Consider the following 50959-nt stretch of genomic DNA (forward strand, 5'->3'; position numbering starts at 1 on the left):
ATCGGCATGAATAAGGCTGAAAGCGCGAAGCGGATGCTCTCCGACATCACGCCCGACGTGCCGGTGACCGCGGTCGCGGAGCGCGCAGACGATGCGCTTCTGGCCCGGCTTCTCGACGAAAAAAGCATTCTTCTTGACTGCTCGGACAACTTCAAAACGCGCCACACCGCAAACCGTGCGGCGCACGCCGCACGCAGACCGCTTGTGACGGCCTGCGCCGTGCGCTTCAGCTTTCAGATCGCGGTCTTTGACTTCAGCCGGCACCCCTCGCCCTGCTACCAGTGCACGTTCCCCGAAGACGAAGAAAAGGATGTAAAGGCCGCGCAGACCGGGGTTTCCGGGCCCGTCACCGCGATTGCCGGGATGTTTGCCGCGCAGGAAGCGATCAAACTCGTTTTGGGCGTAAAAGGCCTTGACGGGAAACTGTTGATCGGCGACACGCTCACCATGAAGTTTGACGTCATGGGCCTCTCCGCAGATCCGGCCTGCTCCGTCTGCGCAAAATAATTCCGGCGGCGTCCGTAAAAAAAGCGGCACGGGTTTTTAAGCCTCTGCCGCTTTTTCCACATCAGTGCAGCCGCCCCCAGTAGAAGGTAAGCGCCGTACTGCGACCGAAGGTTTGCCCGAGCACCATGTACATGGGCCCGATCCAGGTGTCCGCTCCCAAAAACACAGACCCCGCCAGCTTCCACTCGCGGCTTTCTTTCGCGTAAAACGCCGTGTCGTTATAGGCGCGCCCCACCTCGTAACTCATGCCGGCGTAAAGCGCGATGCCCTTTTCTTTTAAGGGCGTGGCAATCGAGCGCATGAGCATCACGCGGCCCAGGGCCATATGGTCGCCGGAAAACCGTCCGTAAGGCGACCCCGAGAGGTTGAAAACGCCGCCGAGCGTAAAGATCCCGGGAAGCGTTGATACGCCGTAGCGCCCGGAAAGAATCATGCTCCAGTCGTCGTTTAACACCACGGGCAGCACACCTTCCACCGTGTAGACCGTATCGTTTGTGCTGCGGCTGACGCCGTCGTTGACGTCCGGATTAAAAAGCCGGTGCACCTGCGCGTTTAACAAAAACCCGGAGCGCGGGAAGTTGACGTTATCCAAGGTATCGAAATTCACCTCGGCCCCGGCAAAAGGGGCGTTCGCCCGGTATTTAAGCCCCGGCGCGCCGATGTCGCGGTCGGCGTAAAGCCGCATGTAGCCTGCGGAAACCGATGCAGTACCGAGCCGGCCGAATTCGTAGCCAAGAGAGACGTCTGCCGTCACCTGCGTGTTGTTGTAGCGGGCATACGGAATGTCGTCCCCGTCGTTATCAGCATAGAGATCCACCCCGGTGCGCTCGGCTTCAATGCGCGGCAGCACATACCAGGGAGAGGCTGCCCCCAGAGGCTGATACCACTCGGTTTTGGCTCGCCGCGTCTCACCGAACTGCAGTTCGGTTCTCCACTCGGCTCCCCAGTCATTTAACCACCCCCAGGTGTGCGCAAGAATCACGTTGAAGCTGTGGGTGCGGTCGGCGTCAAACTGGACGTTGCCGCCGAAGCGCAGCACGGAATAACCCCAGCTTTTTTCATCGGGCTCAAAAACGAGAACCTCCGTATTGCGCGGCCCCGGCTCAAAGCGGTAGGGAACGCTTCTGAAGTCACCGTCAGCCCAGACGCGGCGCGCAGAGCGCGCCACATCTTCGTCGGTCACGGGTTTTGAGATATCGAGGTCAGCGTCACGAAGCACCGTTTCGGGATTAACGGTCTTAAGCCCCTCTACCCGCACTTCGGCGACATGATGCACGGCGTTGTCAGTGAGCCCCGCGAGCACCCGGGAGCGCCACTTTTGGTACTGTCCGGGAGACACCCGAAAGCGCTCAAGTTCAGCTCTGTGCTTCATCACGGCCTCATAGCCCGCGCGTTCAATCGCGTCAAAGGCATTGAAGTCGCCCGCCGTAAAGTTCGATAAGTCAGGCGTAATGAGAATGTCGCGGTCGGTGAGCGACGCAATCGACGCCCGTACGTTTTGCTCGGTGAGAATATTGACCATCTGCCCCATGATCCCGAAAACACTCTCGAGCTTCTCACGCCCGAATAAAGGAGTGCCGACATTGACGGCAATCACGCGCTCAGCGCCCATGGCACGGGCTTGATCCACGGGGAGGTTATCCGTGAGTCCCCCGTCCACCAAAAGCGCCTTACCGTAGGGAACCGGCGCAAAAGCGCCCGGAATCGACATCGAGGCACGCATGGCTTTGGAAAGCGTCACGCCCTCCTGTAAAACCACTTTGGCCCCCGTGACAAGGTCCGTTGCTACGCCCGCGAAGGGAATGGAAAGATCTGAGAGGTTATTGATGCGGCTCACGGGCTGCGTCACGCGCGCAAGGAATATATCGAGTTCCTGCGTGGGCATGACTTCTGCGGGAAACGAGACGCCATTTGCCGACACCCCGACCTCACCCGCACCGATTCCCGCAAGGTCATCGGCTTTTCTGCGCCAGGTAAGGCTCGGACGGTCGGCCCGGGGAGCAAACATCTTCGCCCAGTCCACTGCCTTTGTGACGCGCGCGATTTCCTCAGGCGTATAGCCCGCGGCAAAGCCGCCTCCGACCATCGCGCCCATGCTCGTTGCCGCCACCACGTCAATCTGGATACCGAGTTCCTCAAGCGCCCTTAATACGCCGATATGCGCAAAGCCACGGGCACCGCCCCCGGAGAGCACAAGCGCCGTTTTCGGAGGCTCCTCCCCGTCCGCGGCATAAGCCGCCTGCGCGGCACCTGCCGCAGCAAGCGTTAGTAGCAAAGTAAAAAACAGTCGGCGCATAACGGCAGAACAAAAAACGGACTCCAGGAAAGCGCATGATACCTCGGCACTGCCTCTTTTCTCAGAAAATCAAGGTGTTGACACCAAAAAGCGGGGTTATCGGCAACGATTCCTGTCCGTAAGCGCCGCCGCACGCGGAATTTGTGCGGGCGTGCTCTACAATGGCACTTTGAACGAGTGCCGCAGAAGACATTTCTTTTGTCGGCCCTTTTATGATGTTTTTTCGCTTCTGACGGGAAAAGGACTCTGCGCCCATGCCGATGATTGACATTAAAAACGTGAGCAAGTGGTACGGCTCATTTCAGGTTCTCAAGAACTGCTCGACGTCCGTGGAAAAAGGCGAAGTCGTGGTGGTCTGCGGACCGTCGGGTTCGGGTAAGTCCACGCTCATTAAAACCGTCAATGCCCTGGAACCCTTCCAGCAGGGCGAGATTTTTGTGGACGGCGTCAACGTCGGTGACCCGAAGACGGATCTGCCGAAACTGCGTGCGCACGTCGGCATGGTGTTTCAGCACTTTGAGCTTTTCCCGCATCTGACGATTATCGACAATCTGACGCTTGCGCAGATCAAGGTGCTCGGCCGCGGCCGCGAAGAAGCCACAGAAAAAGGCTTAAAGCTTCTGGACCGCGTGGGACTTTTAAAGCAGGCTCCGAAATTCCCCGGTCAGCTCTCGGGCGGCCAGCAGCAGCGCGTGGCAATTGCCCGGGCCCTTGCAATGGACCCGATCTGCATGCTTTTTGACGAACCGACCTCTGCGCTTGACCCGGAAATGATTAACGAAGTTCTGGACGTCATGGTGCAGCTTGCCGGTGAAGGCATGACGATGATGGTGGTGACGCACGAAATGGGCTTTGCCCGTAAGGTCGCTGACCGCGTGGTCTTTATGGAAGCGGGCCAGATTCTTGAAGACAGCACCAAGGAGCAGTTCTTTGAGGAACCGACGAGCGAGCGCGCCAAACAGTTCCTCTCCAAGATTCTCTCGCACTGAAAGAACCGCTGTTTCCTTCGTGCAAAAGCCCGCAGCCGCGGGCTTTTTTGTTGCCCGCGCTTTCTGTTTGTCTTTCTCATCAAGGAATCTACCTTCCCGCGGAAGTGCCCGTTGACATTGTCCAAATGTCCCGGGACACCCCGCACATAGACTCCCCGGCAAGAGATCTGAAGCAATGCAGGCTTTTTAAACCCTCTGCAACGCAACTCTCTCGGAAGATTTCATTCCAAGCAACAACCGCCAAGGAGAACTTTATGCCTAACATCTCGCGCCGCAGCATACTGGGAACAGCAGCCGCACTTATGGGGACCGCAGGCCTCGGAGCCGCGCAGGCCAAACCGGTCAGCGCTCCCGCAAAATATGATGAAACCACCGACGTAATCGTGATCGGTTCCGGATTTGCAGGCTTGCCGCCGCTTACGAGGCCGCCAATGCCGGCAAAAAGGTCATCGTGCTCGAAAAGATGCCGACCTTCGGCGGAAACTCCGTCATCAACGGCGGCGAAATGACAGCTGTCGGCGCACCCCAGCAGAAAGCCGCAGGAATCAAGGACAGCCTTGATCTTTGGTTGAAAGATACCGTTACTGCCGGCCTGGGGCTCAACCACATGGACAAGGCGAAGGAGCTTGCCGACAACATGATGGTCTGCTACGAGTGGCTGAAAAACGAAATGGGCGTCAAATTTAAACCCGTGATTACCCAGGACGGCGGCCATTCCGTCCCCCGTTCAGTGGTTGCGGATAACGGCTCCGGTTCCGGCTTTATCAACCCGATGCTTCAAAAGTGTGAACAAGCGGGCGTATCCCTGCTTGCGGCAGAACTGGCCGAAGGCAGTCTCGCTCATGATTTCCCTGGCAACAACTGCGCTGTGGGCTTGAAGGTAGGTCACTCCTTTAGGGAGCTTGAGGCTGGTCATGAGCTTGGGATTTCCTTTCTTGGGCAGCATGCCGCAACCTGCTTGCTCTCTGGCAATCCTGAGCCAGTACGAGATCGTTGATTTGCCGATCGAGTACTGCTCCACGGCTTCAGAGATACTGTTTTTCCAAAGTTACGGCTTCACCGCAAAATGCACCGGCGTGTTCCCGCTCTTTCTGACCACTTCAAGCGCTTCTTCAGAGAGTTTTCCGAGCGGCACCAAATCCGGGGAGTGCCGGAAAGGCCCCGTAAACACCGCAAGGTTTCCCCACGGGATGTAGTACGTAAGATCCCCTGCCGCAGGCGTTGTTTCCCGCGGCGCGGAGCCGAGGTTAAGCGCTTTTTTGAGATACGCAATACGCTCGACGGCGCCGAAGTTTTCAAACGTGACTTCCAGCGGAAGCCTGCGCATCAGGTCCCGGGCCGCATCGTTTTCAAGAAGTTCGACGGCGTAGCTTTTTTCGCCGACCGTCATTTCAATGACGGCGGCATCGGCCGCCGCTGCACCGGCCGTCACTGCGGCAACGAGTCCCATAACCGCTTTTTTCATTTTTTCTCTCCCGAAGGGCGTCATCCGGGAGAACGTTAACGGGAAAAAGCGGCCGATGACTGACAAGGCCCGTCAAAGTATTGCCCGAAACTCTTTTCAGGCGTTTCTAACGTTTTTCCACCCACCACATGACGGTCGCAGCCGCAATGAGCATGATTAAGGGCGGCAGCACCGCCATCGCCACCGGTGACCAGGTGTTGATCACCCCGAGGAAGGAAAAGATGTTGTTAAGCGCGTAAAACGTGATACCGATCATGAGACCCGCGAAGATCTTGATCGAAATGCCGCCCGAGCGGGCATTAAGGTAGGCAAAGGGCATCGAAACCGCGAGCATCACAAAAATGGCGAGCGGATAGAAAATACGCTTCCACATCGCCGTTTCATAGCGCTCGGTGGTCTGTCCGTTTTCCCGGAGGTAACCGATGTACTGCCAGAGAGCGCCGATCCCCATACGCTCAGGACGAATCGTGAGTACCCCCAGAAGGTCTGGCCGCATCTGCGTGGCAAGCAGAAAGTCCGCATGCCGGCGGATCCCGGCCTTTTCAATCATGGGGCTCTCGTCTTTGGCAAGTTTGGGCAGCGTCTCCACCGTCGCGTTTTTCAGATGCCACCCTTCACCGGTAATGTAATTGGCGCCTTCGGCGTGAATCACGCGCGTTAACGCGTTGTCCGGCGTAAATTCAAAAATACGCCAGGCACCGGTGCGCGAGCCCTTGCCTTCGGCAAGCAGGTTTCTCACGTTCACAAAGCGGGTCAGAAGGGGAGAACCCTGCGCGTCCTTCACGACGTCACGCACCCAGATACCCGAATCGTAGTCGTGGGACGACAAGGTGCTGCCGGAAACCTCCGAGCGCATTTCGTCTCTGAGCTTATAAGTCTCAGGCGCCACGAATTCGCCGATACCGTAGGTGACGACCGAAAGAATGATGCCGGAAACGGAGAGCATTGCCGCAAGGCGCACGGGCGAAAGGCCCGACACGCGCAGAATCGTGAATTCACTCGTTGCGGCCCAGCGGCTCAACGTGTAGACCGCGCCCACAAGTGCTGCCACGGGCATCACTTCGTAGATGCGGGTCGGGAGGTTTAACGCCGTAAAAATCAGGCCGTGAATAAGGTCGTAGCGGGTGCCGATGCGGCCCAGCTGGCGCACAAACTCAAAAAAGGCAAAAAGCGCCGTGAGCGCAAAAAGCACAAAAAGCGACGCAATCAGAACTTCTTTTGTCAGATGCCGGGCGATGACGCTCACTTTTCATCCCTCCCGATCCATTTGTAAGGAAGCTCCGTGAGCTTCAGAGGCAGCCACCGCACAAGCCACACGCGCCGTACAAAGAGCAGTGCCGTGAGCAGAAAGACGCCGCCGTTTAACGCAATCAGTCCCGTCACCCAGCTGATCTTGCCGCCTCTCACCCAGGTCTCCGCAATCGAAATACCGTTTAAGTAGAGAATAAAGATCAAAACGGCAATCACCATCGAAAGGCTTCGTCCGGCTCTGGGGTTCGTGTAGGAAAGCGGAATCGCGAGAAGCACGAGGTTTAATGCCGCCAGAGGCCAGCAGAGACGCCAGAGCAGTTCAGCGTTGGCGGCATTGGTGTTGATCGCCGTGAGCATCGCCACCGGCATCATGTCCACGCTCATGCTCGTAAGCGCCGTATCAGCCTTGACGCGGATCAGCATGTCGTAGCGCGCAAAATCCAAAACCTTCCAGGAGGCCCCTTTATCCGGATCCGTTTCATAGCGGCGGCCGTCAGAAAGCGCAATGTAGCGGTCACCGGCGTCGTTGGTGCGCACCGCGCCTTCGCCTGCGTGCACAATGATTTCCGCGCCGTCCTTGCGCTCACTCATGAAGACGTTGTGAATGCGCGAGCCGTCTTCGGCCGCGTCTTCAATGAAAAAGACGCGCTGTCCGCCCGCGGTTTCAATAAAGCGCCCGGGGGCGATGCGGTTGACGTCTTCTTTCTGCTGAAAGGCTTCGGTCGTGCGTTCAATCTGGCTTTTGGCCCAGGGAGTGAGCGCAATGGAGAGAATCCCCACAACGAGAATCATTGGAAGCGCAAAGCGCAGCACCGGGCGGATCCAGGAAAGAAGGCTCAGGCCCGCGGAGCTGAACCACACCACCATTTCGCTGTCCTGCCAGCTTCGCATGAGCACCATCAGTACGGCCATAAAAAGCGACAGGGCCACCAAAGGCGGGAGATTTACCAGGCTTGAATAGGCCACCAGTTCAAAAACGGTCGCCGAATCGACGCTGCCGTCAGCGGCCTCCCCCAGAATTTGGACGAGTCCGACCGTCAGTACGATGGAAAACAACACCGTAAAGACGCCGCCCGCGCTGTTGGCGAGCTCATTAACGAGTGAACGTCGGAAAATCATGAGTGGACCCGGTCCGGGGGCAAATGAAAGTTAAGCCTGATTCGACCGATTTTAGTTTAAGAACCCGACAAACTGCAGCGGCAAAACACAGAAAAAGCGTTGCTGCTTTTGTCCGTATTCTGCCGCCCGTGTCTGTCGCGCCGATTAAGCGGGAATCTCTTCCGGATCCTTTTTCTGATACCAGAAATGAAGCACCGCGGTTGCAACCAAAAGGCACAGAAGCGCCGCGGAGAAGCTCCAGAGAAGGCTGCCCCCGGAAATGCCGGCCACAAGGTACCCTATACCGGCACACACGGCAACAAGGATTGAGTACGGCAGTTGCGTTGCCACATGCGAAATATGCGTGCAGCGGCTGCCCGCTGAGGACAGAATCGTGGTATCGGAAATGGGCGAACAGTGATCACCGAAGACCGAGCCCGCAAGCGTGGCGGAAAGCACCACCACCGTGAGGTTGGGATCAAGAGCCTGCACAATCGGCACTACGATGGGGATGAGGATACCGAAGGTACCCCAAGCCGTGCCCATTGAGAAGGAAAGAAACGCCGCAATCGCAAAGACAATCACCGGCAGGAACATCGCGCTCATGCCGGAACTTGTGACGATGGACTGCATGAACTGCGGGGTGCTCAAAAGTTCACGGCACACACCCGAAAGGGTCCAGGCAAGAATCAGGATGATGTTGGCAGGCAACATGATCTTCATGCCTTCAACGCTGCCGTTAAAGAAGTCGGCAAAGGAAAGAAGCCGGCGCGGCACGAAAAGAAGCAGTGCCACGACCATGGCGCCGAAGGAAGCCCACACAAGCGACATCGAGGCCGAGGAATTGCCGATTGCCGCCATAAAGGTGTGGTACTTCGCGTCTTCACCCCAGTAGCCGCCGGAATACATAAGCGACAGGACGGAGAAAACAATGAGGGCAACCAGCGGGATAAGCATGTCCCAGACCGTGCCGCGGGGGTTGCTTTTCACCTCACGGTCGACTTCCTGCACGCCTTCTTCGGAGAGTTCCTGATCCCTCTGAGCATTGATTTCAGCTCGGCGCATGGGCCCAAAGTCGTAACTTGTGAGGCAGATAAAGACCACGAGAATAAGGCACAGCAGCGCATAGAAGTTCCACGGAATAGTGGCGACAAACGCGCCCAGTTCGCTTTCAAACGCACCGGTGTCTTTCAAAGACGACCCCACGGCCGCCGCCCACGAGGAAATGGGCGCAATGATGCAGATGGGGGCCGCCGTACTGTCGATGATGTACGCAAGCTTTTCGCGGCTGATGCGGTAAAGGTCCGTCAAGGGCCGCATGACGGTACCGACCGTGAGGCAGTTAAAGTAGTCGTCGATAAAGATCGTAAGGCCCAGACCACCCGTTGCGAGCAACGTTGAGCGGCGGCCCTTGATGAGCTTAACCGCCGCCTTACCGTAGGCTTTGGTGCCGCCCGCCATCGTGATCACGTAAACGAGCGCCCCCAGAAGCGAACAGAAGATGATGATGTTGAAGTCGAGCTTCTGGGCCATCATCTTGAAGGCGACTTCCGTTGTCCCCATCACGATGTTGCCACCCGTACCCACCGCGTAGATGAGCGTACCGGTAAAGATACCCACAAGGAGCGAAGAAAACACTTCCTTCGTCATGAGCGCCAAGCCGATAGCGACGATCGGCGGGATGATGGAAAGCCATTCAGCGGCATAGGGTTGCATAGTGTTGTTTCCCGTGTGTTACTGTGGAGAAACGCGGCCGTGTCATGCCGCTTCTTCTTTGGTTTTATCGAATTCTTCAAAAAGCCGGCGCAGTTTAAAGGACGCGGCTTTACGCAGAAGCGCTTCACGCGTTTCCGTGCGCCGGGGGTTGGTGACGATCACCTCGGGCATCGGGCAGAGCCTTCTGCAGTGCGGCCCTTCGGAGTCCTCGGCGCATTCCGTACAGCGCCCCGCGCGGATCCAGAAGTTGCCGTCCTCTTCGCAGATTGCCTGATGCGGGCATTCGGGCAGGCATACGCCGCAGCCGATGCATTCGTCGGTGATCATCAGAGCCATCAGTGTGCACCCCGCAGATGAGCTGCCTTACGCGCGAGCGCCTCGGCAACAGCCGGTACCACGCACTCCGTGACGTCGCCCCCTAATAGCGCGATTTCACGCACGAGCGTGCCGCTCACGTACTGCAGCTCGGCGCTCGGCGTCAGAAACACCGTTTCAGCTTCAGGCACGAGGTGCCGGTTCATCATCGCCATCTGCAGCTCGTACTCAAAGTCCGTCGCCGCCCGGGAGCTTCTCACGATGACCTGCGCGCTTTTGCGCGCCACAAACCGGCAGAGCAGATCATCAAACCCTTCGACCGCCACGTTGGCGAGGTCCGCGCACTGAAGCCGCGCGAGTTCCACCCGCTCCTCAAGCGTAAAAAGCGGTTTTTTCTTGGGACTGGCGGCCACAGCCACCGTCACAAAATCAAATAGCCGTGCAGCCCGGCGCACCATATCGAGGTGCCCGAGCGTCATCGGATCAAACGTTCCCGGATAAACGGCCTGGATCATCACGGACAAAAATCAAAAGACAAGATTATGAATTTTAACGGAAATTTTGCTGTGCAAGCAAATAAAAGACAGCCCCCGCACGGCCCCGGCGCACCGAGGCAAATCCTTGATCCTGAAGCTTTTCTTCACTAATCTCCCGGTCGCTTTCCACGTAGACAACCGCCTTGTCCGTGAGTCTGGGCTTGACTGCCGAGAGCGCCTCAGCCTGCAGGCTCTCGGCAAACGGAGGATCGATAAAGACAATGTCAAAAGTCTCATTTGTACTTCCGACATAGGAAAAAACGTCCCCGCAGACGACGTTAACCGTCCCGGTTGCGCCGAGTTTTTCCACGACCGCGCGGATCTGCGCCGCGCTTTTGCGGTTTAATTCCGTGCAGACAACACGCCGTGCGCCGCGGCTTGCGGCTTCAAGACCCATGGCGCCGCTTCCCGCAAACATATCGAGCACCGTGAGGTCTTCGATCGTGCCCCCTGAAAGGTGCATGAGCCAGTCAAAGACGGTTTCTCTCACGCGGTCGGGGGTGGGCCGCAGGCCCTCGCGATCCTGCACCGCCAGGGGCGTACGCTTGAAGCGCCCTCCGATGATGCGCACGGCCCCCACACTCTTAGCCCCGGTTGCTAAACTAACCCTTTGGGCGGGCTTAACGCCCCGTCCCGACGACTGATTTTCCGAACCCGCTTTTCTCCCGTGAGAGTGAAGCGCCGGTTCTTTTTTTCCCGCACGAGCCATGGGTTTCTTTTCTCGCTTAAAACAGGGTTTGGAGCGCACGCGCATCAATCTGGCCGGTCTTTTTTCCGGCGCCGTGATTGACGAAGATTTCTTTGAAGAGCTCGAAACCTCACTGATTGCCGCCGATATCGGCGTTGAAAGCACGAATCTTATCTTAGAGCGGCTGCGCGACACGGTAAAACTCAGGGGCCTTAAAACCCCGGAAGAGGTGCGCCTTGCGCTGCGCGATGAAATTAAGCGCATCCTCCTACCCGCGCAAAAGCCGCTTGACGTAAACCGCACCAAGCCCTTCGTGATGATGATGGCGGGCGTTAACGGTGCCGGTAAAACCACCACAATCGGCAAGATTGCCAAGTGGCTTGCCGCCGACAATAAGACCGTGCTTTTGGCCGCTGCCGATACGTTTCGGGCCGCCGCGCGCGAGCAGCTTGCGGTCTGGGGCGAGCGCAACCGCATTGACGTCGTGAGCCAGACCGGGGGCGATCCCGCGGCCGTTGTCTTTGACGCCGTGAGTGCCGGCAAGGCCCGCGGGCTTGACGTGGTGATTGCGGACACCGCAGGACGCCTTCCCACGCAGACAAACCTCATGGAAGAGCTCGGGCGCATCCGCCGAGCGCAGGGTAAAGCCCTTGAAGGCGCGCCCCACGAGGTAATCCTCGTGGTGGACGGCACCAACGGACAAAATGCCCTGGCGCAGGTCAAAGCCTTTGACGCCTTTGCGCAGCTCACGGGCCTTATTGTCACCAAGCTTGACGGCACCGCCAAAGGCGGCGTTCTTGTGGCAATCACCGCAAGCCGAGGCGACAGGCCGCTTCCGATATATTTTGTCGGCGTGGGTGAAAAGATTGACGATCTGCAGCCATTTAACGCCGAGGCTTTTGCCGATGCCTTGGTGGGTATCGAGCACGAATAACCGGTAAAAAACGCTTTTTCGCAACTACTCCTTCTCGGGACGAGACACGATGACGGCAACGGAAAAACCTTTGCTTTTGGGTGCAGTGGATCTGGGCAGCAACAGCTTTCGCGTTGAAGTCGGCCGGGTTGTCGACGATCAGATTCTCACGGAAAGCTACTGGAAGGAAACCGTGCGGCTTGCCGCAGGCTTTGACGAGAAGGGGTTTCTGACGGAAGAAGCGCAAAAGCGCGCCTTGAATGCCCTCTCCCGCTTTAAGGAAAAACTCGCGGGCGTTGATCCCAAGTACATCCGTGCTGTGGGCACGCAGGCGCTGCGCGTTGCGAAAAATTCCGACGAATTTCTTCCCAAGGCCGAAGCCGCTTTAGGCCACCCCATCGAAATCATCGCGGGCCGCGAAGAGGCGCGCCTCGTGTTTTCTGGCTGCGCGCATACGCTCCCGTCTTCCCCCGAGAAGCGTCTGGTTGTCGACATCGGCGGCGCCTCCACGGAACTCATCATCGGCCGCGGGTACCTGCCCAAACAGTGCGAATCGTTTCACGTGGGCTGCGTCAACACCTCGGTTCAGTTCTTTAAAGACGGCAAAATCACGGCAAAAGAGTTTAAAGCCGCGCAACTTTCAGCTCAGGCCGAATTTGAAGAAGCGCACCAGGAGTTCAGCCACCGTCAGTGGGATGCCGCCTACGGCAGCGCAGGCACGATCGGTGCCGTCGCTGACATCGGCACGGCCTTAGGCCTTACAAACGGCGTTGTGACGCCCGCGCTTTTAAAGTACCTCAGAGACGAACTCATCAGCTCGGGCGAAATCCGCCGCATCAAGCTCGCGGGCCTCAAAGAAGACCGCCGCGAGGTGATTGCGGGCGGCATCGCTGTTTTAACCGCCGTTTTCGAAACCTTCGGCATCAAGGAGATGCGGCCGGCTTCAGGCGCCCTGCGCGTGGGGCTTCTTTACGACATTTTGGGGCGCAAGAGCCAGCACGACGTGCGTGACGCCACCGTTACGGCGATTCTTAAACGCACGAACGTCGATAAGCAGCAGGCCGCGCGCGTGGCGGCGCTTTCCGACAAGTTTTTCCAGGCTTTGTCTGACGGCAACCCTGATCCGGCGCGCAGGAAACTGCTGCAGTGGGCAGCGATGCTGCACGAAACCGGCAAGATGATCAGCCCGAGCGGCTACCACCGTCACAGCGAATACATTCTGAAAAATTCGGACCTTCCGGGCTTTTCCCGGTCGGATCAGTCCGATATGGCGGCAATTGTCCTCTCGCAGCGCGGCAACCTCAAAAAGGTGGAAAGCTGCCTTAAGGACCCGATGCTCATGCGCATGATCTGCGCGATCCGCCTTGCGGTCATCTTTGCGCATGCCCGCCGCACAGTGCGGCTTCCGGCCTGGACACTCAAAGCCGACGGGAAAACGATTGAATTTGCGCTTGACAGTGCGTGGCTTACGAAGCACCCCCTTACCGAGTATCTGCTTCATGCCGAAGAAGATGTCTGGGACAAGATGGACATTGACTTTCGTTTTGAGCGCAAAAACTTTAAAGCCGACACATCGGCCGGAGACTGACCGTGGCCGGAACACCGCTTATTGAACTCACCAACGTTGCCGTCGACTTTGACGGCAAGCGCCGCGTCTCGGGGATCACGTTTTCCGTAAACCGCGGCCAGTTCATTTACCTCACCGGTCCCACCGGAAGCGGTAAGTCGCTTGTTTTAAAACTGATTGCCGGGCTTTTAAAGCCCTCGGCCGGCGAAGTGCGCATCGGGGGCGACCTCGTCAACAACTTCACCGAAAACCAAAAGATGTGGATGCGCCGCTCGATGGGCATCATGCTTCCGGACGGCGTGCTTTTAAGAGACCGCTCGGTGATTGATAACGTCATGCTTCCGGCGCTGGCCGCGGACGAATCCTACCGCGAGGCACGCATCCGGGCCCGTCACGCGCTGCAGAAGTGCCGCATTGAGGATCTTGCGGACCTCTACCCCGCGGAACTCTCCTCGGGGCAGCGCCAGATGGCGTGCCTGGCGCGCGCTGTTGTGAACGACCCCGTGATGATTCTCGCGGATGAACCGGCGGCGCACTTAGACCTCACAAACGCCCAGGAACTCATGAACCTTCTGGGGTCCTTCTCGCTCGGAACGGTCTCGGTGATTGTCGCTTCGCACCTGCAGCTGCTCCCTGCGAACGTCTCGCACAAAACCATTTACCTCGGCGACGGTCCCGTGACCTATGAGGACGACGAAGATGAGGAGGGCGCGTCGTGCGGTTACTGACACACATCTACTGGACGATCAGCCAGACGCTGCTCGGCATCCGCGTCAACAAGGGCCCCTTCATGCTCGCCGTGACGCTTGCGGCACTGGCGCTCACCATTCCGATTTTCATCATCAGCGTCATGGTGTGCCTTAACGACACCGTAATCAACGTGCCGATGAATACGGAGATCACGGCCTTTACCGAGCGCTCTGCTGGCCCCAATACCGTCAAAGACCTCTCGCAGAAAATCAACCGGCTTCCGGGCGTCACTTCCGTGCGCATTATCCCCAAGGATGATGCGCTCAAGATGGTCAATAAAAGCCTCGGTCTGCAGTCAAAGCGCTCGGCAAACAACCCCTTGCCTGACATCATCGTTGCAACGCTCGGGAACAACGTCACCGAAAAAGACACGGAAGCGCTCGCTGCTTCCATGGAAAAACTTGAGGGCATTGAGTCGACCGCCTTTGATGACCGCTGGGCGAGTTACCTCGCGCGCCTTAAGGCCGCGCTGTACGTCACGCTCGGGATTCTTGCGTCCGTCATTCTGATTCTCGTGATTCTGGTGGTGATGTCTTCGGTGAGGATGACAACGGCCGCGCAGCGCGAAGAGCTCCTTGACCTTCACATCTTCGGCGCGAGCCGCGGGTTTGCCACGGCGCCCTACGCCTGCCGAGGGCTTTTAACGCTCGTATTTGCCGCCGCGATTTCGCTCGGGATCACCTGGATCGGCATCAGCATTCTCTCGCAGCCCGCGGCGGACTTTGCGTCGCTTTACGGCGTTAATCTGACCCTCAGACTCATCAGCACCGACTGGTGCCTCGTGTACCTCGGAGCCGCCGCCCTGGTGGGCGCCGGCATCGGCCGCTACACCGCCGGTGACGCCTTAAGAAAGCTGCAGAAGTTCGGCTTCTGACTTTACCCTGTATCAGCCTTCGCTCAGATGTTTTGCGACCGTCAAAGGCTGATACCAGCCGCCGCGGCAATAACACATAATCCGAACTTTCCGGATCGGCACGTCAAATGCCGTTCTTTTGTCCCTTTTGGAGGTGGGTCAATTTTTATGTCGTTTTGAGGGTCAATTCTTATGTCGCTTGACATGTAGTTGCTTGATTTTTTTACCCACAACTATGCACGAAGAGCCTTTTGAGTACACTTGCGGCCGGGTTGAGTTTTTGCATCCGGCTGTGTCGCCCCAAACTCCTTGGGATGTAAGGCACAGTACCCCCCAGCGCCGCTTTGTCAAGGGTGGGAGTCCATAAAAATTCAGCCGCTGTTGCATAAAAAACCACGCGTCAGACGGTTGCGTTTTCAAACCTTCGTGACGCCGGCCCAACACTGAAGCCAAGGCCGCATCAGTTGCCCGGTTCAAAGACGCGGCGCTTCACATCTTTGCCGTTTTTCTGAAACACAATCAGCAACACCACCGCGAAAATTTGCCCCGCCTTCGGTGCTAGCATCCCAACACCAAAGTAATCCCATTAAGTCGTCCCGTAAGCCGTGCCAGAAACCGTTTCCGACAAGAAAAAAGCCGCACAATCCGCGCCGAAACTGCCGGCCGTTCGGGCCTCTTCGGCTGTTGCGCTTAAAAAGCCGCAGGCGCTTGTTGCGCGCCCTGATGTGAAGGGCTCTGTCGTCCCGTACAAAAAGCCCGCGGAAAACCTGCCGGCGGTGGTGCCGACGGCCTTGGGCGACTTAGATGCCTTCATCCGTGCCGCAAACGCTGCGCCACTTTTAACCGCTGAAGAGGAAAAAAACTACGCGGTGGCGCTCAGAGACAAAGGCGACCTTCAGGCCGCGCAGGCGCTCGTTGTAAGCCACCTGCGCCTTGTGATTTCCATTGCGCGCGGGTATCTGGGCTATGGGCTGCCGCACGCCGACCTCATTCAGGAAGGCAATATCGGGCTCATGAAGGCGATCAAACACTTTGATCCCGACCGCGGTGTGCGGCTCATGACCTTTGCCGTGCACTGGATCCGCGCGGAAATCCAGGACTATGTCGTCAGAAACTGGCGTCTGGTGAAACTTGCGACCACCAAAAATCAGCGAAAGCTCTTTTTTAACCTGCGTCAGATGAAGGAAAGCGACAAGTCGCTGACACTGGATCAGGCCAAGAAAATCGCAACGGAGCTCGACGTTAAGCCCGAAGAAGTGCTTGACATGGAAGAGCGCATGACAGGGGGCGACACCTCCATTGACGGGCCCGTAAACGACGATGATGACAATCCGACGTTTTCCCCGATTGACTGGCTCTCGCGCGACGAAGACGGTCCGATGCATACGCTCGAAAACCAAAGCCGCGAGAAAATGTCACGGGAAGGGCTGCAAAAGGCTCTTAATGCGCTTGATTCCCGCTCGCGGCGCGTCATTGAAGCGCGGTGGCTCACCGGCGATGAAGAAGACGGCACTAAACCCCTGACGCTTCAGGAACTTGCCGCTGAACTCGGTGTCTCCGCCGAGCGCGTCCGGCAGATTGAAAAGAAAGCACTCGTTACAATGCGACAGGCGCTCACCGATGAGCGCGACGACATCATTGACGGCAATTAAACGCCGCAGCAGGTTCACTCTTTTTTCAATCATGTATCACGTTGTTTTAGTGCATCCGGAGATTCCGCCCAATACCGGCAACATCATCCGGCTGTGCGCCAATACCGGAAGCAAACTGCACCTTATTAAGCCCCTCGGGTTTTCCGTGGACGACAAGCACCTTGTGAGAGCGGGGCTCGACTACCACGAGATGACAACGCTTACGGTTTACGAAAACTGGGATGACTTTCTCGCACGAGAAAACCCGGACCGCACCCGCATGTTTGCGATGACAACCAAGGGCTCTTCCGTCTTTTCCACGATGCATTTTCAAAACGGCGACTGGCTTGTTTTCGGCAGTGAAGGTAAGGGGCTTCCTGACGCCGTCCGTGATTTTTTCCCGGCTTCGCAGCGTATCCGCCTTCCGATGTTTCCCGACAACCGCTCGTTAAACCTCAGTAACGCCGTGGCCGTCACCGTCTTTGAGGCCTGGCGCCAAAACGGCTACGCGGGAGGCATTTAGCAAAAACGGGAGCCCTGCTCCCGTCTTTGTCTGAAACATCCGAAGTTTTCTCAGACCGTCATCACCAGATTGTCGCGGTGGATGAATTCGGGCTGCGCGCAATAGCCCAGAACCCCTTCGATTTCTTCGGTGTGTTTGCCCTTAATCATCCGGATTTCAGACGAGGCGTAATTTGCAAGCCCCCGCGCAATTTCCACGCCCTTTTCATCCGTGCAGGCCACGACGTCACCGCGGACAAAGTCGCCCTCCACGGCCTTAACGCCCACAGGCAGCAGACTTGTTTTGCGTTTAAGCAGCGCCGCCGCGGCACCGGCGTCCAGAATCACACGGCCTTCGCACCTCAGGTGATCCGCAAGCCACTGGCTTCTTGCGTGCATCGGCGCCTGCCGGGGACTTAATTCCGTGCCGATGGCTTCACCTTGAGAGAGCCGGATCAAGACATCTTTTTCCCGCCCCGAAGCAATGATGGTCGCGGCGCCCGAGCGTGCCGCGCGCTTGGCCGCGAGAATCTTTGTGATCATGCCGCCCTTAGAGAGCGTACTTGCCGCGCCGCCCGCCATTTTTTCCAGGGCCGGGTCACCCGCCACAGCCTGCGCCACAAATTCGGCGGTCGGATCCTTGCGGGGATCGGCCGTATAAAGACCCTTTTGATCCGTGAGAATCACAAAGGCATCGGCTTCAACGAGGTTTGTGACAAGGGCGCCCAACGTGTCGTTGTCGCCCACCTTGATTTCATCGGTGACGACCGTGTCATTTTCGTTGATGATCGGCACGCACCCCAGACGCAGGATTTCAATCAGGGTATCCCGGGCATTGAGGTAGCGCTCGCGGTCCGCAAGATCAGCGTGCGTAAGCAGAATCTGCGCTGTTTTGATGCCGTGCCCGGCAAAGCGCGTCTCATAGGCCTGCACCAGCCCCATTTGGCCCACGGCCGCCGCAGCCTGCAGTTCAAAAAGGCGCTTGGGGCGGGACTTCCAGCCAAGCCTTAAGACGCCTTCGGCAATGGCGCCGGAACTCACAAGCAACACTTCTTTGCCGGCCTTTTGCAGCGCGGCAATCTGCGTGGCCCACCGGGCAATGGCTTCAAAGTCAAGACCCCGGCCGTCGTTTGTGACAAGGGCGCTTCCGACCTTCACAACCACGCGGTGCGCATTTTTAAGCACGGATTCCGTCATAGCCGGCCTCACAGAGGCTTTTCACTCATGTCGATTTCTTCGTGAGGAAGTTCTTCCTGCGCGGCCTTTTCCTCTGCGATGGCGCGCGCGGCTTCGGCTTCCTTCTGGCGGCGGTGCAGTTCTTCGGCGATGGCCTTCACGAGTTCCTGCGTACCTTCGCGCGTGGCGGCCGACATCACAAAGAAGGGCCGACCGTCATCAGCTAATGCTTTGCGGTACTTTTCAATCAAAGCGGGCCGCTCGTCTTCGGGCACCAGATCGATCTTATTGAGAACAATCCAGCGGGGTTTGGCCGCAAGCGCCTCATCGTACTTCGCAAGTTCCTGGGTGAGCGCATGCGCTTCTGCCACGGGGTCCGTGCCCTCGGTATCCATCGGCGCACAGTCGATGATGTGAAGTAAGAGGCTCGTTCTTGAGAGATGCCGTAAAAAGAGGTGTCCGAGCCCCGCGCCTTCACTTGCGCCCTCAATAAGGCCGGGCACGTCGGCAATCACAAAACTTTGTTCGCTTGCGATGCGCACGACCCCGAGATGCGGATGCAGCGTCGTAAAGGGATAGTCCGCGATTTTCGGGCGGGCGTTGGAGACCGCCGTAATAAAGGTGGACTTTCCGGCGTTGGGCATTCCAAGAAGTCCCACGTCCGCAAGAACCTTAAGTTCCAGACGCAGTTCACGGTACTCACCCGCTTCCCCGGGTGTTGCCTGCCGGGGTGCTCTGTTCGTACTCGTCTTAAAGTGAAGGTTCCCCAAGCCACCCCGGCCGCCCTTGGCAAGCAGCTTCTTTTCCCCGTGCTCGGTAAGGTCTGCAACGGTTTCACCGGTTGAGGCGTCGATAATCTGCGTGCCCACGGGCATACGCAGAACCACGTCGTCGCCGCCCGCGCCGAAGCAGTCCGCGCCGCGCCCGTTTTCGCCGTTGGGGGCAAAAAAGCGCCGCGTAAAGCGGTAGTCCACAAGCGTATTGATGTTGCGGTCTGCGACAGCATAGACACTGCCGCCGCGGCCGCCGTCACCGCCGTCGGGGCCGCCCTTGGGAATAAATTTTTCGCGGCGGAAGCTGGCTGCGCCGTTACCGCCATTGCCGCCCTGCACCTCAATGCGGGCCTCGTCGACGAATTTCACGGTGATCTGTCCTTGGAATCAGGTAAAAAAGAAGAGATATCAGGTAATTGTGCCACAGCATTAAAAAAGCTCCGCAGGGACACGCCCGACGGAGCTCTTTACTAATGCCGTAAGCGCTTTAATTAAGCAGCAGCCGGCACGACCTTCACAAACTGGTGGTTGCGCGGGCCCTTGACTTCAAACGTCACGATGCCGTCAACGAGAGCAAACAGCGTGTGGTCACGGCCCATGCCGACATTGTCACCGGCATGGAACTGCGTGCCGCGCTGACGGACGATGATGCCGCCGGCGTTGATGAGCGAGCTGCCGAAAACCTTCACACCGAGGCGCTTGGCCTGGGAATCACGACCGTTGCGGGTAGAACCGCCACCTTTCTTATGTGCCATTTTTGTATCTTCCTAAATTGCTGACGTAAACGTGAAAATCAGGCGTTGATCGCTTCGATCTTCAGTTCAGTGTAGTTCTGACGATGACCGGCGCTCTTCATGGAGTGCTTGCGGCGGCGGAACTTGAAAATACGAACCTTGTCGTGACGGCCGTGGCTCACCACAGTCGCCTTGACGCTGGCGCCTTCGAGCACGGGCTTGCCGGCCTTGATGCCTTCGTCCGTGGCAACGAGAAGAACGTCGCTGAGGGTCACTTCGGAGCCGGCTTCGGCTTCGATGGTTTCAACCTTGACGGTGTCGCCGACGGCCACGCGATACTGCTTGCCGCCGGTTCTGATAATTGCGTACATGAAAAATTAACCTCGCCCGTTTCGCTCCCGAACCGAATCGGTTGACGAAACCTTTTTATATTAAAGAAATACCGGCCGGGCTCCTCACAAAAATCAGGGATGGCGCCGCCGATACGCTTTCACTTGCGTGGAAAAAGGCCGCCATTATGCCATGGCGACCACACTCTGTCAACGGATTTTCAACGGAAAATCAGCGGCTCAACAGCGACTCAAAGCGCGGCCCGCGTTTCGGCCACCGCTTTTTCAACAACGGGCGTCAGAAGCTTTGTGACGCGGGCGTTCATCTGCCCGATTCTCAGACGCCGGTAAAGGACGTCGTTTGCGGTGCGCGCGCCGTTTGTTTTCACGCAGTAGGCCGCATAGTCCGCCGCCTCGCGCTTGAGTTCTGCCGTGAGTTTTTCCGTATCAAGCCGCGACTCAAGGCCCTTAACGTCCACCGTCATATCAACGGCGAGAGGTAACGAGCGCGTGGTGCAGCCCGATTTGGGCAAAAGCCCCATCTTCTGTGCCGCTTCAATGGCGTGCTCAGCCATCAGACGGTAACTCGTCCACTTGCCGCCGGTCACTGTAATCATGTTGCCGAATTCCGGAATCACGGCGTGCTCACGCGACAAGCGCGCGCTCGACGGCCCGCCGGAGACAACGTTACCCTTAAAAAGCGGCCGCAGGCCCGAGAAGCTCGCCTTCACGTCCTTCTTTTCGATGGGTTTGGCGAGATACCGGTTTGCGCCCGCAATCAGAAAGTCTGTTTCGTCGTCCGTAATCTGCGGATCAAAGGGCGCCTGCCCCTGCTCCAGATCCGTCGTGCCGATTTCAACGTTTCCCTTCCAGGGAATACAGAAAAGCACACGCCCGTCAGCGGTTTTCGGGATGAGCATCGCCGACTTTGCCGGCATAAATTCGCGCCCCACCACAATGTGTGAGCCGCGGGAAATTCGCACAAGGCTGTCAACCTCGGGGTCGGCAAGCCGCCGGATGTTGTCCACCCAGGGTCCCGTGCAGTTAAAAAAGACACGGCCCCTTACATGAAAGGTTTCACCCGTTTCATTGTCTTTGACCGTCACACTGTCAACACGGCCGTCCTTTAGTTCTGCTTCCGTCACTGAAGCGTAGTTAAGCACCGCGGCACCGCACCCGAGCGCCGTCTGCATCAGAGCCACGGCCGTGCGGGCATCGTCAAACTGCGCGTCAAAAAACTTCACGCCGCCCTTGAGTGCCTTTCTTTTCACCCCCGGCAGTTCACAGAGCGTATCAACGGCGCCCAGCAGCTTGACGGGCCCCAAAAGGCCGCCCCCGATCCCCAGCAGCGTGTAAAGCGTGAGCCCCAGCCCGTAAAAGGCGAGATCGGTCACGCTATAGCAGGGCAGAACAAACGCCTGGGGATGCGCAAGCGCCGGCGCATTTTTCAGAAGAATCCGCCGTTCGGCAAGGGCCTCCCGCACCAGGGACCAGTTGCGGATGTTTTTCATGTACCGCACGCCGCCGTGAATGAGCTTTGTGGAGCGCGACGACGTCCCCGCAGCAAAGTCCTGCGCGTCCACCACGAGGGTCTTCAGTCCCCGGCTTGCCGCATCAACGGCTACGCCCAGACCGGTTGCGCCCGCGCCGATCACGACAACATCAAACGGCCGGGCACTTCTGAGCATCTCAAGCATCCGGACGCGGTCAAGCGCCTTTACTGGCTGCGGCATGAAAGAAACTCCTTTTGGGGGATAACGGCGCCGGTAAGAAACAGTTTTTTCCTCACCGGCAGATGAATGGTTAAGTTTAGCCGCTCAGCGGACGAAAAAAAGCGCACCTGCCGTTAAGACCGTGCGCTTTTACGTGCTTTCCCCTGAAAAACCACTCTTTAAGCCCGTGTGGTTTTCAGGCCGCCCGACAGTCAGAGCGTTTCTTTCTTCTCTTCGGTCGTTTCGCCGGCAGCAGCCTCGGCTTCAGGCGCTGCGGCAGCCTCTTCAGCGTCAGCCGCTTCGGTTTCAAGAGCGACTTCTTCACCTTCGGCGGCTTCTTCAGCAACAGCAGCTTGCGCCTGCGCTTTTTGATCACGCACGGCTTCGGCCTTGGCGGCCTCGTCTTTTACAAGGCGGCTTATCGCAATGATCTGGCGCAGCGCGGCGTTCACGGCCTCAGCGTCCGCAAAGTACGCGGCCACATCGGCATCAAGCCGCACGGTCTGCGTCTGCACAAAGGCGGCACGGTCCGTGTAGCGGCGGGTTTCAAAGGCCTTCGCGCGCGGGCCGGAACGGTCCCCGAAGCGCGGTTCGCTGCGGTCAAAGCGGCGGAAGGGCTTACCGTCGTTAAAACGGCGGTTGCCGCCGAAGGCGCCTTCGCGGCGCTCAAAGCGATCGCCCCCGAAGCGTTCACCGCGGTCGGCAAAACGACCGCCGCGGTCCCCGCCGAAGCGATCGCCCCGGTCAAAACGGTCACCGCCGAAACGGCTGCCGCGGTCTTCGAAGCGGTCATTGGAAAAACGCGGACGGCGCTCGCCCCCGAAACGGTCGCCGCCCTCGGAGAAGCGGTCACCGCGGAAAGCGGGCTTTTCATTGAAACGGTCAAATGCGGGCTGCGGTTTGCGCTGCATGGTATGTCTTCCTATCAGTAAATTTGCGCGGCGGCACCCGAAATGCGCCGCGGCGTCAGGCCTTCTGTACCGTATAAAACACTGAGTGAGGCCTGTATTTTCACAATTTTCTCCGAAAAATCAACGGAGCTCATTTTTTTGGTTCAACACAGCAGGCAAATCCCCTGCCGTCTGAGTACACTTGAAGCATCAGGAAAGTCATTTAGTGACTTACCCAATATAAAAATTCCTACTCAACAGTAAAAAGAGAGGTTCAATATGTTGCAGGTCGTTTTTCACGGTGTAGACCGCTCTCCGGCTGCTGAAGCTGACGTCGCTGAACGTTTTGAAGCACTGAAACGCTTTGACGGCACGATCGGCGAATGCAAAGTCACGATCACCAAAGACGGTCATCAGGGCCTGGGCTCTTTTGCCGTCAAGATTGACCTCGCCATGTCCGGCCGCAGCAACGTGATTGCAACGGAAAGTGATCCCGATGCCATGGCTGCCATCAACAAGGTCTTCGATACCATCCGCCGCGTTGTCAAAGACGAAAACGACAAGCGTCACGGCCGTTAACCGTCGGTTCTGATTGTCTCCCGATTCAGCCGCCCGCTCTCATTGGAGTCCGGGCGGCTTTTCTTTTCATTCACACCCTGCGGCCTTCAGTCTGCCGCGGCCCGATAACACAAAAGCCCGCCGGAAATTCCGTACGGGCTTACTGTGGCGTCCCCAAGCGGATTCGAACCGCTGTACCAACCGTGAAAGGGTTGTGTCCTGGGCCTCTAGACGATGGGGACCCTGAATTCTTGGTGGAGGTAAGCGGGATCGAACCGCTGACCTCTTGCATGCCATGCAAGCGCTCTCCCAGCTGAGCTATACCCCCGAAGGAAGTCCGCATTATGAAGATGTTTTTCACAGAATGCAAGTCTCTTGAAGAAAAAACTTCCCTGACTTTTATTAGTTCACTGTTTTATAACGAAAAATAATTTTCCTCCGATTCCACTTTTTTGCAATGCGCCGGTTTTGTTAGGATTGCCGTAAGCCCTTTTTAGGAACAAACCCGATGTCCACCCGACTGCCCCCGCCTGCCTTTGAACAAAAGATTGTCACGTCTGAGGCGCTGGCCTCACGCGCCGCAGCGCTTCCCAAACCCGTTGTGATGACAAACGGAGTTTTTGACATCCTTCACAGAGGGCACGTCACGTATCTTGCGCAGGCCCGTGCGCTCGGCGGCAGCCTCATTGTGGCGGTCAACAGTGACGCCTCCGTCAAAATGCTCGGCAAGGGTGATGACCGGCCGATCAACACGGAGTGCGACCGCGCGGCGGTATTGGCGGCCCTCGAAAGCGTGGATCTTGTGGTGGTCTTTACCGACAAGGTCCCCCTGAAGGTCATAGAAAAAGCCCGCCCCGACATCTACGTCAAGGGCGGGGATTACCGCGTTGAAGACCTTCCGGAAGCCAAACTCGTGGCCGGCTGGGGCGCCAAAACCGTGACAGTCACGTTTGACTACCAGCGCTCCACCACGGCGCTTCTGAAAAAAGTCCGCTCTTCTTAAATCGAATAGCCCGCAAGGCGCGCGTAGTGCACGGTCGCCGACAAAAAGCCCTGCTTGCTGCCGCAGTCAAACCTCTGACCTTCAAAGCGGTGCGCGTAGGTGTTCGCATCCTTTAGGCGCGCGGCAATGGCGTCGGTCAGCTGAATTTCACCGCCCACACCGCGCGGGATGCGCCGCAGGGTTTCAAAGATTTCCGGTTCCAGAACGTAGCGCCCGATCACGGCCATATCCGACGGGGCGTCCGCGGGCTGCGGCTTTTCCACGATCGAATGCACGCGGCTGGTGGCGCAAAGCGCGTCTTCCACGCCCACAATACCGTACTTGTTGGTCTGATCATGCGGCACGTCCTGCACCGCAAGGACGCTGCCGCCGCCCATGCGTTCACGGGCGTCCGTGAGCTGCTTTAAGGCCGGGGTCTGCGCGTAAACCAGATCGTCGGCCAGAATCACGCCGAAGGGTTCATCCCCCACCACAGGCTGCGCGCAAAGCACGGCATGCCCGAGGCCTAAGGGTTCAGGCTGGCGGATATAGATGAAGTTCACACCAGCGGGCGTAATGGAATGCACCAGGTCCAGAAGCTCGGTCTTACCTTTGCGGGCGAGATCTTCTTCAAGTTCCGGGCTCTTGTCGAAATGATCTTCAATGGCTCTCTTGTAGCGCCCCGTGATGAAAATCATGTCGGTGACGCCTGCGGCCGCCGCTTCTTCCACGGCGTACTGGATGAGGGGCTTATCCACCACCGGCAGCATTTCCTTGGGCATGGCCTTTGTGGCCGGCAGAAAACGCGTGCCGAGACCGGCCACGGGAAAGACAACTTTACGGACGGGTTTCATCGGAATTTTTTCCCACAAAAAGGACTCGGCATCGGACAAGGAAGCGCCCGCTGAGTCAGGTTTTTCTTGAAGACCGCGATTTTAAACGGGTGCGTCCCTTCGCATGAACTCTTTGTGTTACAAAGTCCGCTCAGGTGCGCCCCTTTGCCGCGTCTAAAATGACAGCACTTTTTCGTTTCGGACGTACATTGGCTTATGGCCGGAGAACTTTTTGCCGTCGGCGATCTGCAGGGGTGTCTGGAAAGCCTTAAGGGCCTTCTTGAGCAGCTGCCGAAATCGGCGCACATCATTTTTGTGGGCGACATCGTTAACCGCGGCCCGCAGTCCTTAAAGACACTGCGCAAAGTAAAAAAGCTCTGCGATTCGGGCAGAGCCGAAATGGTTCTCGGCAACCACGACCTGCACCTTTTGGCGGTTGCCGCCGGTGCCGGGCGCGTGCACCGCAAGGACACGATCGGGGAGATTCTTGAAGCACGCGACTGTGATGAGCTCATCGACTGGCTCAGAAAGCAGCCCCTCATCATCAATACGCCCGACACCGTCTTTGTGCACGCCGGAATTCCCCCGGCCTGGACCTTAAAAGACGCCTTAAGTCACGCCGAAGAAGCGCACCGCGCCCTGGCGGGCGACGACTGGAAAGCCTACCTTCAGGGCATGTACGGCAACGACAACTACAGCGACAGTCTTTCGGGCCCCGCCCGGATGCGCGCGATATTAAACGGCCTTACCCGCATGCGCTTTATGGATCCCGAAGGTAACCCCGACTACAGCATCAAAGAGGGCCTGGGCGCAGCACCCGCGGGATACAAACCCTGGTTTGAGTGCCCCCGGCGCGTCACGAAAACAATCTGCTTCGGCCACTGGTCGATGCTGGGGCTCATGCTGCGACCAAAACTCATTGCCGTTGACACCGGATGCCTCTGGGGCGGAACGCTCACTGCCGTGCGGCTTTCCGACCGGCGCCTTTTTCAGGAACCCTGCCCCGAGTGGGCGGCACCTGCCTGCTGATGTTTTCAATCGGGCGGATCGACCTTAACAAGATCCGCCCTCTCTACAATCTCCGCTTATACCTGCCCGTCATTTTGTTTTTTGGCCCGAGGTCACGTCATGCCCGCAAAAACCGCTGCCGCCCCCGAATCCGCCGCCCCCGTCATCGCCATCCGGGGCGCCCGGCAGAACAACCTGAAAAACCTCGATGCGGACATCCGCACCGGAGAGCTCACCGTGATCACGGGCCCCTCGGGTTCGGGGAAAAGTTCGCTCGCCTTTGACACACTCTACGCCGAAGGCCAGAGGCTCTACGCCGAAACGTTCAGCCCTTACGCGCGGCAGTTTCTTGAGCGCTGCGACCGCCCCAAGGTGGACAAAATCGAGGGTGTGCCGCCTGCGATTGCCATTGACCAGAGCGGCACCGTGCGCACCTCACGCTCCACCGTGGGGACAATGACGGAAATCAACGACCACATCAAACTTTTGTTTGCCCAGAAGGCGCGCCTTTTCTGCCCCTTCTGCGGCCGCGAAGTCAAAGACATGTCGCCGGCCGCGATCTGGGACGACATCAAGGCCTTTACGCTGGCTGCGCCCGAAGCCCGTGTCTACATTCTCTTTACGGTGTCGGTGCCGAAGTCCTTTGAGCTTGAAAAAGCCAAAGCCGCATTAAACGCCCAGGGCTTTACGCACATTGAAGACGAAATAAAGACCAAAGACGGCACGGATCTTTCGGTGGCGGCCGACCGCTTTAAGGCGGGAAAAATCACCGATGCCCGCGGCCGTGAAGCCGTGGAAAAAGCGCTCGCGCAGGGGAAGGGCCGCAACGCCGGGCGCCTTACGGTGCGTGTTGTGACCGAAGCCGGTACCGTCGAGCGCCGCTATGCCGCGGGGCTTGTGTGCCCGGACTGCGACAAGACGTTTCACGCCCCCAACCCGTCGCTTTTCAGTTTCAACTCCCCTGTGGGCGCCTGCCCGGAATGCCGCGGTTTTGGCCGCGTGATGGGGCTTGATCTTGCGCTCGCCATTCCGGATCACTCCCGCAGTATCAACGGGGGCGCCGTCCGGCTTTTCAGCGGCACAGCGGGCGGCGAATGCTTAAAAGACCTCGCGCGCAGCGCAAAGGGGCACATCCGGCTTGACGTTCCCTACAGTGAGCTCACGCCCGCCGAAAAGAAGTGGCTTCTTTCCGGCGACCCGGCGCACACCGAAGGTGACCGCCGCTGGTACGGCCTTTACGGCTACTGGCGCTGGCTTGAATCGAAGTCCTACAAGATGCACGTGCGCGTGCTTTTATCGCGCTACCGCAGCTACACTGCCTGCCCGGTCTGCGACGGCTCACGGCTTAAACCCGAGGCGCTCTGGTGGCGTCTCGGAAGCCGCGCTGCGGCCGACGCCGTTTTAGGCAAGGGCAAGACCGGCAAAGGCCTCTACCGCCGCTTTACCGGTAACGGCCTTGCGGGTATCGCCGCGCGCATCGACAAGGACCTTCCGGGCCTTACGGTGCACGATCTGATGCTGCTGCCGGTTGCACGTCTGAAAACCTTTTTCGACACGATTGCCACCGACATCACCGATGAGGCGGGAGCGCTCATTCTCGGCGAAATCCGCCGGCGCCTCATCTACCTCATGGACGTGGGCCTCGGCTACCTCACGCTTGACCGCCAGAGCCGCACGCTCTCCGGAGGCGAAGTCCAGCGCGTAAGCCTCACCACGGCCTTGGGCACCAACCTCACCGACACGCTGTTTGTGCTCGATGAACCCTCGATCGGCCTGCATCCGCGGGACATGGACCGCATCAACGCCATTCTTGAAAACCTCAAAAAGGCGGGCAATACGCTCGTGGTGGTGGAACACGATCCCCAGGTGATGCTTGCCGCCGACCGCATCATCGATATGGGACCGGGCGCAGGAAGCGCTGGGGGCACCATCGTCTTTGACGGCACGCCGCAGTCCATCCGCGCGTCCAAAACCGAAACCGGGCTTTACCTTTCCGGCAAAAAGTCCTGCGACGGCTTCAAGCACAAAGCCTTTGACCGGAAAAAAGATCCGAAGCTCACGGTCGTTAAAGCGCACGGCCACAACCTCAAAAACATCACGGTCGAAATTCCGTTAAACCGCATCACGACGGTAACCGGCGTTTCCGGGGCCGGCAAATCCACGCTCGTGACCGACATCATCGTGAGCAGCCTGCAGCGCGCCTTCGGCACCGCCGCCACCTCTGCAGAACCCGCCGTTGAGCGAATTGACGGGATCGAAAACCTCAAGGCCGTGCACTTTGTGGATCAGTCCGAAATCGGGCGCACGACGCGCTCCACCCCGGTTCTCTACATGGGGGCCTTTGAAGAAATCCGCCGTCAGTTTGCCGCCACAAAGCTTGCCGCAGACCGCAACTACGACAGCTCCTTTTTCAGCTTCAACTACGGCATGGGGCGCTGCCCCACCTGCGAAGGTGCCGGGTTTGAGCGCGTGGAGATGCAGTTTTTAAGCGATGTGCTCATCAAGTGCCCCGACTGTAACGGCAGCCGCTACCGGGATGAAACGCTGGAAGTGACGATTGCGCCCGCGGGCAAAACCGCCAAAAACATTGCCCAGGTTCTTGACATGACGGCCGACGAAGCCATCGACTACTTCGCGGGCAGCGACAAGATCGTCAAAAAGCTCAAGCCCTTAAGTGACGTGGGGCTCGGATACTTAAAGCTCGGACAAAACGTCTCCACGCTCTCCGGAGGCGAAGCGCAGCGCCTCAAACTTGCCTCCATTCTTATTGAAACCACGGGCTTTGCCCGCAGCCGTGCGCTCTACGTCTTTGATGAGCCGACCACGGGGCTTCACTTTTCCGACATTGCCAAACTGATTCCCTGTCTGAGGCGCCTGATTGAGGCCGGGCACTCGGTTCTTATCGTGGAACACAACCTTGACGTCATTGCCGCCAGCGACTGGGTGATTGACCTCGGGCCCGACGGCGGTGACGCGGGCGGCGAAGTGGTGGTCTGCGGCACGCCCGAAGCGCTTGAGAAAAAAGGTGTCGGCTACACCGCCCGGGCTCTCGCGGCCTACCACAAGGCACTCAAAAGCCGCGCGGGCAAAATGACCGGTTGGTTTGACGACACGGCGCCCCTCATTGAAAGCCAGAAGGAAGTCAAAGGCCGGTCGCTTCAGAGCGTGTGGCGTGAAGCGCGTCAGGGCGACCTCGGATTTTTCGGCGCCCGCGAGCACAACCTCAAAAATATCGACGTTGTGTTCCCGAAGAAAAAGCTCACGGCTGTGACCGGTGTTTCCGGTTCCGGCAAGTCAACGCTGGCTTTCGGCATCGTCTTTGCCGAAGGCCAGCGGCGCTACCTTGAAAGCCTCAACGCCTACGCGCGTACCATGGTGCAGCCCGCGGCACGCGCCGAAGCCGACCGTATTGTGGGAATCTCTCCCACCGTTGCCATTGAACAGCGCACAAGCCGCGGCGGCAATAAGTCCACCGTCGCCACGATGACGGAGATTCAGCACTTTCTGCGCCTGATTTATCTGAAACTCGGCGTGCAGTACTGCCCGGACTGTCATGTTCCGGTCAAGGATCAGTCCTTTGATGCGGTGGTGGCGGCCGTCATGCGCCGCCATAAAGGCAAAACTGTTGCGGTGTGCGCCCCCGTTGTCAGTAACCGCAAGGGCATTTACACGGAGCTTGCCGCTGACGCCGCAAAAGCCGGCGTGCGGTGGCTGCTCGTGGATGACGCGTGGAAAGACACGGCGCACTTTCGGCCGCTTGCGCGCTACTACGACCACTCGATTGACTGGCCCGAAGGCGTGGTGAGAATAACACCTGAAAACGAAAAGGAACTGCGGCGGCTCATCTGCGCGGCGCTTGCCCGCGGCAAAGGCACGATCCGCCTCTTTCCCGATCCGGAAAAAACAAAGAGCTGCTCCGCTTTGGGCGTTTACTCCACGGTACGGGCCTGTCCGGAATGCGGCAGAAGTTTTCCTGACCCCGATCCCCGGCTTTTCTCCTACAACAACCGTATGGGGTGGTGTCCGACCTGTTTGGGTTCGGGCGTCGTGTCCGACAAGGGCGGGGCCGCCCCCGAAGACGCGACCTTTGCCTACGCGCATGAACACAAAGGCGACATGGCCGACTTCATGGACAGCGACGAAAACATCACGGCAGCCGAAGGCACACACGTCTGCCCGGACTGCGGCGGCGCACGCTTAAACGCCGTTGCCCGCAATGTGCTGTTTGCCGGACGCTCCATCTGCGAAACAACGGCGCTGCCGGTGGACGAATCACTGGCTGCCCTCAAAGCCGTCCGGCTTAATGGCCGGGAAAAACTGATCGGCGAAGACGCCCTCAGGGAAATCGTCTCGCGCCTTGCGTTTTTAAAGTCCGTGGGGCTCGGCTACATCGCGCTGGACCGTGCTTCGCCCACGCTTTCGGGCGGCGAAGCGCAGCGTATCCGCCTTGCCGCGCAGCTGGGCAGCAACCTGCAGGGGGTCTGCTATGTACTCGATGAACCCACAATCGGCCTTCATTCCCGCGACAACAAGCGCCTCATCGAAAGTCTTGTGGGACTCAGACAAAAAGGCAACACCGTGCTTGTTGTGGAGCACGACGAGGACACGATCCGCGCGGCCGAACATATCGTTGACATCGGCCCAGGCGCCGGAAGCCGCGGCGGCGAACTCATTTTCGAAGGAAGTTTCAAGGACCTTCTGAAAAACAAAAAGAGCGTCACCGCGCAGATGCTGAGAAACCCCTTAAAGCACACGGGTGTAGCCCAGCGCAAAACCACGAAGGAGACGCCCGCAATCACCGTACGCGGCGCGTTCCTGCATAACCTCAAGGATCTCACCGTGAGGCTGCCCCTGGGGCGCCTGATTGTGCTTTCCGGCGTTTCCGGCTCCGGAAAATCGACGCTTGCGCACGACGTGGTGGGCGCTAGCCTTGAAGCCGGGCTCACGAACCTCAAGGAAGTCAGGCGTCTGACGCGTGCCGGCAAAACGCGTTTTCCGGTCTTTACTCCTGCGGGCTGCAAAGCTGTTGACGGGATTGAACAGATCGCACGCGTGCTTGAAGTCGATCAGACCCCGATCGGCAAGACACCGCGCTCGTGCCCTGCGACCTACGTGGAATTTTTTAACCGCATCCGCGATATTTTTGCCAACACCAATGAGGCGCAGGAGAGGGGCTTTAGCGCAACACGCTTTTCCTTTAACACCGAAGAAGGGCGCTGCCCGGTCTGCGCGGGCCAGGGACAGATCCGGGAGGAAATGAACTTCCTGCCGGACGTCACGATGACGTGCGAAGCCTGCAAAGGCATGCGCTTTGACGAAGACACCCTTTCCATTAAGTGGCACGAGCGCTCGATCGGCGAAATTCTCAACATGTCGGTGGACGACGCGCTCGAATTTTTCGCCGCGCAGCCCGCGGTCTCCCATCCCCTGCAGCTCATGCAGGACGTGGGGCTCGGATACCTCAGGCTCGGTCAACCCTCCAACACGCTCTCCGGAGGCGAAGCGCAGCGTATCAAACTCGTGACGGAACTTGCGAAAGCCGGACGTCCCGGCGAGCAGATTCGGCAGAGAAAAACGCCGCACACCTTCTACATCCTGGATGAACCGACGGTGGGGCTTCATATGGCCGACGTTGCCAAACTCATCAACGTCCTGCAGCGACTGACCGCAGCCGGCAACACCGTGCTTGTGGTCGAACATAATCTCGACGTGATTGCCGAAGCCGACTGGGTGATTGATTTGGGCCCCGAGGGCGGCCCCGAAGGCGGCCGCATCGCCGCGCAGGGCGAACCTGTTGATGTAGCCAAAGCCGACACCCCGACGGGCCGGGCGCTTGCGGAATTTCTTGCGCAGCACAAGGGCTCTGAAAAGCCGGAAAACAAACCTCCGAAAAAGGCACCTGCCAAGCCGAGAGCCAAACGCAAACCCACGGAGGCATCCTGATGACAATTGAGATATTTCGTGTCGGAGGCTGCGTCAGAGACCTGCTGCTCAGAAAGGAGGGGCTTGACATTCCCGAGGGCGACCGTGACTGGGTGGTAACGGGTGCCACACCCGAAGACATGGTCTCCAAGGGCTATCTCCCGGTGGGCGCGGACTTTCCGGTCTTTCTGCACCCCGAAACGCATGAGGAATATGCGCTTGCCCGAACCGAGCGCAAAACCGCAGCGGGCTACCACGGCTTTCAGTTTTATGCGGCACCCGACGTGACGCTTACTGACGACTTAAGGCGGCGCGACCTCACCATCAACGCAATGGCCCAAAGTGCTGACGGTACGCTCATTGACCCCTACGGAGGACAGAAGGATCTCAAAGCGCGGCTTTTGCGGCACGTAAGTAGCGCGTTTGCCGAAGACCCCGTGCGCATTCTGCGGATTGCCCGCTTTGCCGCCAAGCTTCCGGGCTTTACCGTGGCACCGGAAACCATGGTGCTTCTCAGAAAAATGGTGGCCTGCGGCGAAGCCGATGCACTTGTTGCAGAGCGCGTCTGGGCGGAATTTAAAAAGGGACTGATGTCGGCGGACCCCGCTGCGATGATTGCGGTGCTGAAAGCCTGCGGCTACTGGGAAAGGGCTTTCCCCGAAGTACCTGCTTCCGGCAACGAAATCCGTGCGCTCACACGGGCAGCGAAAGCCGGTTTTCCCCTCACTGTGCGCGCCGTGCTTCTTTTTGAAACAGCCGGCGAAGACGAAAGCGCCGTGCGCAGACGCTTTAAGGCGCTCAGGGCTCCCGCTGACGTGACGGAACTCGCGCTGCTTGACAACCGGTTAAGAGACGCCGTCACGACTGCCTCAACACCCGAAGCCATGGCCGACGTCCTGGAAAAAAGCGATGTGCTGCGGCGTCCGGCCCGTTTTGAAGCGCTTTTGGAGGCGGCAGAGGCAAGACACCCGGACTTTAATCCCGAGAAACTCAGAAAAGCCGCAGCGCTTTGGTGCGCGGTTGACGCCGGTAGTGTTGCCCGCGAAGCGGTCAGCGAAGGTAAGCCCGCTGAAATTTCCGCGCGCGTTGCTGCCGCACGCCGCAAGGCGCTCATGCAGCCATAGTCTCAGAGAATGCGCGCAATAAGCCACGCTCCGATGAAAATAAGGAGCGTGCTTGCAAGCGGAATGCTGATTTTGCGGCGCCCGAGCATGAAATTGATGTCTCCGGGGAGCCTTCCGAGCCCGAACTTCGAAAGCCACGGCACGGCCGTCATCAGCACCATCAGAACAATTAAAATCGTGAAAATCCAGCGCATGAGCGCATTCTAACGAGCAGCCGCTGCAAAAAACGACTGTTGACGCAATGTCCAATATTTTCGATGAGCTGCGGCTCACCTGCCGCAGACTCACGTTAAACCGCTACCATAAAGAAGCCGCCATCGGCGCTTTAACGAAGGAACACGGCCGCACGCAACCCGTCATTCTCACGATCGACGTGTGGGTCGGAAACACCCTTAAAAACGACCGGCTCGATGCGGTCTACGACTACCGTCTTCTGCCCGCGGCCGCCGACACTGTGATTGCCGCGGGGCACATTGAACTGCAGGAAACACTCGTTGAACGCATCGCGCAGACGCTCCTCGCAGACGACCGCGTCAGAGCCGTGCGCGTTTATTCCGTTAAACCTGAAGCCTATGAAAACTGTGACGGGATCGGGGTGGAAATCTTCCGCCTTGCCCGTCCGGGAAAGACGCTATGACAGACACCGTTGAGGAAAAACCCGTTGCCTGGCCCGCCGCGCCCAAAATGACCAAAAGCGGCGAAGACAATAAAAAGTGTGTTGAAGCAGCACCCGGCCGCCACGTCAAAGCCTCCGTTTCCGTGAGAAAACTCGAAAAGCGCATCGTGCGTCTTACCGCACAGGCCATTGCCGACTACGACATGATCCGTGAAGGCGACAAAGTGATGGTCGCGATGAGCGGGGGCAAAGACAGTTACGTGCTTCTTGAAGTGCTCCGGAAACTCCAGGCCCGCGCGCCCGTACACTTTGACATCATTGCCGTGCACGTCAATCAGCACATTCCGGGCGGGCCCACGCCCATTGTGGAAAAGTTTCTGGCGGGGGCGGGCGTCCCCTATCACATCGAGGATCAGGACACCAATTCCATCATCGAGCGGCTGATTCCCTCCGGTAAAAACGTCTGTTCGCTCTGCGCCCGGCTGCGGCGCGGCATTCTTTACCGCGTTGCCAAAGAACTCAGCTGCACCAAGATTGCACTCGGGCATCAGATGGATGACGTTGTCTCGACGCTCCTTCTTAATATGTTTTACGGCGGACGCATCAAGGCAATGCCCCCGGTTTTGTTCAGTGACGATCACAACAACACCGTTATCCGGCCGCTCATTTACGTACGGGAATACGAAAACCTCAAGTGGGCCAAAATCCAGGAGTATCCGCTGGCGCCCAAGGACCTGTGCGGGGCCGGAGAAAACAAAAAGCGGCGCGAAATCAAGGAACTCATGGCTGAGTGGGACAGAAAGTACGACAGCCGCATCTACAATCTCTTCATGAGCACCACGCGCGTCTCACCCTCGCAGCTTGCGGACAAAACGCTCTGGAACTTCTTTAACCGGGAAGCGGGCGGCGTGCGCATTGCGCCCGAGGCGCCGGGCGATGATGACGATGTCTGAAATTTTGGAGCAACACCTATGCGTATCTACAGCACTGCTTTTGCCGAAGGCGGCGAAATCCCCGTGAAAAACACGCAGGAAGCCGAAGACCTCTCGCCCGAGCTCGTCTTTGAAGACATTCCGGCGGGCACCAAGAGTCTGGTTCTCATTGCCGATGATCCGGACGCTCCCGACCCCAAGGCCCCGAAGTACCTGTGGCTTCACTGGCTCGTCATTAATCTGCCGGCAGACACCAAAGGTCTGCCCGAAGGTGTTAAGCAACTTCCGGCAAAGGCCCGCGCCGGCATCAACGACTGTGATGCTGAGGGTTGGTCGGGACCCCGTCCTCCCATCGGCGTGCACCGCTACTACTTTCACCTGTTTGCGCTTGATACGGAACTGACGCTTTCCGCGGGCTTTAAACGTGCTGACGTCGAAAAAGCGATGAAGGGGCACATCCTTGCCAAGGCTCAGACCTTCGGGACGTATCTGCTGCTTGCGAATCGGTGAGAGTACCTAAGAGGCGACTGTTTTCTCAAGCTTTTTTCTGAGAGAACAGTCCCGCTTCTTGCCGCACTCCGAAATATTCTTCAGAATTACGCCCTGAAGTGCGGCGCTTTCGGCCTGTGTCGGGCCTGCGGCGCCCGTCTTTGTTCAGGAATGTGTCCTGTTCGGCACTCTTTCAATAAATCTGACGCCTATGTCCATCAAAAATCTGCTTGTGGCAGCCGCTGCCGCCGCCACGATTTTCACGGGTTCCGCCAATGCCGCTCCGGTTGAATACACGGTCGGCACGGGTGCAACCTACCGTCCTTTCGAATTCCAGGCGCCCACGAAGGAAATCGTCGGCTTTGACATCGATCTGATGAAGGAGATCGCCAAGGCTCAGGGCTTTGAGGTGAAGTTTGTGAACACCCTCTGGGGCGTGATTTTTGAATCGGTAAAAAACGGCGACCGTGACATCATCATGAGCGGCATCACGATTACGCCGCAGCGCAAGGAGTCCGTTGACTTCTCCTATCCGTACTTTGCCGCGCACCAGCTCATCCTCACGCAGAAAAACCTGAAGGTGAACTCCCTTGCGGAACTCAAGGGCAAAAACATTGCCGTGTGCGCCAATTCCGCCGGTGACATTATTTCCAGCAAGGCTTTCGGCAAGGCTTCCCCCAACATCAAGCGCTTTGACAACACGCCCCTCGCCCTTGAAGAACTCAACGCGGGCGGCGTTGACGCTGCCGTGGGCGACGTCGGTGTCTTTGCCTACTATGCGCAGCAGAACCCCGACAAAGACTTCAACATGACGCGCGACACAAGCTTTGAAGATCAGTATTTCGGTATTGCCGTGCGTAAGGGCAACACCGAACTGCTCAACAAGATCAACGAAGGCCTCAAGAAGGTGATCGCTTCCGGCGCCTACGAGAAGGTCTACCGCAAGTGGTTCGGCGCCAAGGCTCCGATTCCCACACTGCCGATCCCGTAAAATAACGGTCTGACCGGATAAAAAACGCGCCCCGAAGCAGTCACAGCACTGCACTTTCGGGGCTCTTTCGTATATAAAAACCCGTCATCCGGCACCGTTTGTCCGTGCCGGCGGCAGTCACAGAAAGAGCTGCAGCCGGCGCTTTCCGTCGTTTCGTCAACCAGAGGGGAACCTATCCATGAGCGGTTTTCGCTTAGACGTTCTTGCCGAATACTGGCCGCTTTTTGTCGAAGGCGCCACCATGACGATCAAGCTCACCGTAGCCTGCGTCGTCTGCGGCGTGATGCTCGGCATGCTTCTCGGCATGGCCCGCATGGCTTCCGCGCGCCACGATCCCTGGAAATCGATTCTTTACTACGGCGTGCGCTGGCCCGTGACGATCTGGGTGAGCTTTTTCCGCGGCACGCCGCTTTTTGTGCAGATCTTTCTGATGTACTTTGCGGTGCTACCGATCTTCATTCATCCGGTCGACGGCCTCATCATCAGCGGTTCGCTCGCCCGGGAACTGCGCGGCAGCTACGGCGCTCTGATTGCCGGTTTTCTGGCGATTTCGTTAAACGCCGGCGCCTACATGAGTGAAGTCTTCCGCGCCGGCATCCAGTCCCTGGACAAAGGCCAGAGCGAAGCGGCCAGAAGCGTCGGCATGAGCTACTGGCAGTGCATGCGCCACATCATCCTGCCGCAGGCCTTCCGCCGGATGCTTCCTGCCCTGGGCAACAACGCCATCGCTATTTTGAAGGACTCGTCTCTGGTGTCGGCAATCGGCCTGACGGAACTCGCGTACGCCGCGCGTACCGTTGCCGGCGCTTCGGCACGCTACTGGGAGCCCTACCTCACCATTTCCATCATGTACTGGGTGATGACGCTCGGCCTTGCCTGGCTCATCCGCCTTCTGGAGCAGCGCCTCGGTAAGGGAGACGACAAATGAGTGACGCACCCGTGATGATTTCCATCCGCAATCTCAAAAAGAGTTTCGGCGACCTGCACGTGTTAAAGGGCATTGACCTTGACGTGCGCCGCGGTGAAAAAGTGGTGGTTCTCGGCCCCTCAGGCTCAGGCAAGTCCACGATGCTTCGCTGCATCAATGCACTAGAAGACGCCGACAGCGGCACGATCACGGTGGACGGCGTGGAAGTCACCAGCCGCCGCACCAACATCAACCGCCTGCGCGAGCACTTGGGTATGGTGTTTCAGCGCTTTAACCTGTGGCCGCACAAGACCGTGCTTGAAAACGTCATGCTCGGCCAGATGGTGGTCTCGGGCCGTTCAAAGGCAGAGGCCCGCGAGCGGGCTCTGAAAATGCTCGAGCGCGTGGGGCTTGCCGCCAAGGCCGACGAATATCCCGTGCGGCTTTCGGGCGGCCAGCAGCAGCGCGTCGGTATTGCCCGTGCGCTTGCCATGGACCCCAAGGCGATTCTTTTTGACGAACCCACATCAGCCCTTGACCCGGAACTTGTGGGCGAAGTGCTTGCCGTCATGAAAAGCCTCGCCGACGAAGGCATGACGATGATCGTGGTCACGCACGAAATCACCTTTGCCCGTGAGGTTGCCGACCGCGTGATCTTCATGGATGGCGGCGTGATTGTCGAGCAGGGCAATCCCGAAGACGTTCTCGTGCACCCCAAGGAAGAGCGCACCCGCGCCTTCTTAAAGCGCGTGCTCTAAGAGCATCCGGGGCTGTCCGCAAAGCCGGTACCCGTTTGGGGAACCGGCTTTTTCTTTACGACAAAAAAAGGGGCGGAAGTCCGGAGAATTCCGCCCGAAAAACGAAAGCAAGGAGAAGGAGAAATCTGGCTTTCGGTGTATTACGGCACTTTGAAATCAAACTGGTGGCACTGATTGCAGAAGTTTTCCGAGGGCTGGTGCCCGAGGTGGCAGTTCGTGCAGTCAAGCGAATCCTGATAGTGCGGGGACACATGGGGATTGACGGGCTTGACGTTCTTGGTTTTGGCTACAAGAGCCTTCACGTTATGGCAGGCCGTGCAGGTCGCGGTCGTCGGTTCCTGAGGATTGGCCTTATCGGGCCCGTGGCAGACCGTGCACTGCACGCCCTTGGCAACATGGCGGTCGGCAAGCATCGGAGCGGCCGTGACGGTAGAGACGGCTGCGGCTAAAAGGGCCGCGGTAAACACGGCGGTCATTGTCTTTTTCATGGCGGGATCTCTGTTATTGTCAGCCTTCATGTGCTGGCGGCTCTTTTTGAGTGCCGCAGCACTGACTGCGTGAGACGCATCCTAAAGAGAGGTGCAAAGCCGCACTACATCCCGAAGCATGGGATACCTATCCCGCGGGGTGTAGTCACTTTGCCGCTTTGATTTCAGAATGCTCCCCGTCACACAACAAAGGACGCCGGCCGCGCCTTTCAATGCACACGGCGCCCGAACTCAACGAAAGAAGAGGAAACACCATGGATATGATTGATTCAAGCCGCCGCGGTTTTCTGAAGTCCGCTGTTGCCGCCGGTGCCGCCGTGATGGCTTCGGCTGCCGCCAATGCCGGCATTCCGGCCTCGAACGTCAAAAAGTACGACGAAACCTTTGACGTCGTCATCATCGGTTCCGGCTTTGCCGGCATGGCCTGCGCCTATAAGGCTGCTCAGGCGGGACTGAAGATCCTGATGCTCGAAAAGATGAGCGTCGTGGGCGGCAACTCCGCCATCTGCGGCGGCAACGTCGCCTGCCCGAACAACCCCGTGCAGAAAGCCCAGGGCATCAAGGACAGCAAGGAACTCTTCATCGCCGACTGCATGAAGGACGGCCTCGGCATCAACTATCCGGACCTCTTGGGCACGATCGCCGACCGCTGCAACGACACCATCAAGATGGTGGTCGATCTCGGCTGCGAATTCGTTCCCAACCACATGCTCTTTGAAGGCGGCCACTCCGTTCCGCGTTCTTATGAAATCAAGGCCGGCACCGGTTCCGGTTACATCCGCCCGATGCACGCCGCGTTGCAGAAGCTTCCCAACGTCGTGATCCGCACCCGCGCCAAGTTCGATGACTTCATCATCGGCGCCGACGGTGCCGTCGAAGGCGTCACCTACCGCTCCGGCTACCGCTTCAACAGCAAACTGGAAAGCGACGATCTGGAAAATAAGACCGGCCGCACCAAGACCGTTCGTGCCCTCAAGGGCGTGATGCTTGCCGCGGGCGGCTTCTCCCGCGACATCTGGTTCCGCCAGACGCAGGATCCGCGCGTTGTGCCCACGACGGACTCCACCAACCAGCCCGGCGCCACCGCAGGCGTTCTCACCAAGGCGCTCGGGATCGGTGCTGCCCCGGTGCAGCTTTGCTGGCTGCAGTTCCTGCCCTACTGCAATCCCCGTGAAAAGGGATTCGGCGTTTCCGTGAACTTCACCAATCACGCCTGCATGGACCTCGGCATGGTTGTCGACCGTAAGACCGGCAAGCGCTTCATGGACGAACACGCCGGCCGCAAGATCAAGTCCGACGCCCTCTTTAAGGTGATCGGCACGGATGAAAACTACCCGATCGCCGTCTGCGATGATGCGATTGTGAAGGCAATCAACCCGTCCTTTGTGAAGCTGCCGCTGGAAATGGGGACGGTGAAGAAGTTCAACACCCTCGAAGAACTCGCCGATTACTTCAAGATCAACAAGGCCGCGTTCCTTGAAGAAGTCAAGCGCTTCAACGGCTTTGTGAAGACGGGCGAAGACAAGGACTTCCACCGTATTCTGAAGTTCAACAAGGGGCTCGATGTCTCCAAGCCCCCGTTCTACGGCATCGAATGCTGCCCGAAGATTCACCACACCATGGGCGGCGTGAAGATCAACCCGAAGGCTCAGGTGATTTCCGACGTGACGCACAAGCCCATCAAGGGGCTCTACGCCGGCGGCGAAATCGTGGGCGGTGTGCACGGCGCCTCGCGCCTCGGCACGGTCGCCGTGATCGATGCCCTTACCTTCGGCATGATCGCCGGTGAACAGTTCGCTGCGATGGCGAAGTAATTAAAAGAAAACGGCTCCTCCGAAAGAACGGAGGGCACCACGGCTTGTCCCGGTGCCCTCCGTCTTTTTTGCCTCAGAGTTTTTGTAAAGCCCGTTGTGCCGCTTCGCGCCCTGCGGTGCGCCCCATCACAAAGCACGCTGTCATCTGCATGCCGCCCAAGCGGTCACGGCCGAAAATGCCGCCCGCGGTTTCACCGGCCGCGTAAAGCCCCTCAATCACGCCGCCTCCGACTTTGCGCACGCGGCAGGCCGTGTCAGTGCTGATGCCTCCGAGCGTGTTGTGCACGCTTAAAACTTCTTTTCCCCAGTAAAAAGGGGGCTTTTCAATCGTCTGCAGGAAAACGGTTTTGCCGAAATCGGCATCTTTTTTCTCTGCGACGGCCTTGTTGTAGCGCGCAAGCGTGCGTCTTAACACAAAGGGCTCAATGTCCATGCCGCGCGCCATCGCCTCAAGCGTTTCGGACTTATGCACGTAGCCGTTGGTCAGCTTAATGCCGAGCGAGGTCCCCTTAAAGGAGCGTGCGTCCGTGATCACCCACATCGCTTTTTCCGGGAGGTCAAAAATCGCGTCGGAAATTTCGCCGGTGGAAGCCCCTTCATTGACAAAGCGCTTACCCTGCATGGTGAGATAGATTTCTGCGCCTGCGTATTCAAGCAGCCTGCCCCCGGAATAGGCAAGCAGCAGAATATTTTCCATGCCGGCAAGCTGCGCGCCGAGCTTGTCGGCAAGCGCTATGCCGTCGCCTGTTGCCCCGTCAAAATAAAGCCCCTGAGGATTGGCCGTCGTGGGCATTGCCATATCGATTCTCGGATCCCAGCGCATGCGCATCGCGGTGTTGGCGGTAAAGCCGCCACAGGCGAGAATCACCGTGCGTGCCAGGCCCGTGTGCCGGCTGCCGTCGCGGGTATTGAGGACGGTAAAGCGCCAAAGCCCGTTTTCACGCGTGAGGTTTTCGAGCTTATGCATGAGCCTCAGCTCACAGCCTAGCTCCCGCACCCTGCGGTTTAAGACCGTGATGTAGTGCCGGCCGCCCGCGCTGCCCGCGGGACTGATGCAGCGCGGCCTTAAGCCCCCGAGCGCCTGAAAGACGACGGAAGAAAATTCCACGCCCTGCGCCTCAAGCCAGTCGGCTGCTTCTTCGGAGTGTTCGGCCAGAAACCGCACCATCGGCACGTCAATGCTGCCGCCGATACGACGGGCCTCTTCGGTGAGAATGCCGGCGGAGTCTTCAATCCCCTGTGGCTTTTGCCGCCGGGGGCTAACGACTGCCAGTGACCCGCTGCTGTAAACGCTGTGCCCGCCCACCAGGGGCCCTTTTTCAAGTATCAGCACGCGCGAAGCTCCCGCTTCCCGGGCGGTGGCGGCGGCCGTGAGGCCCGCTGCGCCGCTGCCGGCCACAAGAACGTCCCAGGGCGCTTCCTCTTCTGAGGCAAAAGCCTTCTGTCCGAGAAGAGCCGCGGCCAAAGCCGCCTTTGCCACTGTCCGGCGGGCAATCATCGCAAGCCTCCCGGTAAATCGTCCTTCTCACGGATAATGCCGAGCGCCGTAAGCAGCCGGTAGGCTTCCAGGGGACTTTTCACACCCAGTTTGGCAAAGGCGTTGGCGCGGTGCATTTTGACCGTGGGCTCACTGATCCCCAAGGCCTGCGCAATAGCCTTATTGGCCGTATCAAAGGCCGCAAGTTCAATCACCTCGCGCTCTCTGGGGGTGAGCTCATCGTAAACCGCCCGGCGTTTGTTGAGTTCGTCGCGGGCGCGCTGTGCCTCGCAGGACGCTGCAACGGCTTTTTTGACGGCCGCGATAAGGACCTCGGGCTTAACGGGCTTTTCCAGAAAGTCGCTTGCTCCGTTACGCATTGTGTGCACGGCCATACTGACGTCGCCGTGCCCGGTGAGAAAAATCATCGGCAGCGAAAAACGCCGCGTCTGCAGCACTTTCTGCAGATCAAGCCCCGTGAGTCCGGGCATGCGCACGTCGGCAATGAGGCACCCCGGGCGCGTCATCAGGTCGTGTTCCAGAAACGCTTCGGCGCTTGCGTAAGACACCGTCTCAAAGCCGCAGGTCTGCAGCAGCAGTTTCTGCGACATCAGAAAGATTTCATCGTCGTCCACGAGCCGCACCAGGGGCGTTAAATCCGTCATTTGTCTTCTCCGTTTTTCATTTCCTGATGTTTCTCCGGCGCCGCGTCCGTCACAAACCGTACCGTGAGCCCCCCGGAAGGCCGCCGCTCAAAGGTGAGCGTCGCCCCGTGACTGTCGGCAATGCCCCGGACAATTGAGAGACCGAGCCCCAGGCCTTCGGGCTTCACGCTTTGCATGAGCGACTGCAGCCGGCTGAATTTTTCGTCCGTCAGATACGGGCCGTTATCCGTCACTTCAAGCCGCCAGTTGCCTTCATCATCGGCGGCAAGCGTCACGGCAACGGCAGGCCGTACGGTTCCCTCAAGCGCCTCGGCGGCATTTTTAAGGAGATTAAAAACGAGGAGCTCAAGTTCCAGGGCATCCCCGATCACGGGCGCATGCTCCGGCACCGATACCGTCACGGGAACAGGGCTTCTGAGCGAACTCTTCATGCTGCGTACGGCGCGCCTCACCGATTCAGCAAGGTCGCACTCCGTATGCGCGCGTTTCTGGGACTTGGCGTAGCTGCGGACGCGGTTAACGATGCCGGCGATCCGTTCGGCCTCGGTTTGAATCCCCTCCAGGGCCGTATGCACGGTTTTTTCCTCTTTGACGTCTGCGGGCAGCACAAAGCCCAGAATTGCCCTGAAGTTACAGATTGCCCCCACCGGAGTCTTCACCTCGTGGGCAATCATCGCCGACATCTGGCTCACGATATTGAGCCGCTCGAGGCTCCCCAGCCGTTCGCGGTCAAGCCTTGCCTCCTCTTCCACAATATCGCGGCGCTTTAAGGCTTCCGACAACTGCGCCGTTCTGCGGCGCACCAGTACCTGAAGCCGTATTTCATAAGCAATGAGGATCACGAGCACAAGAAGCGCCGCGTGCACGATGCCGCTGTAGCGGTTGTAAAGGCCTTTTAAGGAGTAGTCGCGCAGATAACTGTAGGGGCCGATTTTAAGGGCCTGGTAAAGTGCGTCGACTGAACCGTGCGGCACAAAACTCAGCCACTCAAAGGTCTGCGCAGCAGGCGCCGTAAGAAGCGCCACGGCAACGCCTCTTACTGACTTCTCACTTGTCCACTCAAAGCCCCAGAGGCTTACGTCCGGAAAAAGGGCCGTTGATCGCCGGCACGCAAGCGCCCCGTCGGTTTTTTCGCCGACGACTTTGAGCGCATCGGTAAGAACAGCGCCGCTTTGGTGCAGTCTCTCAAGCGCACAGGCCGGAAAGACGGCCGCGTCGACCGCACCGTTAAGAAGCGCCGACACCACGTTGGGGTAAACGGCATTTAAAAAGAGCGTTTTGGCAAAAAATGTCGCGGGGTCAAATCCTGCGCGCCGCACTTCATCTTCAGCCGCAAGCCACCCCGGCAGCGACGTCGGCAGCGTTGCCGCAACAGTTTTTCCCTTTAAGTCCGCCAGCGTTTTAATGTCGTCCCGGTCGGCCCGGACAACAAAAAGAGCACCCGCCGAGCGCGCGGCGTCAGCTGCAAGCGTTGTCTTTCGCGTTGCCACACGAAAAGGCGCGGTTTTATTCTGTTCCCGGAAGCGCTGATCGAGGTCAGCCGCGGCAAGCACAAAGTCAGGCCTCAGTTTTTCAATGCCGGTGACGATGTCGGCGCCCTGAATCGGCACGACGTTCACCAACCAGTCCTGCGGCAGCTGCCGGGCTAAAAGCGCCTTCATGCCTTCATGAGCTTCGGCGTCAAGCAGGGTGTCCGACACCGCCACCGTCACAACTTCCGAAGCGGATGCTTCTGCCGCCTGCAGCCCCGGCAACAAACTGCAAAACAGGGCTGCTGCAGCCAAAAATCCTGAAATGAGCTTTCGCCCCGGCATAACGCTTACCTTCAAACTCCACGACTCCGAGTCTACCTGCAAAAATGCGCCTTCTTGTTGCCCTCTGCCACAATTTCACGCCTTCGGACAACAATCCCTCTCTTTATAATCGTCCCCTCAATTGTCTTTTCATCCTGAGTGTGCAAGCCGGTCAACCGGAGTGGTGCCGCTTCGCCGGGGAATCTGTCGCGTGAAATCCTCCAAATCCAAATTCGGCCTTTCTTTTTGGGGTAAAGCCGCTGCCTGGGCCGCGGGCCTTGCCGTCTGCGGCGCCGTCTGTGCGGTCGCAGGCTTTCTGATCATCTTTTCGATCGTTTATTCACAGCTGCCCCCGATTGATTCGCTCACGGATTACCGTCCGAAGGTGCCGCTGCGCGTTTACAGCGCCGAAGGCACGTTAATCGGCGAATTCGGCGAAGAACGCCGCGACTTCGTGCACTTAAAGGATATTCCGCTCTTTGTGCGGCATGCGGTACTCGCCGCTGAAGACAACGGCTTTTACGAGCATTCCGGCATTGAATTTTCAGGTATCGCCCGCGCAGCCATCTCCAACGTCATCTCCGGCCGCAAGGGTCAGGGCGGCTCCACCATCACCATGCAGGTGGCCCGCAACTTCTTTCTGTCTTCGGAAAGAACGTACACCCGTAAGCTCTACGAAGTGGCAATGGCCTATAAGATCGAGAAAAACCTGACGAAGGATCAGATTTTTGAGGTCTATCTCAATCAGATCTATCTCGGACAGCGCGCCTACGGTTTTTCCGCTGCCGCCCAGATTTATTTCGGCAAGAAGCTCTCGGAACTCACGATCGGTGAAGCTGCTGCGATCGCAGGGCTTCCCGTGGCACCTTCGGCCTATAACCCGATTGTCAATCCCAAACGCGCGGTGATGCGTAAAAACTACGTGCTCACCCGCATGTACGACCTGGGCTACATCAGTGAAGACGAGTACAACGCGCAGAAAGCCGCACCGCTTGTCACCTACAACAAAAAAGCCGATGAAGACAAGGCTGCCATCGACTCCATTCACGCCGATTACGCAGCCGAACTCGCGCGCATGCTGGTCTACGACACCTTTAAGGAAGACACCTACACGCTCGGGCTCAATGTCTACACAACCATCCGTGATGCCGACCAGACTGCAGCCTGGAAAACCGTTACGGACCACCTGATTGCCTACGACCGCAAGTACGGCTACAGGGGCCCGGTGGGACACATCGATATTTCCGATCCGGCCACGCGGGAAAAGAACATTGAAAGGGCGCTTTCGCGGCTGGCCTCCGTACCGGAGCTGCCGCCCGCGGTTATCACCGATATCCGTGCGCTCATCGTGAAAAACACCGCCAAACCCGGGAGAGGCCAAAAAGCTGCTCCCACGACCACGGCGCACGTGATGACCGCCGTCCTTGAAAACGGGACAACGGTAGAGCTCGAGCCCGATGAGAGATTCGCAGCCAAGTACTTTACGGCGGCAGCAAAAGATAAAGAGCTCAAACCGGGCAGCGTCATCCGCATCATGAAAACGGACAAGGGCCGCTGGACTCTGGCGCAGGTACCTGAAGTGCAGGCAGGCTTTATCAGCTCGGAATTTAATACCGGTGCCGTGCGTGCTTTGGTAGGCGGCTTTGACTTTAACCTCAATAAGTTCAACCACGTCACGCAGGCGCTGCGTCAGCCGGGCTCATCCTTTAAGCCCTTCATTTACTCGGCTGCGCTCGATAAAGGCTTTAACCCGGCAACCGTCATCAACGACGCCCCGATCTTTATTGATCCGCGCTTAACGGGCGGAGAGCTGTGGGAACCCCGCAACTACGACAACCGCTTTGACGGTCCGATGACGCTTGCCACAGGGCTTAAAAAATCCAAGAACCTTGTCTCAATCCGCGTGATGCAGGCCATCGGCGCGCGCTATGCGCAGCAGTATGTGGGTAAGTTCGGCTTTCCGCCGGAGCGCACCCCCGCGCAGCTCACCACGGCTCTGGGCGCCGGTTCCACCACGCCCTGGGAAATGGCAGGCGCCTATTCGGTCTTTGCCAACGGCGGCTACCGCGTCAAGCCTTACCTCATTGACCGCGTCACCGACAACGAGGGCAAGGTTCTCATGAAAGTGCACAACCCGCAGGCAGGCGACGAAACGATCCGCGCCATTGATGAGCGCAACGCCTTCATCATGCACACCCTTTTAAACGGCGTGATCCGCGGCGGCACCGGTGCGCGCGCCTATCGTGAGTTAAAACGCGTGGATATGGGCGGCAAGACCGGTACGACGAACAATTCTTATGACGCCTGGTTTGCCGGATACGCCGGCCCCCTGGTGGCCGTGGGCTGGATGGGGTACGACCAGATGCGTCCGCTCGGAAACCGCGAAACAGGGGGCGGCCTGATGCTGCCGATTTGGGTTGACTACATGAGAACGGCACTTAAAAACGAACCGCTTTACCGGCGTCAGCAGCCTTCCAGCGTCGTTCTCATCAACGGCAACTACTACTATGCCGACAGTGTGGACGCCTCGGTGCGGGATGTGCCGCTTTCCGGCAAGATTGAAGAGCGCAACAGAGCCCGCGATATTCTCAGGGATCAGATTTTCTGATCAGAGTCCGGCCGGAGCCTTCGCCGCCACGGATTCACCGGTGATGAAGCTGACTGCTTCTGAGAGCGCATCCCAAAAATCCCGGCCGTCACGGGTGGAAATCCAGCGGCCGTTATCATAGGAAAAGTGCAGGCCTCCCTTGCGGCTGGCAAGCCACACCTGCTGAGTCGGCGTATGAAGGTTCACAACGGCCTCTTCGCCGCTGTCGGCTTCAATCGTGAGGACGTTACCCGAGCGGTCGGTCTCCACATCGGCTCCGGCCGCATCAAGCGCTGTTTCAATACCGGCAAAAAGCGCTTCGGCACGTTCCACAAATTCTGTTTCGGTCATAATATTGTTCTTTCTTGAAAAAATAACGGAGCACATTCATGCTGCGGACAATCGTCGCCATTGTATGCCTTGCGACTTTGACGGCCTGCGGCCTTAAAGGCCCGCTTTATCTTCCTGACAGTCAGGCCGGCACTCAGGCCCAGACACAGACTGCACCTGACGCCCGATAACCACACTTTTTGCCTGAGCGACACTCACCATGACCGACGTTGCACACCTGCCCGGTTTCTCGCGCCGCAACGGCACGCTTTACTGCGAAGCGCTTGCCGTCAGAAGTCTTGCCGAACATTTCGGCACACCCCTGTACCTCTATTCCCGCCAGGGCTTAGAAACCGCCGCCGCTGACTGGCTTAACGGCATCAAAGGGACGCACCACCGCGTCTTTTTTGCCGTCAAGTCCTGCTCCACGCTCGCCGTTCTTCGTCTTTTTGACCGCCTGGGTCTCGGCTTTGACATTGTGAGCGGCGGAGAACTCGCCCGGTGTCTCGCTGCAGGCGTTGCTGCCGAAAAAATCGTTTATTCCGGTGTCGGCAAAACGCGGCAGGAAATCCGTGCGGCTCTGACCGCCGGCATCGGGTGCTTTAATCTCGAAAACCCGCAGGAACTCGACCGCGTGCAGCAGGAGGCCGAAGCGCTCGGGGTCACCGCCAATATCTCCTTCCGTGTCAATCCTGATGTGGACGCCAAAACCCACCCCTATATCTCGACCGGATTAAAGGACAACAAGTTCGGCGTGTCCTACAAGGAAGCGCTTGCTCTCTACCGCCGCGCCCAGAGCCTGCCCAATATCCGCATTTCCGGCATTGACTGCCATGTGGGCAGTCAGATCACGCAGATTGAGCCCTTTATTGAAGCCTGCCACTGCATGCTCGACATTGTCGCAGCGCTTAAAAGTAACGGCATTACGCTGGACCATATTGATTTCGGCGGGGGCCTTGGTGTTCAGTACAACCAGGAGACGCCGCCCACAGCGTGCGGGGTGATCAGCCGCATGGCAGAGATCTGCCGGGAAAAGGGTTTCGGAGATCTGAGCCTTTGGTTTGAGCCCGGCCGCTCGCTTTCGGCACGCGCCGGGATGCTCGCCATGACCGTGGAGTACCTCAAACCCACCGAAGAAAAAAACTTCTGCATTGTCGACGCCGGCATGAACGACATGCTGCGGCCCGCGCTCTACCAGGCCGATATGGCCGTGATTGCCGCAGAAGACCGAAGTGACACGAAAGCGGAGACCTACGATGTCGTGGGCCCCATCTGCGAATCCAGTGACTGGCTGAGCAAAAACAGACGTCTAGCCGTGAAAGAAGGCGACACGCTGGTCATGACCTGTGCCGGCGCCTATGGCATGACAATGGGCAGTAACTACAACACCCGCCCGAGAGCCGCCGAGGTGCTCGTTGACGGCGGCAAAGTCTCCCTTATCCGAGAACGGGAAACCGTCGGAGAGCTTTTTAAAGCCGAAACGATTCCTGCTTTCTGACGGGCACTCTGCTAAACTCAATCAACGCCGGAATGACGCTTTTTGCGCTTCCCGGCGTTTTTTGTGCGCACCTGCTGCGCGTGATACACCGGAGTCTGCCATGCATATCGACAATGAACTCAAACTCGACTTCAAGGATGTCCTGATCCGCCCGAAGCGCTCAACACTCACGAGCCGCAGCCAGGTCGACATCACGCGTGAAATCAAATTTCATCATACGAGGGAAGTTTTTCATGCCGTCCCGGTGATTGCCGCCAACATGGATACGACGGGCACCTTTGAAATGGCCCGGGTGCTTGGCTCACACGGCATGATGACGGCGCTGCACAAGCACTATGCGCCCGAAGAGTACATTGAATTTTTCCGCAGCCTCAAAAACAAATCCGATGCTTTTTATTCGATGGGCATCGGAGACGCGGATTACCGGAAGTTTGAAACGGTCATGAAAGCTGTTCCCGGCGAAATCCGCTACGTCTGCATTGATGTTGCCAACGGCTACACCGAAGCGTTCGTGTCCTTCGTTAAAAAGGTCCGCGACACATATCCCGACCTTGTCATCATGGCCGGTAACGTCGTCACCGGGGACATGACTGAAGAGCTGGTTCTCGCCGGTGCCGATATCGTCAAGGTCGGGATCGGCCCCGGGTCCGTGTGCACCACCCGAAAAATGACGGGGGTCGGTTACCCGCAGCTTTCCGCCGTGATTGAATGCGCCGACGCAGCGCACGGCCTCGGCGGCCGCATCTGCTCCGACGGCGGCTGCACGCAACCCGGTGACGTCGCCAAAGCCTTCGGCGGCGGCGCTGACTTTGTGATGCTCGGCGGCATGTTTGCCGGTCACAATGAATCGGGCGGTGAGGTCCGTGAAATCAACGGCAAGCGCATGCGCGGCTTTTACGGCATGAGCTCCAAAACCGCCATGGACAAATATTCGGGCGGCGTAGCGAAGTACCGGGCGGCCGAAGGTAAGCTCGTCTGGATTGAAGACCGGGGCCCGGTGGAACAGACCTGCCAGGACATTCTCGGGGGAGTACGTTCAGCCTGCACCTACGTAGGGGCAAAGCGCCTGAAGGAACTCACGATGCGCACGACCTTTGTGCGTGTTTCCCAGCAGTTAAACGAGATCTTCGGCAAGTCCTGAGCCTCAGAGTGCGGTGAGTGACAGAAGCGCCTCTGCAAAGCTCCAGCCCTCCGTGGGGCGCTTCGTAAAGCCTGACTGCGAAAAACGCAGCCAGCGGCCCGTCACAAAACTCACGTACACCTCTGCACAGCGTGCGACATTGGTATCAGCTGCGATTTCCCGGTTGACCACCGCAAGCTTGAGCGTTTGACGGACCGACGTCTCCGCCTTGCTGATGACGTGTGTCATGTACTGCTGTACCCGGTCCTCCTCAAAGACCAAGNGGCTTTTACGGCATGAGCTCCAAAACCGCCATGGACAAATATTCGGGCGGCGTAGCGAAGTACCGGGCGGCCGAAGGTAAGCTCGTCTGGATTGAAGACCGGGGCCCGGTGGAACAGACCTGCCAGGACATTCTCGGGGGAGTACGTTCAGCCTGCACCTACGTAGGGGCAAAGCGCCTGAAGGAACTCACGATGCGCACGACCTTTGTGCGTGTTTCCCAGCAGTTAAACGAGATCTTCGGCAAGTCCTGAGCCTCAGAGTGCGGTGAGTGACAGAAGCGCCTCTGCAAAGCTCCAGCCCTCCGTGGGGCGCTTCGTAAAGCCTGACTGCGAAAAACGCAGCCAGCGGCCCGTCACAAAACTCACGTACACCTCTGCACAGCGTGCGACATTGGTATCAGCTGCGATTTCCCGGTTGACCACCGCAAGCTTGAGCGTTTGACGGACCGACGTCTCCGCCTTGCTGATGACGTGTGTCATGTACTGCTGTACCCGGTCCTCCTCAAAGACCAAGGCCTCCCCAGTCATCAGGCGCGTGAGCCCCGGATTTTTCTCTGCAAACTCAAGCAGCGCCCTCACCTTGGCGGTTGCTCTTTGCGTATAGGTCAGCCCCTCAACGGCATCGAGTTCTGAAAACATCGTCATCACGGATGTTTCGCAAAACCCGATCAGACTCATCAGAACCTCCGCCTTGCTGCTGAAGTGCCGGTACAGGCACGCTTCCGATACCCCGCACAGAGCCGCTATTTCCTTCGTGGTGAAGCGTTCGGGCTTCGGATTACTCAGAAGCATCACCACCGCCGTCAGAATGTCCTGACGGCGTTCTTTGCCGCGTTTGTACTGACGCTTGGCAACCGGTGTGATTTCTTCTTTGTCTTCAGTCATCAACGATTTTTTGCGGGTAAAGAAAAACCCCCGAGACCGTTTTAATCCCGAGGGTTTTAAATGGTAAAGCCCGGCAGTGTCCTACTTTCACTGGAAATACAACCAACTATCATCGGCCCAGAAGCGTTTCACTGTCCTGTTCGGAATGGGAAGGAGTGGTACCGCCACGGTATGGCCGCCGGGCAAAGCCTGTTGTCTCAGAAGTTCA

General features: G+C 58.3%; 49 protein-coding genes, 2 tRNA genes and 1 rRNA gene (1 of these 52 only partly in view). 26 read left to right on the top strand and 26 right to left on the bottom strand.

The features are described from left to right. Positions 1-507 carry the 3' portion of a HesA/MoeB/ThiF family protein gene (locus BQ7486_RS02695; protein ID WP_074008870.1) on the top strand. Its footprint begins 234 nt before the window's first position, so the window shows 507 of its 741 coding nt (coding positions 235-741); its start codon lies off the left edge, out of view; the stop codon is at positions 505-507. A gap of 61 nt (positions 508-568) precedes the next feature. On the opposite strand, the gene BQ7486_RS02700 is transcribed toward BQ7486_RS02695, so the two are convergent. Beyond that, the gene (locus tag BQ7486_RS02700; protein WP_074008871.1) at positions 569-2803 is read right to left on the bottom strand and encodes a patatin-like phospholipase family protein; all 2235 of its coding nucleotides are present in this window, start codon (positions 2801-2803) and stop codon (positions 569-571) included. A 260-nt stretch (positions 2804-3063) separates the two neighbouring features. Here BQ7486_RS02700 and BQ7486_RS02710 point away from each other — a divergent pair, with 260 nt between their 5' ends. Next, positions 3064-3792 (top strand): amino acid ABC transporter ATP-binding protein, encoded by a 729-nt coding sequence (locus tag BQ7486_RS02710; protein ID WP_074008908.1) that lies wholly within the window; start codon positions 3064-3066, stop codon positions 3790-3792. A 397-nt stretch (positions 3793-4189) separates the two neighbouring features. Further along, entirely contained in the window at positions 4190-4789 is a 600-nt protein-coding gene (locus BQ7486_RS02715; RefSeq protein WP_420865527.1) for an FAD-binding protein, read from the top strand. A 51-nt stretch (positions 4790-4840) separates the two neighbouring features. Here BQ7486_RS02715 and BQ7486_RS02720 read toward each other — a convergent pair whose 3' ends face one another. The 7 genes from BQ7486_RS02720 to rsmD form a co-directional block, all read right to left on the bottom strand. Then, positions 4841-5257, bottom strand: a complete 417-nt coding sequence (locus BQ7486_RS02720; RefSeq protein WP_074008909.1) for a cyclophilin-like fold protein — start codon at positions 5255-5257, stop codon at positions 4841-4843. Positions 5258-5363: 106 nt separating this feature from the next. Beyond that, a complete protein-coding gene (lptG, locus tag BQ7486_RS02725; RefSeq protein ID WP_074008874.1) occupies positions 5364-6503 on the bottom strand; it encodes an LPS export ABC transporter permease LptG in 1140 nt (379 codons plus the stop codon). Beyond that, on the bottom strand, positions 6500-7627 hold the full coding sequence (gene lptF, locus BQ7486_RS02730) for an LPS export ABC transporter permease LptF (RefSeq protein WP_074008875.1): 1128 nt from the start codon (positions 7625-7627) through the stop codon (positions 6500-6502). Before lptF ends, lptG begins: the two co-directional genes overlap by 4 nt. A 144-nt stretch (positions 7628-7771) precedes the next feature. Continuing rightward, the gene (locus tag BQ7486_RS02735) at positions 7772-9322 is read right to left on the bottom strand and encodes a Na+/H+ antiporter NhaC family protein (protein WP_022373048.1); all 1551 of its coding nucleotides are present in this window, start codon (positions 9320-9322) and stop codon (positions 7772-7774) included. Between the two features lie 42 nt (positions 9323-9364). Further along, positions 9365-9658 (bottom strand): YfhL family 4Fe-4S dicluster ferredoxin, encoded by a 294-nt coding sequence (locus tag BQ7486_RS02740; protein WP_074008876.1) that lies wholly within the window; start codon positions 9656-9658, stop codon positions 9365-9367. Beyond that, positions 9658-10152, bottom strand: coding sequence for a pantetheine-phosphate adenylyltransferase (coaD, locus tag BQ7486_RS02745; protein ID WP_022373050.1), 495 nt, complete (start codon positions 10150-10152; stop codon positions 9658-9660). Before coaD ends, BQ7486_RS02740 begins: the two co-directional genes overlap by 1 nt. A gap of 34 nt (positions 10153-10186) precedes the next feature. Continuing rightward, positions 10187-10882, bottom strand: a complete 696-nt coding sequence (rsmD, locus tag BQ7486_RS02750; protein WP_074008877.1) for a 16S rRNA (guanine(966)-N(2))-methyltransferase RsmD — start codon at positions 10880-10882, stop codon at positions 10187-10189. Here rsmD and ftsY point away from each other — a divergent pair. From ftsY to trmL, 6 genes are all read left to right on the top strand, one after another. After that, entirely contained in the window at positions 10881-11795 is a 915-nt protein-coding gene (gene ftsY / locus BQ7486_RS02755) for a signal recognition particle-docking protein FtsY (RefSeq protein ID WP_074008878.1), read from the top strand. The genes rsmD and ftsY overlap by 2 nt on opposite strands. Before the next feature lie 49 nt (positions 11796-11844). Then, positions 11845-13362, top strand: coding sequence for a Ppx/GppA phosphatase family protein (locus tag BQ7486_RS02760; RefSeq protein ID WP_022373053.1), 1518 nt, complete (start codon positions 11845-11847; stop codon positions 13360-13362). Between the two features lie 2 nt (positions 13363-13364). Next, positions 13365-14069 carry a cell division ATP-binding protein FtsE gene (locus BQ7486_RS02765; RefSeq protein WP_022373054.1) on the top strand — a complete coding sequence of 235 codons (705 nt, stop codon included), beginning with the start codon at positions 13365-13367 and terminating at the stop codon, positions 14067-14069. Then, entirely contained in the window at positions 14057-14965 is a 909-nt protein-coding gene (locus tag BQ7486_RS02770) for a cell division protein FtsX (RefSeq protein WP_074008879.1), read from the top strand. The genes BQ7486_RS02765 and BQ7486_RS02770 overlap by 13 nt, the downstream gene beginning before the upstream one ends. Positions 14966-15549: 584 nt before the next feature. After that, complete coding sequence (gene rpoH / locus BQ7486_RS02775; RefSeq protein ID WP_022372760.1) at positions 15550-16596, top strand: RNA polymerase sigma factor RpoH; 1047 nt, start codon at positions 15550-15552, stop codon at positions 16594-16596. A 31-nt stretch (positions 16597-16627) separates the two neighbouring features. Beyond that, on the top strand, positions 16628-17098 hold the full coding sequence (trmL, locus tag BQ7486_RS02780; RefSeq protein WP_074008880.1) for a tRNA (uridine(34)/cytosine(34)/5-carboxymethylaminomethyluridine(34)-2'-O)-methyltransferase TrmL: 471 nt from the start codon (positions 16628-16630) through the stop codon (positions 17096-17098). 50 nt (positions 17099-17148) lie between these two features. On the opposite strand, the gene proB is transcribed toward trmL, so the two are convergent. The 6 genes from proB to BQ7486_RS02810 form a co-directional block, all read right to left on the bottom strand. Next, positions 17149-18273, bottom strand: coding sequence for a glutamate 5-kinase (proB, locus tag BQ7486_RS02785; protein WP_074008881.1), 1125 nt, complete (start codon positions 18271-18273; stop codon positions 17149-17151). Positions 18274-18281: 8 nt separating this feature from the next. Continuing rightward, the gene (gene cgtA, locus BQ7486_RS02790) at positions 18282-19394 is read right to left on the bottom strand and encodes an Obg family GTPase CgtA (protein ID WP_022372764.1); all 1113 of its coding nucleotides are present in this window, start codon (positions 19392-19394) and stop codon (positions 18282-18284) included. A 122-nt stretch (positions 19395-19516) separates the two neighbouring features. Then, positions 19517-19780 (bottom strand): 50S ribosomal protein L27, encoded by a 264-nt coding sequence (gene rpmA / locus BQ7486_RS02795; RefSeq protein WP_022372765.1) that lies wholly within the window; start codon positions 19778-19780, stop codon positions 19517-19519. Between the two features lie 38 nt (positions 19781-19818). After that, positions 19819-20130: a 50S ribosomal protein L21 gene (rplU, locus tag BQ7486_RS02800; protein ID WP_022372766.1), complete on the bottom strand. Its 312-nt coding sequence runs from the start codon at positions 20128-20130 to the stop codon at positions 19819-19821. A 209-nt stretch (positions 20131-20339) separates the two neighbouring features. After that, complete coding sequence (locus BQ7486_RS02805) at positions 20340-21821, bottom strand: glycerol-3-phosphate dehydrogenase/oxidase (RefSeq protein ID WP_074008882.1); 1482 nt, start codon at positions 21819-21821, stop codon at positions 20340-20342. Positions 21822-22012: 191 nt separating this feature from the next. Then, a complete protein-coding gene (locus tag BQ7486_RS02810; protein ID WP_074008883.1) occupies positions 22013-22711 on the bottom strand; it encodes a hypothetical protein in 699 nt (232 codons plus the stop codon). A gap of 258 nt (positions 22712-22969) precedes the next feature. Here BQ7486_RS02810 and BQ7486_RS02815 point away from each other — a divergent pair, with 258 nt between their 5' ends. Beyond that, positions 22970-23269: an HPF/RaiA family ribosome-associated protein gene (locus tag BQ7486_RS02815; RefSeq protein WP_022372515.1), complete on the top strand. Its 300-nt coding sequence runs from the start codon at positions 22970-22972 to the stop codon at positions 23267-23269. Between the two features lie 145 nt (positions 23270-23414). Here the strand turns inward: BQ7486_RS02815 and BQ7486_RS02820 are convergent. After that, positions 23415-23490, bottom strand: a tRNA-Glu gene (locus BQ7486_RS02820). Between the two features lie 10 nt (positions 23491-23500). After that, positions 23501-23576: transfer RNA gene (locus BQ7486_RS02825), tRNA-Ala, on the bottom strand. A gap of 180 nt (positions 23577-23756) precedes the next feature. On the opposite strand from BQ7486_RS02825, the gene rfaE2 reads away from it, so the two are divergent. Then, the gene (rfaE2, locus tag BQ7486_RS02830) at positions 23757-24251 is read left to right on the top strand and encodes a D-glycero-beta-D-manno-heptose 1-phosphate adenylyltransferase (protein WP_074008884.1); all 495 of its coding nucleotides are present in this window, start codon (positions 23757-23759) and stop codon (positions 24249-24251) included. Here the strand turns inward: rfaE2 and galU are convergent. Further along, the gene (gene galU, locus BQ7486_RS02835) at positions 24248-25084 is read right to left on the bottom strand and encodes a UTP--glucose-1-phosphate uridylyltransferase GalU (protein WP_022372517.1); all 837 of its coding nucleotides are present in this window, start codon (positions 25082-25084) and stop codon (positions 24248-24250) included. The two genes, rfaE2 and galU, sit on opposite strands and share 4 nt — an antisense overlap. 195 nt (positions 25085-25279) lie before the next feature. On the opposite strand from galU, the gene BQ7486_RS02840 reads away from it, so the two are divergent. The 3 genes from BQ7486_RS02840 to BQ7486_RS12350 all read left to right on the top strand — a co-directional run bounded on the left by BQ7486_RS02840 (position 25280) and on the right by BQ7486_RS12350 (position 33117). Next, positions 25280-26092: a symmetrical bis(5'-nucleosyl)-tetraphosphatase gene (locus tag BQ7486_RS02840; protein WP_022372518.1), complete on the top strand. Its 813-nt coding sequence runs from the start codon at positions 25280-25282 to the stop codon at positions 26090-26092. Positions 26093-26191: 99 nt separating this feature from the next. Then, the gene (gene uvrA / locus BQ7486_RS02845; RefSeq protein WP_074008885.1) at positions 26192-32014 is read left to right on the top strand and encodes an excinuclease ABC subunit UvrA; all 5823 of its coding nucleotides are present in this window, start codon (positions 26192-26194) and stop codon (positions 32012-32014) included. Continuing rightward, on the top strand, positions 32014-33117 hold the full coding sequence (locus BQ7486_RS12350; protein ID WP_268874069.1) for a tRNA nucleotidyltransferase/poly(A) polymerase-related protein: 1104 nt from the start codon (positions 32014-32016) through the stop codon (positions 33115-33117). The genes uvrA and BQ7486_RS12350 overlap by 1 nt, the downstream gene beginning before the upstream one ends. 2 nt (positions 33118-33119) lie before the next feature. On the opposite strand, the gene BQ7486_RS02855 is transcribed toward BQ7486_RS12350, so the two are convergent. Beyond that, positions 33120-33311, bottom strand: coding sequence for a DUF2905 domain-containing protein (locus tag BQ7486_RS02855; protein ID WP_022372521.1), 192 nt, complete (start codon positions 33309-33311; stop codon positions 33120-33122). A gap of 47 nt (positions 33312-33358) precedes the next feature. Here BQ7486_RS02855 and BQ7486_RS02860 point away from each other — a divergent pair, with 47 nt between their 5' ends. The 6 genes from BQ7486_RS02860 (at position 33359) to BQ7486_RS02885 (ending at position 37810) form a co-directional block, all read left to right on the top strand. Next, the gene (locus BQ7486_RS02860) at positions 33359-33754 is read left to right on the top strand and encodes a dihydroneopterin aldolase (RefSeq protein WP_022372522.1); all 396 of its coding nucleotides are present in this window, start codon (positions 33359-33361) and stop codon (positions 33752-33754) included. Continuing rightward, the gene (ttcA, locus tag BQ7486_RS02865; protein WP_084765599.1) at positions 33751-34686 is read left to right on the top strand and encodes a tRNA 2-thiocytidine(32) synthetase TtcA; all 936 of its coding nucleotides are present in this window, start codon (positions 33751-33753) and stop codon (positions 34684-34686) included. Before BQ7486_RS02860 ends, ttcA begins: the two co-directional genes overlap by 4 nt. Positions 34687-34704: 18 nt before the next feature. Continuing rightward, entirely contained in the window at positions 34705-35175 is a 471-nt protein-coding gene (locus tag BQ7486_RS02870; protein ID WP_074008886.1) for a YbhB/YbcL family Raf kinase inhibitor-like protein, read from the top strand. Between the two features lie 190 nt (positions 35176-35365). Then, entirely contained in the window at positions 35366-36145 is a 780-nt protein-coding gene (locus BQ7486_RS02875; protein WP_074008887.1) for a basic amino acid ABC transporter substrate-binding protein, read from the top strand. 178 nt (positions 36146-36323) lie between these two features. After that, complete coding sequence (locus BQ7486_RS02880) at positions 36324-37073, top strand: amino acid ABC transporter permease (RefSeq protein WP_074008888.1); 750 nt, start codon at positions 36324-36326, stop codon at positions 37071-37073. Positions 37074-37087: 14 nt separating this feature from the next. Continuing rightward, entirely contained in the window at positions 37088-37810 is a 723-nt protein-coding gene (locus BQ7486_RS02885; protein WP_074008913.1) for an amino acid ABC transporter ATP-binding protein, read from the top strand. A 140-nt stretch (positions 37811-37950) separates the two neighbouring features. On the opposite strand, the gene BQ7486_RS02890 is transcribed toward BQ7486_RS02885, so the two are convergent. Further along, positions 37951-38298: a cytochrome c3 family protein gene (locus BQ7486_RS02890; protein WP_074008914.1), complete on the bottom strand. Its 348-nt coding sequence runs from the start codon at positions 38296-38298 to the stop codon at positions 37951-37953. Positions 38299-38552: 254 nt separating this feature from the next. Between BQ7486_RS02890 and BQ7486_RS02895 the strand changes: the two genes are divergently transcribed. Next, positions 38553-40112, top strand: coding sequence for an FAD-dependent oxidoreductase (locus tag BQ7486_RS02895; RefSeq protein WP_074008915.1), 1560 nt, complete (start codon positions 38553-38555; stop codon positions 40110-40112). A 73-nt stretch (positions 40113-40185) separates the two neighbouring features. Here BQ7486_RS02895 and BQ7486_RS02900 read toward each other — a convergent pair whose 3' ends face one another. From BQ7486_RS02900 to BQ7486_RS02910, 3 genes are read right to left on the bottom strand one after another with little or no spacing between them, the layout of a single operon-like run. Continuing rightward, positions 40186-41610 (bottom strand): FAD-dependent oxidoreductase, encoded by a 1425-nt coding sequence (locus BQ7486_RS02900; protein WP_074008889.1) that lies wholly within the window; start codon positions 41608-41610, stop codon positions 40186-40188. Further along, complete coding sequence (locus tag BQ7486_RS12355; RefSeq protein ID WP_022372292.1) at positions 41607-42254, bottom strand: response regulator transcription factor; 648 nt, start codon at positions 42252-42254, stop codon at positions 41607-41609. The genes BQ7486_RS02900 and BQ7486_RS12355 overlap by 4 nt, the downstream gene beginning before the upstream one ends. Further along, on the bottom strand, positions 42251-44068 hold the full coding sequence (locus tag BQ7486_RS02910; protein ID WP_143183011.1) for a PhnD/SsuA/transferrin family substrate-binding protein: 1818 nt from the start codon (positions 44066-44068) through the stop codon (positions 42251-42253). Before BQ7486_RS02910 ends, BQ7486_RS12355 begins: the two co-directional genes overlap by 4 nt. A 190-nt stretch (positions 44069-44258) precedes the next feature. Between BQ7486_RS02910 and BQ7486_RS02915 the strand changes: the two genes are divergently transcribed. Next, positions 44259-46655, top strand: coding sequence for a penicillin-binding protein 1A (locus BQ7486_RS02915; protein ID WP_235836716.1), 2397 nt, complete (start codon positions 44259-44261; stop codon positions 46653-46655). Here BQ7486_RS02915 and cyaY read toward each other — a convergent pair whose 3' ends face one another. Further along, the gene (cyaY, locus tag BQ7486_RS02920) at positions 46656-46985 is read right to left on the bottom strand and encodes an iron donor protein CyaY (RefSeq protein WP_204206980.1); all 330 of its coding nucleotides are present in this window, start codon (positions 46983-46985) and stop codon (positions 46656-46658) included. Between the two features lie 38 nt (positions 46986-47023). Between cyaY and lptM the strand changes: the two genes are divergently transcribed. The 3 genes from lptM (at position 47024) to BQ7486_RS02935 (ending at position 49603) form a co-directional block, all read left to right on the top strand. Next, positions 47024-47155 carry an LPS translocon maturation chaperone LptM gene (gene lptM, locus BQ7486_RS12460; protein WP_084765603.1) on the top strand — a complete coding sequence of 44 codons (132 nt, stop codon included), beginning with the start codon at positions 47024-47026 and terminating at the stop codon, positions 47153-47155. Between the two features lie 29 nt (positions 47156-47184). Then, positions 47185-48462 carry a diaminopimelate decarboxylase gene (gene lysA / locus BQ7486_RS02930; RefSeq protein ID WP_074008891.1) on the top strand — a complete coding sequence of 426 codons (1278 nt, stop codon included), beginning with the start codon at positions 47185-47187 and terminating at the stop codon, positions 48460-48462. A gap of 100 nt (positions 48463-48562) precedes the next feature. Beyond that, on the top strand, positions 48563-49603 hold the full coding sequence (locus tag BQ7486_RS02935; protein WP_074008892.1) for a GMP reductase: 1041 nt from the start codon (positions 48563-48565) through the stop codon (positions 49601-49603). Between the two features lie 3 nt (positions 49604-49606). Here BQ7486_RS02935 and BQ7486_RS02940 read toward each other — a convergent pair whose 3' ends face one another. Then, entirely contained in the window at positions 49607-49831 is a 225-nt protein-coding gene (locus BQ7486_RS02940) for a hypothetical protein (protein WP_143183012.1), read from the bottom strand. 47 nt (positions 49832-49878) lie between these two features. Here BQ7486_RS02940 and BQ7486_RS02945 point away from each other — a divergent pair, with 47 nt between their 5' ends. Continuing rightward, positions 49879-50118 (top strand): IMP dehydrogenase, encoded by a 240-nt coding sequence (locus BQ7486_RS02945; protein ID WP_074008894.1) that lies wholly within the window; start codon positions 49879-49881, stop codon positions 50116-50118. Between the two features lie 3 nt (positions 50119-50121). Here BQ7486_RS02945 and slmA read toward each other — a convergent pair whose 3' ends face one another. Together slmA and rrf are read right to left on the bottom strand one after the other, a co-directional pair. Beyond that, on the bottom strand, positions 50122-50751 hold the full coding sequence (slmA, locus tag BQ7486_RS02950) for a nucleoid occlusion factor SlmA (protein WP_074008895.1): 630 nt from the start codon (positions 50749-50751) through the stop codon (positions 50122-50124). Positions 50752-50819: 68 nt separating this feature from the next. After that, positions 50820-50934 (bottom strand): 5S ribosomal RNA (rrf, locus tag BQ7486_RS02955). Positions 50935-50959 lie beyond the last annotated feature (25 nt).

Source organism: Duodenibacillus massiliensis, assembly GCF_900128485.1.
GTDB lineage: Bacteria > Pseudomonadota > Gammaproteobacteria > Burkholderiales > Burkholderiaceae_F > Duodenibacillus > Duodenibacillus massiliensis.

Bases quoted from the DNA above. Each gene is read 5' to 3' on its own strand.
- BQ7486_RS02700 (WP_074008871.1), bottom strand. From the start codon at position 2,803: ATGCGCCGACTGTTTTTTACTTTGCTACTAACGCTTGCTGCGGCAGGT.
- BQ7486_RS02710 (WP_074008908.1), top strand. From the start codon at position 3,064: ATGATTGACATTAAAAACGTGAGCAAGTGGTACGGCTCATTTCAGGTT.
- BQ7486_RS02720 (WP_074008909.1), bottom strand. From the start codon at position 5,257: ATGAAAAAAGCGGTTATGGGACTCGTTGCCGCAGTGACGGCCGGTGCA.
- lptF (WP_074008875.1), bottom strand. From the start codon at position 7,627: ATGATTTTCCGACGTTCACTCGTTAATGAGCTCGCCAACAGCGCGGGC.
- BQ7486_RS02735 (WP_022373048.1), bottom strand. From the start codon at position 9,322: ATGCAACCCTATGCCGCTGAATGGCTTTCCATCATCCCGCCGATCGTC.
- BQ7486_RS02740 (WP_074008876.1), bottom strand. From the start codon at position 9,658: ATGGCTCTGATGATCACCGACGAATGCATCGGCTGCGGCGTATGCCTG.
- coaD (WP_022373050.1), bottom strand. From the start codon at position 10,152: ATGATCCAGGCCGTTTATCCGGGAACGTTTGATCCGATGACGCTCGGG.
- ftsY (WP_074008878.1), top strand. From the start codon at position 10,881: ATGGGTTTCTTTTCTCGCTTAAAACAGGGTTTGGAGCGCACGCGCATC.
- rsmD (WP_074008877.1), bottom strand. From the start codon at position 10,882: ATGGCTCGTGCGGGAAAAAAAGAACCGGCGCTTCACTCTCACGGGAGA.
- BQ7486_RS02760 (WP_022373053.1), top strand. From the start codon at position 11,845: ATGACGGCAACGGAAAAACCTTTGCTTTTGGGTGCAGTGGATCTGGGC.
- trmL (WP_074008880.1), top strand. From the start codon at position 16,628: ATGTATCACGTTGTTTTAGTGCATCCGGAGATTCCGCCCAATACCGGC.
- proB (WP_074008881.1), bottom strand. From the start codon at position 18,273: ATGACGGAATCCGTGCTTAAAAATGCGCACCGCGTGGTTGTGAAGGTC.
- rpmA (WP_022372765.1), bottom strand. From the start codon at position 19,780: ATGGCACATAAGAAAGGTGGCGGTTCTACCCGCAACGGTCGTGATTCC.
- rplU (WP_022372766.1), bottom strand. From the start codon at position 20,130: ATGTACGCAATTATCAGAACCGGCGGCAAGCAGTATCGCGTGGCCGTC.
- BQ7486_RS02805 (WP_074008882.1), bottom strand. From the start codon at position 21,821: ATGCCGCAGCCAGTAAAGGCGCTTGACCGCGTCCGGATGCTTGAGATG.
- BQ7486_RS02810 (WP_074008883.1), bottom strand. From the start codon at position 22,711: ATGCAGCGCAAACCGCAGCCCGCATTTGACCGTTTCAATGAAAAGCCC.
- BQ7486_RS02815 (WP_022372515.1), top strand. From the start codon at position 22,970: ATGTTGCAGGTCGTTTTTCACGGTGTAGACCGCTCTCCGGCTGCTGAA.
- rfaE2 (WP_074008884.1), top strand. From the start codon at position 23,757: ATGTCCACCCGACTGCCCCCGCCTGCCTTTGAACAAAAGATTGTCACG.
- galU (WP_022372517.1), bottom strand. From the start codon at position 25,084: ATGAAACCCGTCCGTAAAGTTGTCTTTCCCGTGGCCGGTCTCGGCACG.
- BQ7486_RS02840 (WP_022372518.1), top strand. From the start codon at position 25,280: ATGGCCGGAGAACTTTTTGCCGTCGGCGATCTGCAGGGGTGTCTGGAA.
- uvrA (WP_074008885.1), top strand. From the start codon at position 26,192: ATGCCCGCAAAAACCGCTGCCGCCCCCGAATCCGCCGCCCCCGTCATC.
- BQ7486_RS12350 (WP_268874069.1), top strand. From the start codon at position 32,014: ATGACAATTGAGATATTTCGTGTCGGAGGCTGCGTCAGAGACCTGCTG.
- BQ7486_RS02855 (WP_022372521.1), bottom strand. From the start codon at position 33,311: ATGCGCTGGATTTTCACGATTTTAATTGTTCTGATGGTGCTGATGACG.
- BQ7486_RS02860 (WP_022372522.1), top strand. From the start codon at position 33,359: ATGTCCAATATTTTCGATGAGCTGCGGCTCACCTGCCGCAGACTCACG.
- ttcA (WP_084765599.1), top strand. From the start codon at position 33,751: ATGACAGACACCGTTGAGGAAAAACCCGTTGCCTGGCCCGCCGCGCCC.
- BQ7486_RS02870 (WP_074008886.1), top strand. From the start codon at position 34,705: ATGCGTATCTACAGCACTGCTTTTGCCGAAGGCGGCGAAATCCCCGTG.
- BQ7486_RS02875 (WP_074008887.1), top strand. From the start codon at position 35,366: ATGTCCATCAAAAATCTGCTTGTGGCAGCCGCTGCCGCCGCCACGATT.
- BQ7486_RS02880 (WP_074008888.1), top strand. From the start codon at position 36,324: ATGAGCGGTTTTCGCTTAGACGTTCTTGCCGAATACTGGCCGCTTTTT.
- BQ7486_RS02885 (WP_074008913.1), top strand. From the start codon at position 37,088: ATGATTTCCATCCGCAATCTCAAAAAGAGTTTCGGCGACCTGCACGTG.
- BQ7486_RS02890 (WP_074008914.1), bottom strand. From the start codon at position 38,298: ATGAAAAAGACAATGACCGCCGTGTTTACCGCGGCCCTTTTAGCCGCA.
- BQ7486_RS02895 (WP_074008915.1), top strand. From the start codon at position 38,553: ATGGATATGATTGATTCAAGCCGCCGCGGTTTTCTGAAGTCCGCTGTT.
- BQ7486_RS02900 (WP_074008889.1), bottom strand. From the start codon at position 41,610: ATGATTGCCCGCCGGACAGTGGCAAAGGCGGCTTTGGCCGCGGCTCTT.
- BQ7486_RS12355 (WP_022372292.1), bottom strand. From the start codon at position 42,254: ATGACGGATTTAACGCCCCTGGTGCGGCTCGTGGACGACGATGAAATC.
- BQ7486_RS02910 (WP_143183011.1), bottom strand. From the start codon at position 44,068: ATGCCGGGGCGAAAGCTCATTTCAGGATTTTTGGCTGCAGCAGCCCTG.
- cyaY (WP_204206980.1), bottom strand. From the start codon at position 46,985: ATGACCGAAACAGAATTTGTGGAACGTGCCGAAGCGCTTTTTGCCGGT.
- lptM (WP_084765603.1), top strand. From the start codon at position 47,024: ATGCTGCGGACAATCGTCGCCATTGTATGCCTTGCGACTTTGACGGCC.
- lysA (WP_074008891.1), top strand. From the start codon at position 47,185: ATGACCGACGTTGCACACCTGCCCGGTTTCTCGCGCCGCAACGGCACG.
- BQ7486_RS02935 (WP_074008892.1), top strand. From the start codon at position 48,563: ATGCATATCGACAATGAACTCAAACTCGACTTCAAGGATGTCCTGATC.
- BQ7486_RS02940 (WP_143183012.1), bottom strand. From the start codon at position 49,831: ATGACACACGTCATCAGCAAGGCGGAGACGTCGGTCCGTCAAACGCTC.
- BQ7486_RS02945 (WP_074008894.1), top strand. From the start codon at position 49,879: ATGAGCTCCAAAACCGCCATGGACAAATATTCGGGCGGCGTAGCGAAG.
- slmA (WP_074008895.1), bottom strand. From the start codon at position 50,751: ATGACTGAAGACAAAGAAGAAATCACACCGGTTGCCAAGCGTCAGTAC.